Here is a 56,740-nt window from a genome sequence, read left to right on the forward strand (position 1 = left end):
GTTATACATTATATAGCTTTTATTAAAACAACATAAATTAGAAGTCGGCGCCATTTTATTGACAGTCAAAACAGCTTAACTATAAAGATCTTAACGCTCTCTTTATCTGGCGAGACATTATATATGGTGCTCTTAACAATCATTGTTATTTTAACTATTTCAGCTTCTTTCCTTTGTTCGATACTTGAAGCCTCATTGCTGTCGATTACACCAAGCTATATTGCTCAGCTTAAAGAAGAGCGTCCTAAATTACATAAAGCACTTGATACATTAAAAGCCAATATCGACCGCCCGCTTGCGGCCATTTTAACGCTTAACACTATCGCTAATACGGCGGGCGCGACCGGGATAGGCGCTCAGGTAGCCGCTGTATTTGGGGATGTTTATGTCGCTGTTGCCTCGGCAGTTATGACCATTCTCATTCTGGTATTTTCAGAAATTATTCCTAAAACGTTAGGTGCCAACTACTGGCGCCGTTTGGCTCCTTTTCTGCCTCCTATTTTAAATACCTTAATGGTGGTGTTAATGCCCTTTATCTGGCTATCAAAAATGATTACTCAACGGCTGGGTGAGGCAGATGAAGGCATTGATGTACGCAGTGAAATCAAAGTATTAGCGCGCGCAGGCTTGGAAGAAAAAGTGATGGATAATGATGAAACACGTACGATCACTAATATCCTTAATCTGCATGAGATTCCGGTGACCAAGGCGATGACACCACGCGCCGTCAGTGAAACGGTCACCCCGGAAATGACAGTGAGCGCTTTCGATGAGCGCTTTGGCAAGCTCTCTTTTACGCGCTACCCTGTGATGGACGAAAACGAGCAGGCGTTAGGCTATGTACATAAGCTTGATGTTTATCACGCCGAGCCTGGCCAAACCATGCAAACGTTGATGCACCCGATGGGGAGCATCGCCGATAGCGCAAGCGTTGAGCAGGTATTTACGGACATGCTAACCAGCCGTCACCATATGCGTGTGATCCATGATGAACATGGGACATGGCTTGGCATTATTACCCTTGAGGACGTTATCGAAACGATCTTGGGTCAGGATATTGTGGATGAAACGGATAAAATTCAGAACCTTAGAAACCATGCCAAGCAGCGTTGGCTCAAGCAAGTAACGTCCGACACGCCCCTTCACTAGCTGGCCCTTAGCGAATATTTGAACCCCCTATGGCTGAAAAATAATGTGTCTCGCCACGTACCGAGTTTACGCTTATAGTCACTAACAATAAGCGCTTAGACTACATGAGAGGCCCTTTATGCTGCTTTATGGACTGAGTTTATTAGCCGGTATTGTGCTTTTAACGCTAGGTGGCGAAGGATTGATTCGCGGCGCCGTCGCCGGGGCCAAACGGCTGGGCGTATCACCGCTGTTTACCGGATTGGTGATTGTCGGCTTTGGTACCTCATCGCCTGAACTGGTGGTCTCGATCCATGCCGCCATGAACCAGCAGCCCGACATTGCGATTGGCAATGTGGTCGGCAGCAATATCGGCAATATCCTGTTGATTCTGGGCCTTTGTGCACTTATCTGCCCGCTGACCACCCAGCCCCAAGCGCTTAAGCGCGATGGGTTGGTAATGATGCTCGCCACTGGGCTGTTTATTCTTTTAGCGTTTAACGGCAGCCTGGGGCGTTTCGATGCAGCAGTGCTACTCGCAAGCCTGGCGGCTTATCTGGTATGGGCCTACCGCAGCGAAAGCGGCCAGCACTCCCCTTCTGCCGAGCTACACACGGCCGAGGCAGAGGAAGTGACCCAACTGCCCAGCAGCACGCTGTTTATCGTGGTGGCTTTAATCGGCGGGTTGGCTCTACTGATCGGCGGCTCCCAATTGCTGCTTTATGGCGCCGTCGGCATTGCTCAGGCGCTGGGGATTTCAGAAGCGGTTATCGGGCTTACCATCGTGGCGATCGGCACCTCACTACCTGAGCTCGCGGTATCGGTGATCGCGGCGCTGCGGCGTCATGCCGATGTGGCAGTGGGCAACATTCTGGGCAGCAATATCTTTAATTTACTCGGCATACTGGGCGTCTCCGCCTTTCTTCAGCCGCTACCGCTTGTTGAGCGCATGGCATCCTTTGACCAGTGGGTAATGCTGGGCGCCTCTGCGCTGCTGATTGCTTTCCTCTATACCGGCCTACGTTTATCACGTGGTGAGGGGTTATTGCTCCTGGTAGGATATATAGCGTATTTAACGGCCAGTTTTACAGTGATTAGTTAGGCTTTTTACGACAACGGCTTGCGCTCGACCATACGGCGTTAACGGCATAAGGAAGCACAATGATTCTTGGTACTCTGGGGCCTGAAGGCAACAATCATGCGCTGGTCGCTGAGCGCTATCTCAGTGGTCGGGCAGCGCATGGCGGCCAATGTATTTTCTTCGACACGTTTGAGGCGGCTTTCGAGGCACTGCTGGCCGGAGAGCTCACCCATGTACTGCAATGTACGGCCCACTTCAGCCATGCCGACTGCGTAGGTCGCTATATGCATCGCGCCTTTCCAGTCGATACGTTTATTGCGGGCAGTAAGCCGCTGGCGCTGCTCGCCCGTCGTGATGCTTCCGAACCAGAACACATCGCGCTTCAGCCTGCCACGCGTTACTACACTGATTTAAGCGCGTTCAAGACGATCATTGAGGCACCGACAACCGTCGACGTTGCCAATGGATTAATCGAAGGTCGTTATCAAGCCGGCATTTGTGCAGAAGAAGCATTGGCCCAGGCACCTGACACGCTAACCTTGGTACGCTCGCTAGGACCGGCCATTGATAGCTGGGTTATCTACGCCAACGAAGCGTTGAATGAGGGTTCGCCGCTGCATTTATAGCGTGCATTAGCAGCGGCGAACCCGGCAAGCTAGAGTGCGAAGATAATCAGCGCGCCCACCACCACAAGCGCCAGGCGCAGCCAGAGCGCTTTATGGGCAATGATGCCAAAGGAGATCGCCCCCAAGCCTACGGCCACCTTGGCGGTATCGAACAGCGCACCAGCAGGGTCAAAGGCAAGCCGAATCATGTCAGGATTAGCGACCATTGCTAACGGAATGATATAAAGCCCAATACCCAGCGCCATGGCCTTCAGCGCTACCTTAAGCCAGTTCTCTCCCACCATGCCCGCCGCGATAAAGACACCACCACACACCGGCGGTGTAATCGTCGACAGTAGCGCATACCAGAAGACAAATAAGTGCGCGAGTAACAGCTCAAGCCCCAGCGATGTCAGTGCAGGTCCCGCCACTGAGACACAGATGACATAAGCGGCCGTGGTGGGGACTTCCATGCCCAGAATCAAACACGCCAGTGCCGTCAACAACAGCGCCGGCCACAGCATATCGTTGGAAAGCGACAGGATACCGGAGGTAATTTTCACCCCAAGCCCGGTCAGCGAAAGCACGCCTATCACCAGCGAGGCGCAAATAATAATCGCGCCAATCATCGCAATCTGCCGCCCAGCGGTCACCATGGCAAGCATAAATCGGGTTATAAAACCGGAAAGAGAAAAACGCAGTGTGACGTTAAAAAACAGCAGGGCCAAACTGGCAAAAATGGCAATGCTCGCCGCATACTGAGGGGTGTATCCGCTGATAAAAATACACGCCAGCAGCAACACAAACGGGACCGCAAAAAATAGCGAGGTAATCAGCACCTCTTTACGGCTGGGCTGATCGCTTTTATCCAAAGGCTGCAAATCATGCCGAGTCGCGTAAGCATTAATCCCCATCCAGACCGTTAGAAAGTAAAGAAACGCCGGTAAAACAGCCGCCGCCATAATCTGCGTGTAGGGGGTTCCAGTGAGCTCCACCATGACGAAAGCCCCCGCTCCCATCAAGGGCGGCATGATTTGTCCACCCGAGGAGGCCACGGCTTCCACCGCCCCTGCCAGGGATTTCGGATAACGCAAACGCACCATGGAAGGAATGGTAATGGCCCCGGTAGACGCCACATTGGCGGAGGCCGACCCGGAAATGGACCCCATCAGCGCCGAAGAGATCACCGAGACTTTAGCCGCGCCACCGGTTAATCGGCCCGCCACAGCACTTGCCAGATTCATAAACCCTTGGCCTGCCTCGCCCGCGTTAAGCACAGCTCCAAAAATAACGAAAATCGCGACGACGCCCACACTGACACCGGTAAGCGATCCCCACAGCCCGCCTTCGGCAATGGTCAGCGAGCCCACCATGCTTGGCAGGGGAATGCCTGGGTGACCAAACGTGCCAGGAACATACTGTCCAAAAGCGCCATACAGCAAAGCGAGCAACGCAACCAACGGTAAGGGCCAGCCAATAGCACGGCGCGCCGCTTCAAGCGCCAGAGCGATCAAAAAAAGCCCAATCCCCATCTGCAGATGGCTATCAATAAAACCGTACTGGTTAGCCAGTGATGCTTCGTTAAGGGCGATATAGCCACAGGCCGCCACACCCAGTAGTGTCAGCACCCAGCCACTCGCCCGCTGCCAAGGCGTTTTAGCCATAAATATCAGCACCCAGGGCAGCAGTAATGCCATATGCAGCGGTCGACTAATTAACGCAGGCGTTAACCCGTAAAAGATAAGCCCCATGTGGAAAACCACGCTTAAGGTGCCCAGCGCTACCCAGCCACGCGCAGCGGGCGCCTCGTCGTCTAGCGTCGAAGTTGAAAAAAGTGTCATGCCCTATGCCTATCAGAAACGAGTCAACAACAAATAGCGACGCCACGAAGCGGACCTCGTGGCGTCGGCACTGCCTGAGGGAGAATTAACGCAGCGATTCGGGAACGTCGATGCCGGCTTCCTCGTAATAGCGCAGAGCACCGGGGTGCAGCATACCTGCCATATTGGCAAGCTGGTCCGGGGTAATACCGCCCCACCACGCGGTCTCTTCAGCCATGGCGTCACGGCGTTCCCAGAAGGTTTTGGTCAACGTATACGCGGTTTCGTCATCCATTTGTGATGTGGTATACGCCATGACCGGCAACGACGTGGTTTGTACGTCCTCATCAATACCTGGGTAGGTGCCGCCAGGAATTACCTGACGCGGCGCGCCGGTCATGTCGATCTGCTCGTCAGTGAGACTCACCATCGCAATCGGCATGCCCGCAGCCACTTCGATAATATTGGGCGTTGGATAAGAGCTGGCGGTTACAAAGCCGTCAATCTGTCCGTTTTTCAACGCGTCGGGGCCGCTGCCCAAGGCAGCATCGGCGACCTGTACACTCTCTTCCAACCCAAACAGCGCCAGGTAACGCGCGGCTTCACGTGCGCCGAACGTGCCCCGGCCAATCAGGATATGTTTATCTTCAAGTTCCTCAATACCCACGACACCTTTATCCTCGCTCAGGATGAAATGCATGGTAATCGCTGGAATGGGAAACAGGCCGCGGATCTCCTGAAAACGTGGGTTCTGACGTTCAGCAAAAGGCCCTTCACCCGCCATGGCCTGGTCAACCAATGCAGGCGGCGTGGTAAAAACATAGTTACCCTGGCGCGCCATGACTTCCATCACGTTTTGCACCGAGCCTTGGCTCTCTTCCAGGGTAAGAATAATAGCGTCATCCGTGCCTTGGCGAATGGCTTCTGATAACTCGACGCCCATCTGATAATAAGCCGTTCCCGCCGTTGCCGACTTATAGGTAACGCGGGTTTCCGCTTGGGCAGCCAGGCTAAGTGAAAGCGTGGTGGCTACGAGTAAGGGCGTGCATAAAGCAGAGCGTATAAAGGGGAGCATGTGTCAATTCCTGGTATCCAGCGACCTCAACGGCCTGATTTTTTTGTCGCGCTGAAAGAATAATAAACGCCAGCGGGCCAGGTCGTGAACAGTGCCCCGCCTAGCGCCGCTAACATTAGCATGTAATACGCCGAGCAGGAACGCTGTGCCTCAACGGAGTAGCCCGACCAAGACAGCCCTATCCAGCACTGAATTCGATGCATGGGCAGCACTGACGAGCAATAATGGCAAACAGAGTATGGCGGCCATCGTTCGTCTTACTGCATTGCTTATCGCTTGCAACTTTGGTTTATTACCATAAAGATTAATCACTATTAAAATGTATCGCACTTTATCAACAAACTTACCATTAGCTAAATGGGTAATTTGCTAAAAAAAGATGCCATAGCGAGTTAATAAACGATCTTTATTCGGTTTTATTCTTTATTTAGAAAACAGGCAAGTTGTTATACTTAACGCCGCTTATTAACCCTTCCTACCACCTTTAAATAAGGATAAACGCATCATGTTGACGCAGGATTGCGACCCAGGCCAGCCGAGATTTTCTCGTCGCTGGCTTTTTTTGTTAGCCCCCTTACTATTTTTCTATAGTGTGTCGACCTTTGCTGTGACGGGTGAGATTGATTTAACGACATCTTTTATCGGTTTTTTTGCTGTCGCCATTTTTGTTTTGGCATATGCCTTGGTGATGGCAGAAGAAAAGATTCATATGCGTAAATCCAAGCCAGTGCTAATAGCGGCAGGTATTATTTGGAGCCTCATCGGCTGGGTGTATGTTCAAAACGGCATGTCAGAAACCTCAGAATATGCGTTTCGCATGACCCTTTTAGAGTTCACCGAGCTGATGCTGTTCCTGCTGGTAGCCATGACGTATATCAACGCCATGGAGGAGCGTCGAGTATTTGATGCTTTGCGCTCCTGGATGCTGCGTAAAGGATTTAACTATCGCACGCTTTTCTGGCTGACCGGCGGCTTGGCATTTATTCTTTCACCGATTGCCGATAACTTAACCACCGCGCTGCTAATGTGTGCCGTCATTACCAAGGTGGCCGAAGGTGACAAGCGCTTTATTAACCTGGCGTGCATTAATATTGTGGTCGCCGCCAATGCGGGGGGCGCCTTTAGCCCATTTGGGGACATCACCACGCTGATGGTATGGCAGGCAGGTATTCTTCAGTTCCAGGAGTTTTTTACTCTTTTCCTCCCTTCGTTGGTTAACTTCCTGATTCCGGCCATGATCATGAGCCTGTTTATCAAGGACCAAAAGCCCGGTAGCGTGTATGAGGATGTGCAACTGAAACGCGGTGCACGACGGATTATCGTGCTTTTCTTACTGACCATTTTAACCGCCGTCATCTGCCACACCTTCTTACACTTGCCGCCCGTGCTTGGCATGATGACAGGGCTTGGTTATCTTCAGTTCTTTGGCTTCTACCTACGCAAGAGCCTGCCCCGTTCGCTGGAGCGTAAGCGTGAACGCTACAGTCGTCGTGGGGATAACAAGAAACTGGCGCAATTAGGTAGCGTGGTACCGTTTGACGTATTTAACCGCGTGGCACGGGCCGAGTGGGACACACTGCTGTTTTTCTACGGCGTGGTGATGTGCGTAGGTGGGCTTGGCTTTATGGGCTATCTTAGTCTGCTGTCCGATGCGCTTTATACCAACTGGGATGCCACGTGGGCGAACATTGTGTTGGGGGTGGTCTCCGCTGTGGTGGATAACATTCCCGTGATGTTTGCAGTGCTCACCATGCAGCCCGAAATGTCTGACGGGCAGTGGCTGTTGATCACCCTAACCGCCGGTGTTGGAGGCAGCCTGCTCTCTATTGGTTCAGCAGCTGGCGTTGCGGTTATGGGCCAAGCACGCGGCTCTTATACCTTTATGGGCCACTTGCGCTGGACGCCGGTTATTCTATTGGGCTACATCGCCAGTATTGCCGTTCATTTATGGCTTAATGCAGGAAGCTTTACCGCCTCTTAAGACAGATTGATACGCTGTTTTTTAACACACGCCCTCACCATAATTGATAACGCCCTTATCCAGGGCGTTATCGTTTAGCTTTTTAGTAGCTTTCAAACAAGCGATCAATGGGTGTCGGTCGGCCAAACAGGTAGCCCTGATAACGATAACAGCCATGACCTTTTAGCCAATCCAGTTGCTCTTGCTTCTCGACCCCTTCGGCTACCACCGTTAACCCAAGGCTCACTGCCAGCAAAATGGTGGTATCGACGATGGCCGCATCCGCTTTATCGGTTAAAAGCTCACGGATAAACGACTGGTCAATCTTTAGTTCATCCAAGGGCAGTCGTTTAAGATAGCTTAACGACGAGTAGCCAGTACCAAAGTCATCAATCGCAAAGCGAACACCTTGCGCGCGCAGTTTGAGCATTGTATTGCGCACACGTGTTGGATCACGCATTAACAGGCTTTCGGTGACTTCCAGCACCAGCCGCCCAGGCGGCGCTTGGGTCTGAGCAAGAAGACCTTCCAAGTTGCGTACAAATTCAGGCTGCTGAAACTGTACCGAGCTCACGTTAACGGAAATCGTCAGCGCAGCATAAGTGGCCTGGTTGGCCCACTTGGCAAGCTGCTCGCAGGCAGAATGAAGCACCCAATAACCAATGGGTATAATTAGCCCATTCTCTTCTGCTAGAGGAATAAAGGTCGATGGCGGCACCCAGCCTCGCTGGGGGTGACACCAGCGTAAAAGCGCCTCCACACCGGTGGTAATGCCTTGATGATTTACCTGAGTTTGATAGTGCAACGCCAGCTCATGACGTGCCAGCGCATGGTGTAAATCGGCTTCAAGGTTGGCCCGCTCGATCAAGCGTGTTTGCATACTGCGATTAAAAAAGCGCAGCGTATTCCCACCCGCGGCTTTAGCCTGCTGAAGTGCCAAGTCGGCCTGTTGGAGCACGCTGTTCATACTATGATCAGAGCCATCGAATAGCGTAATACCAATACTGGCGTTGACGGGCAGCGAACGCCCCGTACGCAGTTTGGAGATAGCGTCCAACAACTGCTTAGCTGTGCGTTCAGCGCTTAGCGCAGCATCCGCCTGATGCTCGCCCAGCTTTGCCAGTAGCGCAACAAACTCATCCCCACTAAAGCGGGCCAACACAGCCCCTTCTGGTAACAGCGACCGCACCTGCTTGGCCACATCAATCAACAACTGGTCGCCACTTTCATGGCCCTGAATATCGTTAACGAGATGAAAGTTATCCAGATCAATGGTCAGCAGTGCGCTATAGAGATGGGACGTATTCTTCTGCTCAATTTTCCCGCTTAACGACTCCATCAATAAGCGTCGATTAGGCAGGCCTGTCAGCGCATCGTAAAACGCCAGATGATTGGTACGCGATTGCAGCTCAAGGTAATCGGTTAGTTCAGTGGAAATACCGCACAGACTCGCGGGCTCGCCTGGGGAGAGGGACAACGGCATTTTAATAGTAACAAACGTGCGAACCTTATCGTTGTGCCGTAGTACGTTACTCTCTTCGAGCGTTATTTTTTTGCCTGATTCCATCACACTGCGGTCAATCTGGGCTATTTCATTCGCGGTTGTACGATCAAAAAATGCCTCGTCGCTCTTACCCAGAATTTGCTCTTTCGGCAGCCCAAAGAGCTCAACCACCCGCTGGTTGACAAACTGGTAATGTAACGAGGGTGTTTTGATATAGATGTAAGCGTCCACGTTATTAAGAATAGTGGCCAGCATGGCCTCATTAGCATCGAGCTGTGCCCTATTTAGCGTGACACGCCGTTTAAGCCACCATGCACTGCCTAGTGCCACAGCCAGTAGCGCCGTTAACAGACCAAGCCCGCCCCATAACCAGGCAGAGATCGTATCGGGTGGCGTTTCGGCACGCCAGGAACGCAGTATCCTAAAATACGCTGAACGTGGATTTTGCTTCCAACCAAGCAGCACATCGTCGATACGGTTCAGTATGGTTGCCGACAAAGTAGGCGACCCGGCATAGAACAGCCGGATAGGTTGAAAGATGATGGGCGTTTCATATAGCCCATAGTCCTGCGCGCGCCAGTCTCCGAAGATGTGGTCGGTAACCGCCAGGTCCGCATCCCCCATGGCCACGGCTTGAAAAGCATCCGCATAGCTATCAACGGGCAACCAGGTGACCGCAACACCGAAGCGTTCTGTCACGGCGCTCAGGTAGTTCTGTTGAATAGAGCCATCTACAATGGCGACGCGTTTTTGTTCAAGGTCAAGAATCGCCTCGACCCGCTCGTTTTCGCGCTGATAAATCTGCGACCAGCTTTGGATAATCGGTTCACGATGAAACGCGATACGTTCACCACGCTCTTCACCCCAGGCAGTCCCGGGCAATATATCGATATCACCCTGTTCAAGCAGGGTAAGACAGTGGTGGAATTCGCAGGCAATACTCTCAAGCTGCCAATCCTCTTCTTGTGCAATTGCTGCAAGCAGCTCACCCAAAATGCCGCGCAAACGCCCCTGGTCATCCACGAATATTTTTGGCGGATTGTTATAAACGCCCACCAACAAGGTGTCGCTGGCCATGCTTGAAAAAGCCAAACTCCAGAGGCCCAGCAACGTAGCGGCCTTAATAGCGCCTCTGCGTGTACGAGCAAGCAGTCGTCCTGACATCAACCACAGCGGGTGAGTAACGTATCCAGCCTTATCCTGCATCGTCCTGTTACTCGCCTGGCATAGTGAGCGGGCCTGCTCGCTCGACCACACGCTGCCAGGCAGGGTCAGCATCAATACGCGCTACAAACCGCATAATGGCGGGATACGTTGTCAGCGTTTGGGTGGCAGCTATGGCCTGAAGAGGAAAGCTCATTTGAATATCGGCCCCGCTTGGCCACTCACCTGCAAAGTTCTCTTTACGCGCTAAATGATCTTCGATAAAGCCCAGGTGCTGCTTAAGCGGAGGCGCTAAAAATTGCTGACTAACCTTATCGCCAATGCCTTTAGCGAGCGGTTTAATTAACCAGGGAGACTGTGCGGGTATCTTTTTAAACACCAGTTGCATCACCAGCAGCGGCATTAAAGAGCCTTCGGCATAATGTAGCCAATAGCGGTAATCAACCCAGTCGGCGATATTATCGGCAGAAGGTTGCAAGCGCTCTTTGCCGTAGGTGTGTATTAAGTAATCAATGATTGCCCCTGACTCTGCAATCACTAACTCGCCATCCATAATGACTGGGGACTTACCTAAAGGATGAATGTTTTTTAGTGTTTCAGGCGCCTGCTGAGTTTTACGATCACGCTGATATACATGGATGTCATAGTCCAACGCAAGCACTTCGAGAAGCCATAAAATTCTATGTGAGCGTGACTTTTCCAAATGATGGACGTGAATCATAAAGTACTCCATGAAGGCAATGTAATACGCAGGCGCTAGGCCTGCAGCAGTTGTCCTTTTACTGCAAGCTTAGTTAGCGTAGCAGCGTTGCCCCTCATGGAGTACATATATCCAGGTAAAAAAAGCCTTATGTTCGATTAATGCGCCGCACATGTATCCACCTATCCATTGGTGACCACTTCCCTTGCAGCCAAGGCGACAGTAACCGTGTGGAGAGTGGAATAAACACAAACACCATCACTGGCGTTAATATCAGAGTGCTCACTAACACGCGCGGGATCAGTGCCCAATCGGCCAACATACCGCCAAATACCCACTGAAAGAGTAACGAGATAGGAAAAAAGGCCAACCAAACGGCAACGGCCTGCTTCCAGCGAGGCGGCACACTGCCTGAGCCGGTTTGAAACCAGGCATCCAACCCCGTGGCACGGTGCTCATGAGGCGCATCATAAAGCCCCTTGCCGCGCACAAGCCAAGCAAGCCGTGAAGCCGAGTGCTCCCATGCATGGAGCGTTTCACTGCTGCTAAAGCGGAAAATAATCTGGTATTCGTCGTGATGCTCGGGTGGCGCAAGCACACCTGAGCCCAGATAACCTGGAAAATCAGCCGCCAGCTCGCGTCCTTCGTTCAACCACCGATTAAAATCATGATAACGGCCGCTGGCAATGCGCCGAGCTACCATCAATGTGACAGGTGAGGCAGACATGGTATATCTCCTGATACAACCACAACCAATGCTGGATAAGCAGGTTGTAAACGATCCGGCGGATAAGCCCGATCGCGTTAACGGCATAAACGGGGAAAACCGCTTATGAGATGGCATAATTATATAGGCAATAGTAATGCCATGTACGGGTTATTTAGCAGGTGGCGTTTCGTCGCTTTAAGTATGCACGCGTGTTAAAGATGAGATAGCGGCTGGATATTCGTAAAGCGCCCTTGCGCTGAGAACTCCAGCCGGAAAATGCCATGAACACCGTTTTTCCCTACCACACGTCGAATAGCGTCGGAGGGAAACACCACCCAACGCCCATCCACGCTGCGGGTACGCACGTTGGCAACGCGCCCTTCATAATGGGCCAGACATTCATCGGGACTAAGATGGAGAATCACATCAATGGACGGCATAGCGGTATCAGTTAAAAACGGTTATCCAGCAAGTGACATGCCCTTGCACGCCTCTATTGGTTTACGAATGCGCTATAGTAACGCAACCGTACAATAACGTAATGACTCAAGCGGCGGTAACTGCTTATGGATGCGACCATCAGTGCTTTTTCCCCGGTTGGGGCAGCATATTCCACGGCCTCTCATCGTGGGTCGTCGACTGACGACACCGAGGACACGCTAAAAGCGCCTTCCACCTCCGAAGACGAAACGGCCAAAACAGATAATGAGGCGGCTGCCCCTACGCGCCCCGATGGAACGCCTCTAGCGCCGGAAGAAATCAAGCTGATTGAGCAGTTAAAGCAGACCGACCGGAATGTTCGTCAGCATGAGATGGCTCACCAGATTACCGGCGGGGCCTATACCGGTGGCGCCACTTACGAATATGAAATAGGCCCGGATGGAAAGAAGTACGCCGTTGCGGGTGAAGTGCCTATCGATTACGGCCCTATCCCGGGGGACCCACAGGCCACTATCGAGAAAATGCAGACGGTGATTGCTGCCGCGCTGGCGCCAGCCGACCCGTCGCCAAAAGACGTGCAGGTAGCCGCCCAAGCTCGCCAATACTTGCTGGAAGCCCGCCTTAAGGCTTCCCAGCAAGAGAGCGCCACAAGATCTGCGCAGAGTGAACCTGAGCAGAACGAGCCTGAAGCGGCTAACTCAGAACAAGCCGCTTAACCGCTGCCCCGCAGCCGCAGCGCTTATGGAAGTTGTGTAAGTGACTGCCAATCGGCTCGTAACGGCCATCGCGAAAGCCAAGCGGGCAATGCGTCGGCAGGCATGGGCTTGGCGATACCAAACCCCTGGGCCAGAAAGCAGCCTAATTTCATGAGCGCCTTGGCGTGCGCCAGCGTTTCCACGCCCTCTGCCAGCATGGGTCGGTTAAAACGATTAGCCATATAGATCACGCTTTCCACAATGGCCATATCGTTGGGGTCGCTAAGCATATCGCGCACAAAGCTTTGGTCGATTTTAATCAGATCTACTGGCAACTGTCGCAAATGGGTAAGCGATGAGTAACCCGTGCCGAAATCGTCAATCGCGATCCCCACCCCAAGCGCTTGGCAGCGCTCAATATTTTGAAGCGCCGCCTGTATATCATGCATGGCTGCACTTTCCAGCACCTCAAGCTTCAGCATACGTGGTGATACCTGAGGATAGCACGCTAATAGCTCAGCCAGGCGCTGGCTAAAAGTGCTGATCAACAAATGCGTAGGGCTGATATTGACGCTAATCGGTATTGTAATGCCCAAGCGCTGCCACTGGGCAAGTTGTTCAAGCGCCTGTGTCAGCACCCACTCCCCCAGATCTATTTCCAGCGACGTTGTGTCTATGTGGGGAAGGAATTGGCCGGGTAGCAGCAACCCCTTGTCAGGATGCTGCCAGCGGACAAGCGCCTCCACCCCCACTACTTGCCCCAAGCGCATATCGACCTGCGGCTGAAAATAGAGCTGTAATTCATCGTGGTGGAGAGCATCGATAAAACGCTGTCGCTGTTCGTGGCGTACCTGAAGCTGCTTATCAAGGTCCGGATCGAAGAAGTGAAACGTATCACGCCCACGCTGTTTAGCACGGTACATGGCCTGATTGGCGTGACGCAGCAGCATGTCGCCCTGCACATGATCATTGGGATAAAGCGTAATACCCAAGCTTACGGTTAGATAAATACTCTGGCCTTCAATCACCATTGGCTTGCGAATCGCCATCAGCAGTTTTTCAAAAAAAGCGTCGTCTACACCATGATGCAGCAGCAGCACAAACTCATCGCCACCGACACGCGCCAACACATCGTCACCAAACAGCAGATGACCCACGCGCTGCGCAAATGAGGAGAGTAAGGTATCCCCCATCTCGGCACCCAAACGCTCGTTTATCGTTTGAAAGAGGTCGATATCCAGCGAGCAAATGGCAAGAGGCAGCCCTTTCTGGTCCGCGTGCTGAATCGACTCCTGAATCAATTGCGTTAACAGCTGTAAATTGGGCAGACCTGTCAGCGCATCAAAATAGACTTCACGATTTAAATGCCGCGCATGGGCTGGAATCGCCGATAAATCGGCCAGTACAATAATGTGGTGGTCGATACCTCCCTGCTTATCACGCACCCGGTTGACCGACATCATGCCAGGATAATACTGCCCGTCATGACTCCGGTAACTCACCTGATGCTTGCTACGATCACGCAGCCTGAGCTCTTCGCTCATCAAGTGAGCCGTACGGCCATCTTCTAGCGGAAGAATGCTAAACGCTTCCGGTGTTTTACCTTTGACTTCATCAAGCGTAAGCCCGGATAGCTCACAAAAAGCCGGGTTGACGTCCAGGACTCGATTGTCTTGATCGGTAATGATGATCGCTTCGTTAGCGAATAAAAAGGCGGTTTCGTCAGGTGAGCGTTTAGCGTCCGCGCTCTTAACCGGTATAACGCCCACTTGGCGCGGAAACGGGGCATTTGACGGTATGTGGGTAGGCGGATACATAGCTAGGCTCCTGTCCATTCGCGCCTAAAAGGCGTGCTACCTGGCAGCCTCTACTGCCATTTACGCGCCTTTTAATAAAAGGTGACGAGACATACTATCACCGTCGATCAGTCTCGTGCCCTTGATCTTATGAGGTATTTTCATACATCAGGACTACTTTTTTCGGCCCGGAGAGAACTCATTAAAAAGCGACCTTACGTCCCATAAGGTGGGATGTAATACGTAAGTAGGTGCGTTAAAGGTGCAGGCAAGGTATCAAGGTGCAAGTGCAGCGGCGCCTAAAAAGCGCTGCTGCCAGTAGTCGATATCCAAGGGAACGCTGACCACGGCGCGACCACTTCCCGGTGCATGGATCATCTGCTGGTTGCCGCGATAGATGCCTACATGCGTGGCCTTGCTACGCTCTCCAAAGAAGAGCAGATCGCCAGGTTTGGGGGTATTGGCTGAAGGTAGCGCACGGAACTGTGCGTCTGCGGTGCGCGGTACGCGCATACCGGCCGCGCGATACGCCATTTCAACAAGCCCCGAGCAGTCGAGGCCGTCGGGCGTATTGCCGCCAAAGCGGTAAGGCGTACCAATGGCCTGCTGAGCATGGGCCAGGATCAGCACGCGCTCCATGGAGAGCCCTTCGCGGGATTCGGCGGGCGATGAAGGGGGTGCGATAGCGACATCACGGCTGGCACAGCCCGAAAGCCACATTAACATCATCAAAGCGAACGTAAACCTTCCCAACGTGATGGGCATTAGCAGCTCTCCTTGTGGCAATGCCCTTATCATGGCGCAAACTGAAGGGCAGCGCCAAGCTCAACTAACGGCCAATCCACTCAATAAAGCTGGTTTCGCCTAACGCATGGCGTTCGTGGCGTACACGACTCATCGCAGCGTAAGGCAAATCCATCGCCAATACACGCCCTAACGGTTGCCCCAGCACCTGGCGCAGCAGGCCATTGCAAACAAACAGATGCGCCACTACCAACACATGCTTACCAGGCGGGTTTGCCAGCACGTTTTGCCATACTTCAGCAAGCCGTGAATCAAAAACATCCATCGCCTCGCCCTGCGGTGGTGATACGGCCTCAGGGCTGTTCCAGAAAGCGCTCATCGGCGCGGAGCCCTCCTCGCTAAACACCTCAGCGTGGGTTTTGCCCTCCCAGCGTCCCAAGTGCAATTCGGCGAGATCGTCTTCAATCTGTACTGGCAACTCAAACTCTTCACCTAACCACAACGCAAACTCACGACAGCGCATAAGCGGCGAGGTAAGCACCGCATCATAAGGCGGCCTGCCGTCAACGGTATGGCGCATGATGGCATCCGTTACCTGCTGCCAGCCGGTTTCACTCAGCGGATGGTCAGTGGAACCGCGCAGCATACGCCCGCCAACGGGTTCGCCATGGCGCAGCAAATCAATGGTGGTGACATCAGCATCAGGAAAGCGCATTCAGAACTCCTCGCTTGGCGACTTATCAATTCGTGGGTTAAATAATCGCGTGGCGAACACGGGCGGATATCCATTCCGAGACCAATACCGTGGCGAAGATCATGACAAAAATAACGCTGACCTGATTCCAGGCGAGCATATTGATAGAGGCATTCAACTGAAGACCGATCCCCCCAGCGCCCACCAGGCCAAGCACGGTGGATTCACGAATATTGATATCCCACCGGTAAACACTGATACCCGCAAACGCTGGCATGACCTGAGGCAGAACGCCGTAGTTCATGACCTGTAAACGGCTAGCACCGGTTGCGCTAATGGCCTCGACAGGCGTCGGGTGAATTTCCTCAATGGCCTCATAAAGAAGCTTGCCCACAAACCCAATCGAGCGCAGCGCAATGGCGATAATGCCTGCCAGGACGCCTGGACCCAAGATCGTTACCAACAGCATGGCCCAAATCAGCGAATTGATAGAGCGTGACGACACGATAACCATCAACGCCAGGCTTCGCACTAGCGGATGCGGCGTGGTGTTACGCGCGGCGAGAAACGCCACAGGAAACGCCATAACAATCCCCAAGGCGGTGCCCAGCGTGGCAATGTTCAGCGTATCCCACATGGGTTTCCACAGCACATTGGCGTATTCCCATTTAGGGGGCATCATCCGGCTTAAAAGATCACTGCCCTGGCGTCCAGCATCCTCAACAAACACCCACATGGTGTTGTCGGAAATCACCTTCCAGCAGAACAAGAACAGGCTAATCCCTACTAGCCACGCACTAAATTGCAGCCACTGGGCACGCGTGGTACGTAGCCGCCATACCGGGACCCCTTGCCGGGAGGTTGAAACAGGCATATAGATTCTCCGGAGATTACTGCGTCCAACGGCGGACGTGGCTTGAGCTGTATTCGCACAGCAGCACAATCGCGATGATGATCAACAAAATGGCGGCTGACGTGTCGTACTCATAGCGGCTAAGCGAGGTATTCAGCGTGGCGCCTATTCCGCCTGCACCAACAATGCCGATCACTGACGATTCGCGAAAATTGATATCCAAACGGTACATGGAAAGGCCAATTAAGCGCGGCATGACCTGGGGCTGAATAGCGTGATTCATGGTTTGCCACCAGCTGGCGCCGGTCGCTCTCACCGCTTCTACCTGGCGCCAGTCCAGGTCTTCAACATCTTCGGCCAACAGCTTGGCCATAAAGCCGATAGTCGCAAACGCCAGCGTAATCATCCCCGCCAGCGGGCCAAAGCCAAACATCACCACAAACAGGATCGCAATAATGATCTCTTGAAAGGTACGTGAGACAGCAATGATGCTACGACACACGAAATAAATCGGCAGCGGCGCAATGTTGCGTGCAGCGCCTAGTCCCACGGGAATCGCGAGCGCTACCCCAATGACCGTGGAGGTAAGCGTCATGGTCAAACTCTCGACCAGCCCATTGATAATATCGTTACCACGGCTGAAAAAATCAGGCTGCGCAAACGCGCTAATGAAACGCAGGCCTCGGCTGGTGCCTTCCGCCACACGTGCCCAATTCACCTCAACAGAGGCCAGCGCCAACACCAGGTAAGCCACCACACCCAAGGCAATAGCCCAATGCAACCACTGGCTATGCACAAGAGGTAACCGACGCCAATGCCCTTGGCGGGCCGCGTGTTGGCGGGCTTCAAAATACGCAGAGCGCTGCTCACTCATGGTGCTACCCCAGCCATCTCAACTGCGATAGAGCGGCGCTCACAGGAAACGGCCTCACTGTCAGGCTCATCGGCAGGTTCAGGAGAGGTATCCCAATCCTCTTCGCCATAAATGGTGGTGAGAATCTCGCTGGTTAGCTCGTCAGGGCGGCCATCAAACACGATCTGGCCAGCCCGCAGACCCACAATACGGTCCGCAAACTGCTGGGCGAGCGCCACGTCATGAATATTGATAATCGTCGCCAACTCGCGCTCAGCACACAGTTCACGAATCAGGCGCATAATCTGGCGTGAGGTTTTGGGGTCCAGGCTGGCGGTTGGCTCATCTACCAGTAACAGCTTGGGGCTTTGTAACAGTGCCCGAGCAATCCCCACTCGCTGGCGTTGGCCACCGGACAACGCATCGGCGCGCTTATCAATAGCGTGAGGCAGACCTACCCGCTCAAGCAGACGAAACGCTTCAGCAACGGCATCCTGCGGGTAGCGACGCAAAAAGCTACGCCAGAAGCCCACGTAGCCAAGCCGTCCGGAAAGCACGTTTTCCATCACGGTCAGGCGGTCAACCAGCGCATACTCCTGAAAAATCATGCCCATTGAGCGGCGTGCCTTACGCAGGCCACTGCCCGAAAGCCTGGTAAGCTCTGTTCCTTCCAGGCAAATGCTGCCCGCCGTCGGCTCTACCAAGCGATTTACACAGCGAATCAGGGTACTTTTACCCGCACCAGAGGGGCCGATAAGCGCCATCACCTGGCCTTTAGGCAGGGTAAGTTCGATATCGGTAAGCGCACGGTCCCCGGTTGGATAGCGTTTGGTAACGCCGCTGAGTGTTAACATCGCTCTACCTCATCTACATAATGTAACGGCCAGAAGGGATTAACCTTCTGGCCGAGTAACTGCAAAATTAAGGGCTTACTTAGTCACATTCGTACGTCACACCGTTAGCATCGGCGATCGTGCGAATAACAGACCAGTGCTCTTCATAGGTAATCGGCATAAATTGCGCTTCACCCGAGTTGGCAAACTCAGCCTGTAGCGCAGAACCCTCCCAGTCGTAGCTGAAGAACGCGTCTTGGATCTGTTCAGCCAGTTCAGGCTTCAAGTTATGCGCCAAACCGTACGCTGTGGTGGGGAAGGTTTCTGAGGTGTAGATAATGTCGTAATCGCCTTCATTCACTACGCCCCGGGCAATCATGCGCGTGCCAACGGAGTTAGCAATGGCCGCTGCGTCGTAGTCTTGATTCACAACGCCCAGAATGGAGTTATCGTGGGAACCCGAGAACGCTGTCTCGAAGGCTTCCCCTGCTTCCATGCCATATTCAGAACGCAGCAGCGCAGAAGGTGCCCGGAAGCCTGAGTTAGAGGTCTCAGAAGTAAACGCCAATTGGCGGCCTTCGAGGTCTTCAACCGACTCAATACCGCTACCTGGATAGGTGATGATTTCCATTTCATAGCCATAGCTGCCGTCGTCTGCTGCCATAATGGCAAACGGACGGAAGCCACCGCAGTTCACGGCAACCGGAACACCACCGGTGTTAAAGCCCGCTACATGCAGGCGGCCAGCGCGCAGCGCTTCTTGCTGTGCCGCGTTGGACTGCACCGGGAAGAACTGAACGTCTTTGCCCGTGGCTTCACTCAGATGGTCCAAAAAACCGGCCCAAACATCCGCGTAAACAGCCGGGTCTTCAACCGGTGTATAAGCAAATACCAACGTATCGGGGTCGACCCACTGCGACTCGTCCGTGGGTGCATCCGCCACCATGTCGCCGTCGTTATCAACATAGCGCGCAGAGAGGTCTGCCGATGCATTAACGGCAACCAGAGCAAAGGCACTGACAACAGCAGCGCTGATCAAAGTACGGGGAAGAGTCACAGCATGCATACGTCACCTGGAAGGTTGTTCAAAGATAGCGCCATCCTGCCGACGCTAGATGACAACACCGCGACACTTAAGTGACCACTTGATGACGGTTTCAAAACACTTAATGCAGCTCTACCTTTTGAGTGCAACAGCCCCGGCGTTCAACAAACAGGCTATTGCCCGGTATTTTTTTGGCCTGATGCTTTAAATCAGAGAGCTGCGAGGCGATATCCAGCGCTTTACAGGAATCTGTATCGACAACCGGCTTGACGGCGATGGAGACACTGACAAAGGGAAAAAAGCTGGCATCGCCCTGGCGGTTCTCAATTGAGATCCCGCCCTTAACACGGTCGCTCTCTTCATAGAAGCCGGGAGCCATCACCTCGAAGGAGTCCAGTATCTGCTGACACACGTGCTCCCAATGGCTTAACGGCAGCAGCATCATGAAATCATCTCCGCCGATATGGCCTATAAAGCCTCCGGCACTTTCTACCTGCGCCTGGAGCAAGCGCGACAGCGAAATAATGATATGGTCGCCACGCGCGTAACCATAGGCATCGTTAAATGCCTTGAAATTATCCAGGTCGACATAGGCAGCCGCAAAGCCCTTCTCGGTGGCGAGATAGTTGGTCAGTGTTTCATTGATCAGGATATTCCCCGGCAGGCCAGTTAACGGATTGGCATGACGCGCCTGCCGAACCTGTATAGCGGTAATCTCACGCAGCAAATCGACAATACTGCCCAAGCCCAAATAACGCCCATCGCTATCCACAATCACGAAATCTTCCTGCTCAATGCCATGGCTATCGGTCAACTGCTGACTAAGCACTTCAAGCGGTGTATCCGCGCTAGCAACCAGCGGCCGAGCATCCGCCACATCCAGCACTCGACGTTTGGAATACAGTGAGTGGCTATAAGGGTTGGTAAACAGAGTAAGAAAGGCATTACGGCGCACCACCGCCAAGGGCTTATCGTTATCGACCACGGCTACACAGCGTAAGCCCGGGTTTGCCCTGAAGCGATCGGACAGCATGGGCACCGAACAGCCGGGCGAAACGGCCTCAACGTGACGAAATATAGAGCGCGCAGTACGTCCCGCAGGGCTGGCTAACTGGGTGGTCGCAGGCAACCGCGTTTGCATCTCTAGCGGTGGTTGTGGGCTTGGCCGGGCAAAGTAGAAACCTTGCAGAAGCGCTAAGCCGCGATCCAGTTCCCACAAGCAGAGATGCTCAGCCGCGGTTTCCACACCCTCGACAATCAGTTGGCAGTCGAGGCTACGCGCCACGTCCAGAATCGAGCGGAGAAATTCACGCTTGGCAGGCTCCTGGTCAATGCCCGAAATAAAGTGCCGGTCGAGCTTAACGAAATCAGGGCGTAGCTCCGACCAGTGGCGCAAGCTTGAATGCCCGGCCCCCAAGTCATCAAGCGCCACCTGAAACCCCATGTCGCGGTAGTGGTCAACTGCTTGGCGCATTAACTCATAATTGTGAATCGGCACATGTTCGGTAAGCTCAATCACCACCCGCTCGGGTGGTAGCCCGCTCTCGCGGATAAAGCCAAGCGTTAACCCTTCCTTAAAATCACGCTTAACAATGGTCAGCGGCATCACGTTAAGAAAGAGTAGCCCGGGAAGCTCAAGCTCAGCAAAACGATGAATCGCCAACCGCCTGCACAGCAAGTCCAGCTCTACCAATAGCCCAGCCTGCATGGCCACATCAAACAAGCGCAGCGGTGAGTGCAGCGGCGATGTTTTAGGCCCACGTATCAGTGCTTCATAGCCGTAAATAGACTGCTGGCTGGCATCCACGATGGGTTGAAACAACACATGCAGATCTTCTGATTCAATAATACGGTTAAGCCATTGAGCTTCCTGGGAGGTCATATGCCTGCTGCCTTATCAAACGTCGTGATAGCTATTGAAAAAGACCCTTACAGGTTCGTGAAAGCGCCTTATTAAACGGCTGAATGCCTCTTGTATTAGAGACTGTGTTAGAGACGATGTTAGAGGCGGTTTGCAAAGGCTTTTTACGAGGACTGTCTAGTTAGCAAGCGTGCTACTTTTTTATGACACTGACGTGACAGTTAGCGCGCTAAAATAGCTTACGTGTGAAGGGTGGTGGGCGGACAAGCGTCAGGGAATAGCCTCTAAAGGGGACGTGCTTGAGGTCATGGCGCCAAGCGTGAACGCAAGCGTCGATGCTGCAATCAAGCTTGCCGCATGTGCCTCGGAGCGTGCCAGCCTTGCATCCAGAAGGCCGGACTCCGCCGCAGTAGCCTCAGTGATAGTGCCTACCCCGTTGCGATAAGCATCAAAGGCCGCGTCGTAAGTCACCGCTGCCGCTTCGGTCAACGCATCAGCGGCGTCAAAAGCTGCCAGTGAGGAGCGCAGTGCATCAGCAGCAACGACCATCTCGCGCATCGCCGTGTTGCGAATTTTCTCGAATGCCGCTTCGGCTGAAGCCGTGACAGAGACTGCCTGCTGGCGTTTGGCGGCAAGAAGGCCGCCATCATAGATAGGCATTGTCACCCCCAGGAACACCCCGGTGCCTGTGGTCTGGTTGCCAATACTGGGCAAATGACCAATGCTCAGATTTTTCTTGTTGGTTCCCGTGGCGGCGGCAACAAATACCCGGGGCATGAAGTCGGCATCGGCGGCACGCTCTGTCGCTTTGGCAGCTTGCAGCTCAGCATAGCTGGCCAGCACATCCGGCCGCTTGCTGAGTGCCGCCTCAATCGCAGAATCCACCGATGCCAACTCGTCAATACCCGGTAGCGGGCGATTCGATGCGCTGGCCACCTCGACCTGTGTCGTCGGCGAAGCACCGAGAGCACTCAACAACTCCTGATACTGATCGCGCAGCATACTCTGTGCCTGCACCATCCGCAGGTTGGATTGGGCGACAAGCTGGCGGGCTTGAGCAACAGCGATGCTGGTGCCGGTGCCATTGGCGTAGCGGGACTCAGCAGCATCCTGCAGCAGGCGGTTGTTGACCAGCACCTCCTCAGCAATCGCCAGCCTGTCCTTGGCAGCACCGTACTGGTAATAGCTACGCGTCACGTTGTAGATCACCGCCTGGTGGGCACCATTGAAGTTGACGTTGGCCGCATAGGCATTGTGCCGGGCGGCATCGCTGAGCGCTTCGCGCCGGCCAAAATCAAACACTAGCCACTGCAAAGCAAGGTTTGGCGCCACACCGCTGACGGTGGTATCGACATGGTGAGTGTCACCATCCAGCAACCCGCGATAAGGAATGCTGGTTTGCTGTCTGCCAGCAAACACATTGGCGGTCAGGATCGGCAGAAACGTGGCTTCCACCATTCCAGAGGCCAGCGCCAGCTGGCGCGCCTGCTCCCAGGCAATTCGGGTTGACGGGTTATGGCGTTGCGCAAAGTCTATCAGTTCGGGTAACTGATACACCTTGTCCGACTGTAGATCCTGTGACACCGGGTCTGGCAGCAAGCCGATATCAGCTGAACCTGACACGGAAAAATCGCCAGGTAGCACGGACTGACCTTGAGGCACCCAGGGTGTGCTGGGGGAGGCGGAAGTATTCTTCAGCGCATCCGTTGCACAGCCCTGCAGGCCCCCTATAGTGCCAAGAACAACGCCCAGAGCAATACAGGTTCTGAGCTTGGCTAATCTGAACACGCTAGCTTTTCTCAACATGCACAATCCGCTCTATCCGAGTGAGTTGCCGTTCTATATCACTATACGCGCCGTCGTCGAGGGGAGAGCCCTCGTAAGTCGAAGACGCCCTGTTACGTCGGTTTTCAAGCTCAGTGACCAGCTGTGACTTGAGTCGCTGCAGGCGCTCTTTGATAGTGCCGTCATCCTGTTCTGCCATGTAAAGCTGGCCGGTGAGGTCATTGAGTTCTTCAACAATTCTCTCCACGCGCTTCAGCTCATCAGCACTGGCACGCAGACGCGACGGCTCGAAAGGCACCATATCGAGCAGCTCTTCGGCCTGGCCCAGTGCAAAATATGCAGTAGATGCCGCCTGGGTGCGCAACTGTTGATCCTGCCTGGAAAGCGTACTGAGATCGCTCAAGGCATCCAACGCATCGTTGAGCTGCCGTGCCACTTGATTGATGACACTGCGTGGCCAGAACTGGGTGAAGATCACATAGATGACAAAAATACCCAGCAAAATTCCGTAGATACGGTTGCTGGCCTGGGAGATATCAAAGCTGGGGCCGAACCCGTTGAGGGTGGTCAGCAAGAAAGCCAAGGCGATCTGCACGCCGGCATAATAGATCCGCTCAGTACCTGATGACACCCAAGCACCGATCAGCACGCCAAAGAACACCAGCCCCATCAGGCCACCGACGGAGCTTAGGTGCGGCATGATAAAGGCTAACGAAAAGATCCCCATCGCTGCGCCAATCAGACAACCGACGATCCGCAACGTCAGTTTGCGCAGTGTTTCCCCCGTAGTGCCGAGCGCGGCCACATAACAGGTGATCATCGCCGTATGAATGCCATCCCACTGCATGCCGGTATAAATCAAATAGCAGAGCACTGCCGCGGCGGATGTCTTTAGCGCATAGCGCTGATGTATCGGGTTAGAAAACGCATCGGCAGCCAGCAAAGGTATTTTTCTCGGACGCGGTGGCTGTGCAGCGCCTCCATCCGGCTGTGACAAACCCTGTAAGGCGATATAAAGCGGCTGTAAGCCGGTTTCTGTCGCCTCCGGCGCCACCTGTAGCACTGGGCACGTATCATTGGCGATAGCATCCGCCGCTTGGCGTAACTCAACCGCCAGGTCACTCCTTGCTGCACGACTCAGGCTTTCAGGCAGGGCCTCCGCGATAATCAGGATGCGATAACTTGTCTCAGTGGCTCCGCTGAGCCAGCGAGAGCATGCCGTCGATATCAGGTGCAGTAACTTGACGAGCTGCATTTGCTGCAACGAGTCATCATTACCTTCACTCACCAGGGTGTTAAAAGCTGTGGATGCTTGCTGTATCTCGATGCGGTCTGCCGCACAGCGCAGTCTTTCGACAATCCGGTTACGCACTAGTGTTTGCGAAGGGGTGCCGAACAGCAGGTTAAAAAGGATCATCAAAAACATCGGCATGCAGGCCATTTTCCATGCCATCAGCAAGCCTTTGTCAGCGACCTCACCAACCGGCACCATGGTCACCAGCGTCATGATAAAGGCGATCACCAAGCCAACAATGGCCGCCTGCTCGCCCAGCGGGGTCGCTGAACTGAGAAACAGGAAGATATACGAGGCGAAAAACATAACTGCCAGCCGCATGGCAGGGCTGTCGATGCTAACGTTGATGATCGGAATCATCAGCACCACCACGGTAGACGCCATCAAAATGACGCCCAAAGCCATAATGCAGTTCTTGACGGCATCCTGCTTGGACAGAAAAATGATCAGATAGCAGCTAATCGCGGCCTCAGGTATTTTCAGCAGCATGGCCGTTGCAGACACCAGAGCACACAGTAGCGCCACGCGCCAGGTCAGGCCCATCCTTCCGGGAAAGGGCTGGATATCCGCCCACGCCTGGCGGGCGATTTTCCCCCACGGAGATTCAGCAGCCATCGTGGTGGTGAACCGTTGCCACCGCCGATGCGCCGACACGCATCAATTCTGCTGGCGGGTCATCCAGCCGAATGCGGACGGGAAAGCGCTGCTGAACTCTCACCCAATCAAGAGATTTCGGCACAATCGGCAGCGATAACGGCAGGTCGATCAGGTCTTTCGAGGCCACGCCCCAGCCTATTCCCACCACCGTGCCTTTAATGGCACGGTCGCGGTTAGCCAGCGCGTATACCGTGGCGCAGTCACCGACAGCGATATTACCCAGCATGGTTTCGGTGAAGTTGGCCGAAGCATACCAGGTGTCCGTCTTGACCAGATTGAACTGGGACTGGGCAGGCAGCGCGTAGTCACCCACAGAAACGGTCACTCCGACAACCCGACCGTCGGCAGGCGCATAGACCCGAGTGCCGTCCAGCTCATGCTGGGCAATGTCCTGAGCGGCCCGGCGCGCTTCAATCAACGCCAGGGTTGCTTCATCATTACCCACCAGCGCCTCAGCAGCCTGACGCTGCTGAATCGCTTCCTGCAAGCTGATTTCGGCATTGCGTTTAACAGTACGCGCGTCGTGGATCTGCTGCTGAGAAACATACCCCTTGGACTCCATCGGCAGCAGACGGTCAAGGGTCTGGTTCGCCAGCGCCAGGTTTGTTGTGGCTCGATTAATTTGGGCCTCGGCAATTTCTGCATTGGCCTGCTCCGCGCGGATAGTTCGAGACTGATCACCACTGGCCGCCGTTGCCATGGCCAGGTCGGCCTGTGTCTGTTTCAGGGCCAGCCGATAGGCTGTGTCATCAATTTCCAGCAAAAGATCGCCCTTGCGGACAAAGTCGTTTTCCTCAACATGCAAGGCCACGATGCGGCCTGCGACCGACGGAGCAATGTGGACAATATCGGCCCTCAGAGTGGCATCATCTGACAGCGGATTGGCGCGCGCATTCTCGTAGCTGTGGTAAGCCAGAACAGCAGCGCCCGCAATGATGGCAATGGCGATCACGGCTCCGACAATGGATGCTACCCGCTTGGAAGCATGACCTTTCATGATTCAGCGTCCAAAAAAAAGATGAGAAGATAACAGCGTCATGGCCAGCGTCAGCGACAGATATACCAGGACACGCCACGGAATGATGTCATCAAGCTTCGTCACCACGAAAATGACACGGATAAAAATCGTTGCCACCACACCGATAAACAGCGAGATTAGCCAGTAAGGAAAGAAGCTACCAAACATGCCGACAGCCGGAGCGGCTGCCAAGGCCGGAGTGGCTGCCATCAACAAAAGGATCGCCAGAAAGGTTCTTTTCAGCAGCCGTTCTTTCCTGGCAGCGCCTGCTCTCAGCACCAGAGCCTCCTATTCATTGCAGTCTGCCCCTATCAAATCTGCCCCTATCAAAATAGTGCCCAACAGGGCCTTTTACTTTTGTTCGATCTTGATGAGGCGATGCACCTGGTGCATGCCATCCCCTAAGCATGCTTACTATGGCATGCGCGGTTCGCGGCTGTCTATGCCGCCGCCCGCGCTACACGCTATTCCAGCGAACAGCCCTGTTGTTTGCCATGCACTGACGTCAGATACATGTCATCAGATAAAGGGAAGGTCAGCGGGCGGGGGAAAGACAACGTCATTGCCGTTGGCGTCCAACTGGCGAATATCCACCGGGCGGCCCTCAATATCCAGCGTTACAAGGCCTATACCGCTGGCGTTCCAAAGCCGCTCGCCCGCGCTTGCCCCGCTGGGGTCACGCGGGTGGATACTCAGCTTGCGACGTTTGGTAAACCAGTTAAGCGGCGACCAGGGCGCGTAAAGCCATCGGTTAAGCCGATCAAAAGTATTTAGCAACTGCACGGGGAAAGTGTTCTTGATGCCGCTGGAGGTCACCTGCCATAAATGTGGCGCACGCTTTTGGCGACGCACAATAATGTCGTAAGCAAACGAGTAGTGCACATCGCCAGAGAGAATCACGTAATTGCCCGGCGTTTTGGAATGACGCCAGATTTGCAGCAATGTATTGGCGGCGCCACGGTGGGCCATCCAGTTCTCGGCATCCACCACCAGCGGCTTGCCCGCCCAAGTGAACATCTTCTGAACGCCTTCAATCAGCTTTACCCCAAACATGGGGGCTGGCGAGACGATGACAGCGCTTTTGCAACCCAATAGCGCCTGCTGCATTTCCATCAGCGCCTCCCAATCCATTAAGCCGGACGGCTGTTGGGGGCTACGCTCGCTACGCCAGCGGCGGGTGCGGGTATCCAAAACAATCAGCGCAGGCGTACCGGGCACCTGAAACTCCCACCCTTGAAAACGCAGTAGCCGTTCGATCAATGCATCCTGCCTGGCGCACGAAAGCGGCAGCCCTGGCTCACGGAACAATTCGGCCGCCTGTTCGACCAGCGGGTTAAGCTTATCCGGTGCATTGCCCCACCCCTGGCAGAGCAAATAGGCCACCAGCGCATTGCCAATAATGCGCTTTGAGAACGGATGACCATACGCACAGCGCTCCCAATCGGCGGTCAGGTTCCAGTCGTCGGTAACATCGTGGTCGTCAAAGATCATCAAGCTGGGCAAATGCGCCATTAACCGAGCGCACTGCGGTAACCCGACCACAAAATCATCCAAAGCCGCCTGCTCCTGGCGATAACGCTGGGCTGCTTTATCGTTAAGGGCAGGCATCGCTGGGGCAATCATTTGCCAAGCAACCGGCGACCACACTAAACAGTACATGGCGAGCATTTCCGCCAGTGTCATTAGATGATTGGAGGCGTTCGCCGAGGTAAACACCGGCTTTTTAACGCCGCCGAAAAATCGCTCGCGCAGCGCCACGTTGCTGGTGACATCAGGCAGCAGCGACTCACGCTGGTAATAGCTATCAGGCGAGGCATAAAGCGCCTGGCTATCCTCCACCGTGGCGCCCTCCAGCCGCTCATCGACTAGCCCTAAGCGTTCAATAAGTGCATGCACCGCACGCAGCATGGGGCCTGCAACATCATCCACATACACTTGGTCGCCGGTCATTAATAACCATGCTGGCCACTCTTTCGGCGCTTGCTGCTTGTCCGCCAGCCAGCTGTCGCCGCGCACTAACCCATCGGCGCTCGCATGGTGAGGCTTACGGCACGAACCGTGCATTAACCGGTGATGGCGTGAGGCAATGACAAAGGCAGGATAAGCAGCGCCTTCATGGCACAGCCAAGGCGCCCACTCGGGCAGCGCCTGCCACTCCCCCGTCGCCGCTTGAAGTCGCAGATCGTATTCGATGCGTTCATCAGTGGGTAGCGCGTGCGGCAAGCGCAGGTCAATCAAGTGAATAAACGCGTGCCGACCGATAGTCAGGCACTGGTGATGATCATTTAAGTGAAAGCGCTGCTCATCGCTGCCGCCCGGGAAAAGCACCAGCGACATATCAAGCGGGCGCGTTGCCACTAACCACAACACCAGGCGTGTGGGGCTAATGCGGCGCAATAGCGGGCCGACCAATACATCCGGCAACGCATCATCCATTGTCATTGCATTTGTTCTCCCTTAGCCATGCGCCACCACCGGCAGTTCAACAGTGACCTCAAGCCCCCCAGCCTCTGCGCGCTGAAGGCGCATTTGGCCATGATAGAGCGTGACCAGGTCCGCTACGATGGCAAGACCCAAGCCACTTTGGGAGCGCTGTTCATCCAATCGCTTGCCGCGCTCAAGTGCCTCCTGGCTCTCTTGCTGTGTCATCCCTGGGCCATCATCACTGATGCTCAACCAAAGTGTCTGGTCGACAACCCACACCCTAAACGTCACTTCATGGTTTGCCCAGCGCAGCGCATTATCCAGTACGTTGCCGATAAGCTCCTGAATATCTTGGGCATCCAAGTGCACACGCGGGTGATTTTCCCAGATTTGATGCAGGGTAAGCGTGCGACGCTGAGCCAGCCGACCCAGCCCGCTGAGCAGTGGCGATAGCGTATCGTGCAGCGAAATCGGCGCAAAGCGGCCACCGTCACCTGCGGCAGAGGCCCGTGCCAGGTGATGGCGAACGGCACTGTCCATTCGGGTTAACTCGGCTTCCCAGGCGGCGCGATGCGCGTCTGGCAGCTGGTGGACCAGCAAGCGCATAACGCTTAAGGGGGTTTTCAGGGCATGGGCCAAATTACCTGCTGTATGACGGCCACGCTCAATCAAGCGCTGGTCGCGGGCCAGTACGGCGTTCATGGAAGCCGCAAGCGTAGCAAGCTCATTAGGCAGGTCTGTTGTCATCGCTGCTGCGCGCCCTTGCTCAACGTCTTTTAAGTTGGCCTGCATACGCCGCAGCGGCGCAAGCCCCCAGCGCACCTGTAGGCCCAGCACGCCTAACAGCAATACTCCAAGACTGACCAGGCCCAGCCAGAGCAAGCGCTGGAACTCGCGTATATCGGACTTCAGCTCATCATCGCGGGCCGCTACGCTAATATGCAAAGGGGCTTCTAAAGGGGCCAGGTAAATATCTCGCTCGACGATACGCAGTGATTGCCCACGTGGGCCGGGCAACGAGCGCGCGCTCACCTCTTCATTATCGGTGACCGGCAGGCGTTGATCCCACAGCGAGCGCGAGGTGATCGTGTGCGTTTGTTGATCGGTAATTTGCCAGTACCAGCCCGAGAAGACCTGGTCAAAAAGTGGGTCCCCAAGAGCGCGGTCATAGCGCAACTGCTCACTTAGCGGGTCAACGGAAACGCCCGCAATAATCACGTTCAGCGTTGCTTCAAGGCGTTCATCAAACGACTCGGTCGCCGCGTTTCGGTAATGATGCGAGAGCAGCATTCCAGCGATCGGCAAGGCCACTCCGATCATGACTAAAACGGCCAGCAGCAAGCGAAGGCTAATCGAGCGGCCTGCCCAGCGCGTTCGCCAAGTGGGCGTTACCTTGCTCATTCGCCGCCGGGCACTTCGGCCAAGAGCCGGTAACCCTGCCCACGCAGGGTGGCAAACCGCCAGGCCCCCAGCTTGCGACGTAGTCGGCTGATCTGCACATCAATCACGTTTGAGTCGGGCTCATGGTCGCGGTCGTAAACGTGTTCAGAAAGCTCGCTTCGACTGACAACCCGAGGCGCGGCGTGCATCAGGTAGCCAAGCAAGCGTGTCTCTTGGGCAGTCAAACTTACCGGGCGGCCTGCCAAGGCAACGTGCTGGGTATGGGTATCGAGACTAAGCTCGCCCACTTTGAGTACCGGATGAGCATGGCCGTGGGTACGCCGCACCAGTGCCCGTAGCCGAAACAACACCTCACCCGGCTCGAAAGGCTTGGTAACGTAGTCATCGGCACCTGCGGTAAAGCCCGCCGCTTTATCGGCCCAACGCTCTCGAGCGGTCAGAATCAGCACAGGCAGATCAATGCCGTCTTCACGCCAGGCAGCCAGCCAACGCGTGCCGTCGCCGTCGGGCAAACCTACATCAAGTATTACCGTATCGTAGGTTTCGGTACGTACCAGAAAGTCGGCCTCCTGGCCATTGTCGGCATGCTCAACGACCCAGTCACCGTCACGCAGCGCTTGGCTCAGCTCGCGGGCAATCGCCTGATCATCCTCTACCAGCAAACACTTCATGGCGTCATACCTTGTGGGCGGCGCATCTCATTGATACGCACACCCTCTATTTTCATTAACTGACCATTGTGACCATCAAATTCAAACTCAACCACTTGACCTTGTGGGCCCAGCAGCTTGATTTCATACTCTACCAGACCCTGCTCGCGCTCTACCTCCACTTCCAGCACGTCTCCCAGATAGTTCGCTTCCAGCCAGTCTAAAATGGTTTCCAAGGGCACCACCTCCCCACGGCGCACTTCACTGTGCAGTGTTTCCCAGTGCTGGTCACCTACAGCGCTGCCTATCAATATGGCAACCAGCAGCGCCCCACCCATCCACTTGGCAGAGGAGAGGAAGCAGTAAAAGAGTCGGTGCGTGAATCGATGGCGGAGTGACTTCATTAGACTAGAATGCCAGAAGCAACATGAACGCTAGATGAATGGATTGTTCAGCTTGGGGAAATAACCGCAGTGCTATAAATCCTCTGTCGCATTCGCTGAGTGATCTGTATCAGACCACATTCATCAGGCAATGCCATTCATTAAGCAAAGAAGGAATTTGATATGAACGTCATGCAAAAAATGCTGTTAATCCCCGCCTCTGCTCTGCTACTTACCGCCGCCGCAGGCAGCGCTCAAGCAGACGCGCTGTCCATGGATCGGGTTGACGAGGTGCTGGTACCTGCCGTCGATTATGGATTCACCCATTATGAAGAGATCAGCATTAAAAGCCGTGGACGCGCCGAGGTAGAAGGCTGGCTGGATGATGAGTGGTACGCCGACGTTGAATTTTCTCTGGATAACGGCGAAACCCTAAAAGAAGAGCGTAAACGCTTAATTACCGGTGCGTGGGGAATGAGCGAAGAGGACGTACGCCAGGCGCTGGAAGTGGCACGAAAAGAGGGTATGAGCGAGTTTGAGGATATCGACATTGATAAGGGCGGCATTATTGATATCGAAGGCCGGGATGAGAATGGCCGCGAGCTGGAAATAAGCCTGCGTCAAGGCTCTTACGAGATTACTGAAATTGACCGTGATTAATAGCTGCTAGCGGTAGCACCCTATCACTGGCTAAGTGTTACCACACGGTGCGGGCCCTACGGGGCCCGCTGGTGTTTTTACCACTACCTAGCGACAGTGATGCCAAGGGGAGAACATCGTGGAACTGATAACGTGGAAGTAAGAAGGCATCGTGCTGAGAAAAGCGAAGAGATGATAGCGCCGGGGGTGTCTCAAATAGCGCATGATTTGGCGTGGTTGATAACAGCGCCCGACCTGGTCACGCTCCCGCCGCCCATGCCAAACGGTGGCCGCCCGACGTGCCAGGAGTTGGGGCTGGCCACAGGCACTGCTGACTGGCTACAGCAAATAACGCCGCTACTCGCAGGCGTTAACCGCCAACAGACAGGCCGCATGGGGCACTACCACGAGCGGCTGTGGCATCTCCTGCTGGATAACGCGCCTAACACGCGGCTACTCGCCAAAAATGTGCGCATCTTTAAAAAGCGCACGACGCTTGGTGAGCTGGATATGCTTTACCGCACCCGCGACAACCCGGCGCCCGTGCATCTGGAAGTGGCGATCAAGTTTTATTTGGGGCTGCCTGAAGGCCCCGGCCCGGCCGACAGCCCAAGCCGCTGGATCGGTCCTGGTGGGCTGGATAGCCTGGCGCTAAAATGTGCTCATTTATGCCAGCACCAGCTGCCGCGCTCCATAACGCCCGGGGCATTGGCCACGCTGGCTCACTGGCTAACACCCCGCGACATCGCCACCTGCTCATCCACGGTAGGAGAGCTTCTTACTCATCGCCTCGCCATGCCGGGCGTCTTGTTTTACCCGTGGCATACGGCGCTGCCTTCCCCCCAGCACGCCACATTGGACCATCACCGCGGCAGGTGGTGTTTTTTGCGTGACTGGCCTGCGCTGCGCGATAGCCTGGATGCGTCGTTACGCATAGTCTGGTTACGGAAACCGCACTGGCTAGCACCGCCCAGAGCGGAAGACTTTCAACCAATGGCCGCCGTGATGCCTGGCATTGAGCGGCTCATCGCACAATACGGACCCCAGCAAATAATGCTCTACCTGCCCCACCAGCAACGCATTGAGCGGGTATTTATTGTGCCCAACGACTGGCCCCGCCAAGTGCCCATCGCCCCCAAGGCAAAGTAGCGAACACATAAAAAAGCCGCTTACTGATCACAGCAAACGGCGTTTTGATGATGTTCTATTTCAACCAATACCCGGGCAAAAACCAAGCGCTAGATCACGACCAGGTTATCGCGGTGAATCAGTTCATGGGCTTCTACGTAGCCCAAAATAGCCTCAATTTGGTGACTCGGCTGCCCCGCCAACTGACGCGCTTCATCCACGCCGTAATTGACCAGCCCTTTGGCAACCGGCGTGCCCTGCTCATCGACACACACCACCATATCGCCCCGCTTGAACGTGCCTTTTACACCCCGCACCCCTACCGGCAACAGGCTGGAGCCTTTTTCGCGCAGGACTTTTACCGCCCCAGCATCCAGCATCAGCGTGCCACGCACTTGCAGTTGCCCCGCTAGCCAGCGCTTACGCGCCGCCATCGGTGCCTGCTCCGGATGCAGTAGCGTTCCCAACGCTTCACCACTCATAAGCCGGGTAATGACACCTGGCTGGCGACCACTGGCAATCACTGTAACGGCGCCTGAACGCGCGGCAAGCTTGGCAGCACGTACCTTGGTACTCATGCCACCCCGCCCCAGCGCCCCGCCGCTGCCCGCCACCGCTGCCAAGCGCGGGTCATCTGCGCGCCCTTCGGCGATCATCTGGGCATTGGGGTTATGGCGTGGGTCGGCATCGAACAGGCCTTCCTGGTCGGTCAGCAGCAGTAACGCGTCCGCTTCCAGCAGGTTGGCTACCAACGCGCCCAGCGTATCGTTATCGCCAAAGCGTATTTCGTCGGTCACCACCGTATCGTTTTCGTTGATGACCGGCACCACGCGCATCTCCACCAGCGTGCGCAGGGCCGATAACGCATTGAGGTAGCGTTTGCGGTTGGAAAGGTCGTCATGAGTAAGCAGAATTTGCGCAGTGAGCATTTCGTGGCGAGCAAAATGTTGCTCATAGCACTGGGTAAGGCCGTTCTGGCCCACGGCGGCGGCGGCCTGCAGCTCATGCACCGCACTCGGGCGTGCTTGCCAGCCTAATCGCACCATGCCTGCTGCCACGGCGCCGGAGGAGACCAGCACCACTTCAACACCCTGTTGATGAAGCTCGGCAACCTGGTCAACCCAGCCGCCAATAGCGGCTTCATCCAGGCCACGGCCGTCGTTGGTCAGCAGTGCGCTACCGATTTTCACTACCACGCGGCGCGCACAGCTTAGCGCTTCGCGGCCCATCCCCTGCTCATGACTCTCCATCCGTCTCTACCTTATCAGGCACATTGTTAACGCTATTCAGCAATGATATTTAGCGATGGTATTCGACAACAATATTCAACGTCGGCCATTACTGGCAGGCTGAGCAAGCCTGCCGGTTTCGGCCGTTAAGGTGCGTACTCAACCTCAACGTCGTAATCATCGTCATCGAAGTCATCGTCGTCGGCTTCTTCAGCAGGCCGCTTGCGGCGACGCCCCAGACGCTCTTCGATACGAGCGACCGACTCATCTTCCATGCGGCGGCGCATCTCCTGCTCGCGGGCCAGCGCCTCTTCGTCTTCGTTCTCAAGGCGACGCTGCTCGGTCAGCCAGCGGTACGCGGCCTGAACCAGCTTGTCCGTGCCTTCATTGCTAATCGCCGAGATACGGAACACCGGGCCTTCCCAGCCAAGCGCATCAATGACCGCCTGGGCGCGCTCTTCGCGCTCCTCTTCCGGTAGCAGATCAAACTTGTTCAACACCAGCCAGCGCGGGCGCTCGGAAAGCGCCGGAGAGAACTGACCAAGCTCATGCACAATCGCTTGAGCGGCTTCCACCGGGTCAGACTCATCAAAGGGCGCTATATCGACCACATGAAACAGCAGCCGCGTGCGGGTCAGGTGCTTAAGAAAGCGCTGCCCCAGGCCCGCACCATCAGAGGCACCTTCGATCAACCCCGGCACGTCCGCCATCACAAAGTGCTCGTGCATCCCTAGCTTCACCACCCCCAGGTTAGGCACCAGCGTGGTAAACGGGTAGTTGGCGACTTTAGGTTTGGCCGCCGATACCGAGCGAATCAGGGTGGATTTGCCAGCATTGGGCATGCCCAACAGGCCAACATCCGCCATCACCTTCATTTCCAGACGCAAATTGCGACGGTCACCTTCGGTACCTGGCGTGGTGCGCCGCGGTGCACGGTTAGTGGACGACTTGAAGTGGATGTTACCCAAACCACGTCGACCACCTTCCGCGACCAGTACCACTTGGCCAATTTCGGTAATATCCGCGATGACTTCCAGCGTATCAACGTCCACAACGGTGGTGCCTACCGGCACCTTAACGTGCAGATCTTCACCGGCTTTACCGCTCATCTGGCGGCCCATGCCGCCCTGGCCGTTCTCAGCCTTGTAAAAACGCTGAAACTTGAAGTCGACCAGCGTATTGAGCGCATCGTCACCAATCAGGTAAACGCTGCCTCCGTGCCCACCGTCACCACCATCGGGGCCACCCTTGGGCACATATTTTTCGCGGCGAAAGCTCAGACAGCCATTGCCGCCATTTCCCGCCTCAACAATAATCGAGGCTTCATCGACGAACTGCATAGTTTCTCCCGGCCGCTTCCGCCGCCCTATATGCAACGCTCCTGCCTCCATTCATTGGGCAAGAGGGTTTAAACAGACAAAAAAGCCCCGCCATAGCGGGGCTTTTTTTCATTAACTACGCTCTACGCAACCAGAGTTGCTTATTCAGAAACGATGCTAACGAATTTGCGGTTTTTCGGGCCTTTGGTCTCAAACTTCACAAAGCCTTCGTTCAGTGCGAACAAAGTGTGATCACGACCCAGACCAACGCCAGTACCCGCGTGGAAACGCGTGCCGCGCTGACGAACGATGATGCTACCTGCGTTCGCTGCTTGGCCACCGAAAAGCTTAACACCGAGGCGTTTGGATTCGGAATCGCGACCGTTACGCGTGGAGCCGGCTGCCTTTTTATGTGCCATTGCAAAATTCTCCTTTCAGGGAATGAACCGCTTACGCGGAAATTCCGGTAATTTTGACTTCAGTGAACCACTGACGGTGGCCCTGACGCTTCATGCTGTGCTTACGGCGACGGAATTTAATGATCGTCACCTTGTCACCGCGGCCGTGGGAAACGATTTCAGCGGAAACCTTGGCGCCACTCAACAGCGGGGCACCAATGTTTACGTCGTCGCCGTCTGCAACCAGCAGCACTTCATCAAACTCAATCGTTTCGCCGGTAGCGACTTCGATTTTCTCGAGCTTAAGGGTCTGACCTTCTTGAACGCGGTACTGCTTGCCACCGCTTTTGATAATTGCGTACATGTCGCTCTCCGGACTTGTCGGTAATGCCGTTATGCGTTGCATAACCAGCGCTCATCGCCTGACGCTCTTATTGACCTGCTGCGAGTGGCGCCCCTTTTGGAGCCATCTGACAGGGAGCATGATGAGTGGGTCGCGGATTATAACGACAATCGCCTTCTACCACAAGACGACAGGCCGTTGTCAATTGATGATTATTGTCGCACGTCGAATGGATGCCCTGCACGCGCCTTGACGCTTTCCCGGTAGCCCCATAGCATGACCTCAATTCAGGGGCGTCCCCCTCCACCTGCCGCGATGAACGGAACCCATGACCGCCAACGTCTCCCCAACCCCGACTGCCAGCCCTACGCCCTCACCGCTGCACGCCGTGGTGGCAGATGACTTTGAAGCCGTCAACCGGACGATTGTTGAGCAGCTCACCTCGAAAGTCCCGCTCGTCGAGACCATTAGCCAATACATTATTGAAAGCGGCGGCAAGCGTTTGCGGCCCATGCTGGTACTGCTGGCAGCCCGTTCACTGGGCTACCAGGGCGACAAGCACATTACCCTGGCCACGCTGATTGAGTTCATGCACACATCCACACTTCTGCACGACGATGTGGTGGATGAGTCTCACATGCGCCGCGGCAAAAAAACCGCCAACGACGCCTGGGGCAATGCGCCTTCGGTACTGGTCGGCGACTTTCTCTACTCGCGCTCATTTCAGCTCATGGTCGATGTTGGGTCGATGCAGATCATGGCGATTCTCTCCAGCGCCACCTGCACCATCGCCGAAGGCGAAGTGCTACAACTGACCAACATTGGCAACCCTAGCGTCTCTGAAGCGGACTACTTTGAAACCATTCAAGGTAAAACCGCCATGCTGTTTGAAGCTGCCAGCCACAGCGGTGCCGTACTTGCTGATGCCACACCAGAGCAAGCCCAGGCGCTACAGTTATATGGCCGTTACCTGGGCCTTGCCTTCCAGTTGATTGATGACCTGTTGGATTACCAGGGCGATGCCGACGCCATGGGTAAAAATGTCGGCGATGACCTGGCCGAAGGCAAGCCCACCCTGCCGCTGATTCACGCCATGGAGCAGGGCACGCCTGAGCAGGCCAAGCTAATTCGCCAGGTGATCCGCAAAGGCGGCCTTGAGCAGTTGGATGACGTACTCGCCATTGTTCACGCTACGGGCGCGCTTGAGTACACCCGTAAACGCGCCAATGAAATGGCCGATAAGGCACTGGCGCAATTAGAGTTACTTTCACCCAGCCCATATCGCGATAGCATGGCGCAACTCGCCCGCTTGGCCGTTGACAGGCAAGCATAAATTCGCACAACAGGGGTGCTGATGCTTGATAAAAAGCGTCCCTTTGTGTAAGATACGCCCCGTTGTTGAGCACCGCTCACAACCTTCGGAATATAGCTCAGCTTGGTAGAGCGCTGCCTTCGGGAGGCAGAGGTCGTAGGTTCGAATCCTGCTATTCCGACCAAGAACATATACAAAAACGGCCACTTAGCTTTTAAAGCAAGTGGCCGTTTTTTTAATCTACACTTCCGCTAGCCTATTCTTCGAGCAGGTCAGGCGCGATGCTGACAACCTCGTTTCTATAGTCACTCAGTGCATTTTCAATGATTTCAATCCAAGCGCTTTCCGTTGCGACTTGTCGCCGCTGAAGGGTATGAACAGAGACATTTTCTTGTGCTTCGCTAGACCGAAGCTCCAAGACAGTTGCGATGCGGGTATTCAAAGTGATGGCCCAGAACCCTGGGTTGAACCATGCCCAAAACTCATCGATGTAAACATCGATTATGGGAGTATCTGCGACGACGCCAGTTGAATGAGTGAGGACATTATAACCAGACTCACGCAAGGCGAGCGTCAAGCTGCTACGCACGACTTCATCAACGGTCTGTCCATTCTCTAACAGAACGTCCCCCAACGCTTTACCGTAACCGTTCCTTTTTCGCCCAACCGCTCTTGCCTTGGTCTCATCAGAAGCTTTGCTTACCCCTCCTTTTCCAAGCGAAGGAGTACTCGGCTCTCTTGGCGCCTCCTCAAAAACCCTGCGATCTATCACCTCGCCTATTATTACTTCTTGCCCTGCACTAATATATTGACTCGTATTTTCTTCTGGCAGTGTCAGCGCTATTTCGCTGCGGCTAGTAGCACACCCTGACAGCAACGCCAGACAAAAAACCGCCACTACCCCTGAATATATGTTAAGTCTCAATGCCTTATCCCCTTTGATTAGTTTTTATCTAATAAAGTTATTTACTAGGAGTTAAAGCTTCCTCCCTGGAGGGGGCTATGTCAACTTAGACAAAACCAGCATTATTACCTAAAGCCTTGAACGATCTGCCTATTGAGACCACCTCACCGTTTCGCATCATTTGAGCCGCATTCCTTTTCCATACCCTATAATTAAGTTAAAGTAGCCGCCTTTTTTGAGCAGGCTGCTAAGTGGTGTCCTTTTCTCTATTTATCGAAGACTGGCGGGGCTGGCTTCCTGAAGAGGCAATGGCAACCGTTAAGCCAAATCGTCTTATTTCGGCCCAGTTGAGTAGCGAACTGCCTGCTATGCTGCGGCGACGGCTTGATGATACGGGCCGCGCCACTTGCGATATTCTGCGAGAACTCGACCCACAGGCTAACGCCCCCTTGGTGCATGCTTCACGGCATGGCGATACGACGCATACGCTCGCGATGCTGGAGAGCCTGCAGCGGGGCGACCCGATCTCCCCTACCCGCTTCTCAATGTCAGTGCATAACGCTATTCTGGGCGTTCACTCTATTGCGCAATCGCATCACCGTCCCTTGCAGGCGTTAGGCGCTTGTGGTGATGAGTTTGATGCGCTTCTTCACGAGTCGTATGGGTATTTACAAGCGGGCTACCCCACCGTAGTTGCCGCATTTTCAGAAAGCTGTCTTCCTGCGGCCTATCAGGGCGAAACACAGCACCCAGGCACAGCCTGTGTTATTGGCATGCGCTTAACTCTGCAACGAGGTCGCGCCATCACGGCATCTACATCAGCCCACAGCGCTTCTCCGACACCGGTCAATGTGCTGCAGTGGCTTAGTGGGGAGACCGCTTTCCTAAACGGTCGACAGCGCTGGCATCTGGAGCAGGAATGAGTATCAACCAACTGTATCGCGGCTTGGGTACGGCTATTTCCTTCACCGTCTTCGGGATCGGTGGCCTTTTCATTGGCTTGGTGATTGCGCCACTGTTGAATCTCTGCGTGCGTAATACTGAGCGGCGCCGCTACCTGGCGCGCCGCCTTATCCGCGTCTGCTTTCTCGGATTCATCAATTTGATGAAAGGCCTTGGCGTGCTTGATTACCGCGTTGACAACCCTGAGCGCCTCAAACGCCCTGGATTGCTTGTGATTGCCAATCACCCCTCGCTCATCGACGTTATTTTTTTAATCGCTTACACGTCTCATGCCAACTGCATTGTAAAGGGTCGGCTGACCCGCAATTTTATTACCCGCGGCCCTATTCGTGCTGCGGGCTATATCACCAACGATGACCCCGAGTCAGTGCTGGAGGCTGCCCGTCAGAGCCTGCAACGAGGTGACTCACTGATTCTATTTCCTGAAGGCACCCGCACTAGCCCGAAACGCCCGATCAAATTTCGTCGCGGGGGAGCAAATATCGCCCTACGCACCGGTACAGCGCTCACCCCTGTCCTGATACGCTGCACGCCGACCACACTGACAAAACACGAACCCTGGTACCACATCCCCGCTACCAGGGTTTTAATGGAGCTTAGCGTGCTTGACGACCTGCACGTTGATTCCGCTAGCCAACAACCAACCGGCCAGCTCGCTAGACAACTAACTCAATGGCTGAGCGACCACTTCAACAGAGAACTGGAACACTTCCATCATGATAGAAACCTGCAATCAGGCGCTGGAACTTGAACTCAAGCGTCTCATCATTGACGCGCTAGAGCTTGAAGATATTACGCCTGCCGATATTGACCCAAGCGCTCCCCTGTTTGGCGAAGGGCTAGGACTTGACTCTATCGATGCGCTTGAACTCGGGCTGGCACTGCAAAAGCAGTACGGTATCAAGCTTGATTCCGAGGCCGATGAGACGCGTCGCCATTTCGAAAGCCTCGCGGCGCTGCAAGCACTCGTGGAGGCCCGCCGTGTCAATTGAAACCGCTGATCACCAGCGCGAAGAAATACTCGCCCATATTCGCAAGACACTGGTTGATCTGTTTGACCTCAATGCCAGCGAAATAGAGCCCGACGCCCGCCTCTATGAGGACCTGGATATCGATAGCATCGACGCGGTGGACCTTGTCGTCGAGCTAAAGCAATTCACTGGACGACGCATCAAGCCTGAGGATTTCAAATCAGTGCGCACGATCAGCGATGTTGTCACTGCCGTCGAACACTTGATGCAGCAGTAACCATGTCCAAATACGCAAGCATGGCGTGCGCGTTGATGTGGCCACTACTGGTACTGCTTTTGCATGATGACGTTGGCAGCTGGCCGTTACTGGTCATCGGTGCGGCACTACTCGCCTGGAGAATGCCTCAAGCGCGCTATCTGGCAGCCGCTGCGGCGGTTCTGCTGGTCGCCCTGGGCGGGCTGGGGCACGCGGAACTCGGCATGCGCGCATACCCCGTGGCCGTAAACGCGGTCATGCTGGCTATTTTTCTCTCTAGCCTGTGGCGAGGAGTGCCGGTCATCGAACGTTTGGCGCGCCTGCGCGAGCCCGAGCTGCCCGCCGCCGGCATACGCTATACCCGAAATGTCACTTGGGCATGGTGTGGCTTTTTCATACTCAACGGTGCCATCGCAAGCTGGACAGCGCTGTACGCAAGCTTGGCAACATGGACACTGTACAACGGTGCCATCAGCTATGGCCTAATCGCCGTCATGTTTACCGGTGAATGGTTAATACGTCATCAGCTGCGGAGCCGCCTGACATGACCTTTATCTCGCTTACTCAGTTACCCTGGCGTAGATCCGCTCCCCGTCATGAGTCACTTCCCAGCCACTGGGTGTGTGGCGCTTCGCTTACGGCGCATATTGATGCATGGCACCACTGGCTGGCGGACAAACCCGCCGGCCGTTGGCTGCTGTGCCAGCAGCAACCGCTAGCGTTCTGCGCCGCACTGATCGCCTTATGGGAAAGCGGCCGGGTCGCCGTGCTACCCGCCGATGATCGCCCCGAAACGCTCTCCCGGCTGGCAAGCGAAGTCGATGGCACCCTGCCCGATATGCCTGAGCCGCGGCTCCCGCAGGGCGCTGAAACACGCCCCCGCACGGCATTTCTGGACCCGAGCGCTACCGCCGTTGTGCTATCCACCTCAGGCTCCACCGGCAACCCCGTTCAGTTAGCCAAGCGTTTTGATCAATTGGAGGCAGAGTTATCAGCCCACGCCAGGCTTTGGCCACTGGTAGACAGCGGGGTTATTTCCCAGGTCAGCCACCAGCATATTTACGGGCTGCTCACCGGCATACTGCACCCCTTATGTGCGGGCGCGCCGTTCTGCGGTGGTGAAAGCCGTTATCCCGAAGCGCTAATGGCCCGTTTGCAGGAAGCCGATACAGCAGGCCTGCACCCGGTCGTGGTCAGCTCCCCTGCGCAGCTGTCGCGCTTGCCTGAACACCTGCCCTGGCACGCCGCTACGCCGCCTGCCCGCGTGTTCTCATCGGGTGCACCCTTGGCGCTGGCACATGCTCAGCTTGCTGAACGCCTGTTACAGGCGCCGGTCATCGAGATTTATGGCAGTACCGAAACGGGCGGCATTGCCCAGCGTCGCCAAACACGCCGTTCCAGCTGGCAGCCGCTGCCCGGCGTGGAGTTATCGTTTCAAAACGGTAGCCTGAGTTTGCGGTCGCCGTTTCTGGAGACGCCTCAACAGTGGTGGCATCAGCCTGACCAGGCGGCGCCGGCAGATGACGGCTTCACGCTGCTGGGCCGAGCGGATCGCCTGGTCAAGATTGGCGGCAAGCGCATCTCGCTCGACCATGTCGAGCGCATTCTTACGGCAGTGGAAGCGGTCAGCGAGGTACGCTGTGTCGACCTTGACCGCGCCGACAGCCGCTTGGGCGCCGTGATCGTGCTGGACAAACCATCGATTCCGCACCAGCGTGATGCTCGGCAGCATTTGATCCAGCGTATGCGCGAAAACCTTTCCGACCACCTGGAGCCTATTGCCGTGCCCCGCTATTGGCGCTTTGTTGAAACGCTGCCAAGCAATGCCCAGGGAAAGCTGGACCGCACACTGATCAACCGCCTGTTTGCCGACCTGGACGACCCGAAAGTGCCGCGCTGGCTGGGAGAGCACCCTCTTGATGCCAATAGTCGCCTGCTCACCTTGGAAGTTCCGGAGCGGCTGGTGTTTCTGGAAGGCCACTTTGATCAATACCCGCTGGTTCCGGGCGTGGTGATGGTGCAGTGGGCCATCCATTATGCCCACGATATCTTTGGCCACAGAGGCCTGTTTCTGGGTATCGAGCGCTTGAAGTTTACGCGCGCACTACTGCCTGGCACTCGTTTCACCCTACAGCTGACCCGCCGCGAGGATGGCATCGCGTTTAGCATTGACTCCCAGGAAGGGCGCCACTGCACCGGGCAGGTTCGCCTGCAAACGCCCAAGGGAGATCAGCATGGCTGAGCCAAGGCCCTGTATCCTTATCCCTGTGTATAACCATCCAGCGACAATCACCCCGCTATGCGAGGAACTAACAGCGCTGGAGATACCGCTGCTGCTGGTCGATGACGGCAGTGATCAACAGTGTGCCGCCGTTTTGGATCGCTTGGCTGAACAGGGCCATCACCTGCTGCGCCTTGAGACTAACCAGGGTAAGGGGGCGGCTGTACGTGCCGGATTACGCTACGCCGAGCAGTTGGGGTTCAGCCATGCACTTCAGGTCGATGCCGACGGCCAGCACGGGGTCGATGATCTGCCCGCGTTTCTCGCCACGCTAACGGTAGCCCAGCACACGCTGGTAGTGGGTTATCCTCGATATGACGCTAGCGTGCCCCGAGTGCGCTTCTATGGCCGCTACGCCACCCATATCTGGGTGTGGATAAATACCTTATCGCTGGATATTCGCGACTCGATGTGCGGTGTCAGGCTCTACCCGGTGGCACCGCTCAACCGAATGCTGGCCCGCCACCCCTGTGGCAATCGCATGACCTTCGATACCGAAGTGCTGGTGCGCTGGCACTGGGAACAAGGCGCCATGCTGCACCGCCCGGTACGTGTGCACTACCCCCGCGACGGTATCAGCCATTTTGCCGTATGGCGCGATAACCGGCAGATATCGCTGATGCATACGCGCCTGTTTTTCGGCATGTTGTGGCGCCTGCCACGCTTGCTCGCCCGGCGCTTTCAGCCACACCGCGAGGCGAGCCCATGAACTACCACTGGGCGCGGATCGGCGAACGCGGCACGCTGCTGGGGATGACCCTGATGGTGGCTATACAGCGGCGCCTGGGCCGCTGGCCTTTTCGGCTGGCACTATGGCCAGTCATGCTCTGGTATTTTCTCGTCCACACCACGGCCCGGCGCGCTTCCCAGGCTTTTCTGCAACGCCTTGACCCCACACTCAAGCAGCAGCCTGTCGCCCGTTGGTGGCACAGCTATCGCCACTTTCTGGCCTTTGGCGAAACGCTGATGGACAAGGTCGAAGCGTGGAGCGGCCATATTGCCGACGAACGTCTGGTGGGTAGCGGGGTCGAGCGCTTCACTCAAGCGATCGCTGACGGTCAGGGCGGATTGATCCTTGTCGCCCACCACGGCAATCTTGACGTAGTGAATGCGCTGACCGAACGCCATACCAATCTCGACCTGACGGTGATGATGCACACCCGCAATGCACGCAAGTTCAATGCTCTGCTTGAACGCGTCACGGGCAAGCCGCGCCCACAGATTCTCGAAGTCAGCGAAGTTACCCCAGCCACTGCTCAGACGCTGGCTGAGCGTATTAACGCCGGTGGCTATGTGGTCATCGCCGCCGACCGCCTTCCCCTGTCAGGAGAGCGAACCCAGTCGTTTGATTTTCTCGGCGACCAGGCAAGCTTCCCGGAAGGCCCTTTCCGCCTGGCCACCTTGCTGCGTTGCCCCCTCTATACGCTGGCCTGCGTACGCGATGATGACCATTTCAGGATCGACTTTGAGCTTCTTGGCGACACCCGGGACCTGCCTCGTCGTCAGCGTGAAACGTGGATTACCGATACCATGCAGGCGCATGCCGACCACCTGGCCGAACGCGTTCGGCGGCACCCGCTGCAATGGTTCAATTTTTATCCCTTCTGGATAAATGATACTGGATACCTTCATGACAATACTGCGTGACCCGACGGCGGGGCCTCTTACTAGCGCACCGCTCATTCTGGATGGATCGATGGTCAGCCTTGAAGACGTGCTGGCTGTTGCCGAAGGTCGCCGTCGCGTCATTCTGTCGACGGCACCCGATTTTCGTAAACGTATTGCCAAAGGCAATGCCTTTCTTGAGCGCCTGCTTGAGGAAGAGGGCGTCGTCTACGGCGTTACCACCGGTTATGGTGACTCCTGCACCCGCGAAGTCTCCGCCTCCGACCTGGAGCAACTGCCCCGCCAGCTGTACACCTTTCATGGCTGCGGGCTGGGCGAGGCGCTAACGGTTGAGGCCGCGCGGGCGGTGATCATGGTACGCCTTGTCTCGCTTTGTCGTGGCGTATCCGGCGTCAGCGTCGAGCTGCTTGAGCGCTTGGCATGGTTGCTTGAACACGACGTAATACCGGTGATTCCTGAAGAAGGCTCTGTCGGGGCCAGCGGGGATCTCACGCCGCTATCTTACCTGGCCGCCGTCTTGTGCGGTGAGCGGGACGTATTTCATAACGGCCAGCGGCGGCCTACGGCGGAGGTGTTTACCGAGCACGGGCTGACCCCCTATCGCCTGAAGCCCAAGGAAGGCCTGGCGCTGATGAACGGCACCGCGGTGATGACAGCGCTGAGCGTGTTCGCCTTCGCCCGCACCACTTATCTGGCGCGGCTGACCACCCGCATCACAGCGCTCTCCGTGCATGCGCTGAACGGCAACCCCTACCACTTTGATGCCGAGCTTTTCGCCGCCAAACCGCATCCGGGGCAGAATAAAGTCGCCGAACGCCTGCGCGAGGATCTCCACGCGCCCGATACGCCGCGCAACTCATCGCGCCTTCAGGATCGCTACTCGACGCGCTGCGCCCCGCACGTGATCGGCGTAGTGGAAGATGCCCTGCCCTGGTGGCGCCAGTTTCTCGAAAACGAACTCAACAGTGCCAACGACAATCCATTGATCGACGCCGAACAAGGCAAGGTCATGCACGGCGGCCACTTTTACGGCGGCCATGTCGCCTTCGCCATGGATAGCCTCAAGCAGGCCTGCGCCAACCTCGCGGATTTGCTCGACCGCCAACTGGCGCTGCTGGTGGATGCTCGTTTTAATCATGGTTTGCCCAGCAACTTAAGCGGTGCCGCCCCCGAGCGAGCCAGCCTTAACCATGGCTACAAGGCCGTGCAGATCGGTGCATCCGCATGGACTGCCGAGGCGCTGAAGCTGACCATGCCCGCCAGCGTTTTCTCGCGCTCCACCGAATGCCACAATCAGGACAAGGTCAGCATGGGCACGATTGCCGCCCGCGATGCGCTGCGTGTGCTCACCCTGGTAGAACAGGTCGCGGCCGCCACGCTGCATGCGGCCTGTCAGGGTGTTGAGCTACGCAGCCAGATAGGCGATGCGCCACCGCTGCCCGGCCGTCTGGCTGAATTTCTGACCGACTGCCGCCAGATCTTTCCGGCACTTGGCGAAGACCGCGCCCTGGAACACGAACTCCGCACCCTGTGTGACGTGATTCGCCAACGCCACTGGAGCCTATATGACGCTTGATGATGGCAAACTGCCCCGCTACGAGACCGAGCTGACGATACCGTTTCACGATATCGACATGATGCAGGTGGCTTGGCACGGCCACTATGTGCGCTACCTGGAAATTGCCCGCTGCACGCTGCTCGATGCGCTCGATTACAACTATCCCCAAATGCAGGCCTCAGGATTTGCCTGGCCGGTGATCGATTTACGCCTGCGCTACGCGGCACCGGTGCTATTCGCCCAGCGAATCGCAATCGAAGCGCGCCTGAGCGAGTGGGAGAACCGCCTCAAGATCGACTACACCATTCGCGATGCACACACCCGCAAACGCCTGACGCGCGCCTGGAGCGTACAGGTGGCCGTCGGAATTGAAGACCGCGAAATGCGCCTGGAATCGCCCCCCGTTTTGCGGGAACGTCTGCTCGCCTGGCAGGAGGCCAATCAATGATGCGCGCTATTCACCAAGCGGCTTTTTTTGTCTTTACCCTTCTAGCCATCAGCGCCAGCGCTGCCGCTTGGGTGGCTCCCGACGCTGACGACCTCGCCGCACGCTTGGCCGACAATGCACCGCAGTGCGGGCGATTCGAGCAAACACGCTGGCTAGCCGATCTCGACAGTCAGTTGGAAAGCCGTGGAACCTTTGAACATCAAGACGCAGGGCTTGTCTGGCAAACGACCTCCCCCATTAATGACCGCGTGGTGATGAGCGCGGACAACGACGAGCTACCGATGGGTTTTCAGGCGGTCGCACCGGTGCTTGGTGGCCTGCTTTCAGGTGACTGGCAGGCGTTGGAGAGATACTTCGCCATCGAACTCAGCGGCACCCAGGAAGAGTGGCAGGCCAAGCTGACGCCCAGTGAAGCGAACATCGCCCAACGGCTTGACCAGTTACTGGTTCACGGCAACCAGCAGGTAGAGCGTGTCGAGATCATGTTCACCAATGATGACCGCCTTGAGCTTACCTTGAGCGGTGCGGCTTGCGAGCGTCTTGAAGACGATAAGCATACATCGTGAGTGCAGCAACGCGTCCCGGCCGCCTGGAGCGTCTGGCAGCTATCGGCTGGGCGGGGCTGCTGCTGGGCTGCGCCTTGCTCTTGGCGAGCCTGCTGAGCAGGGGCGCAGCACTGGATACGCGCATTACCACGCTGTTGCCGGACACCCGGCAGGGAGCGCTGCTCGAACACGCCGAACAGCGCCTAACGCAGGCCTTCGAGGACCGCTTCGTGCTGCTGTTGCGGGACGAATCGCCGACTCAGCTGGTTGCGGATCTCAAGACCCGTCTTAAACAATCGGCTAGCGTCACAGCCTTCGACGATGACCTTCTGCACACCCCCGACAGCGACTTATCAGCGTACCGTTATCGGCTGCTATCGCCCTCGTTGGCCGCTGCCGATAACGACGCTTGGGTGCAACGAGGCCTGCGCCAGCTGTTCACGCCGGGAAGTAGCGCTGACCCACGCCAGGACCCCTTTGGCCTGCTGGATGCCTGGCAGGACCAACGCCTGGCGGGCCCCATTCGCCTGATCGACGGCCTGCCTGCCGTCAGGGATGAGAGCGGTAACTGGTTCATCATCAGCGGTCAACTCACGGCCAGCCCCTATGATATGGCCATGCAGCAACGCCTTGTCACAGCGCTGGCGGAGTTTAGCGATGCTCATCCAGAAGCCGAGCTGTTGCGAAGCGGGCTGGTGTTTCACGCCGCCGCCGGTGCCGAGCAGGCCAAGCGCGAAACCTTGACCATCGGCATTGGCTCGCTGCTGGGTATCACCTTGCTACTCTGGATCACCTTTCGGCGCGGTTCGATACTGGCCAGCCTGTTGCTACCGGTGGCGTGTGGCATTCTGTTTGCACTGCCCTTGACCTGGCTACTTTTTGGTACGCTCAACCTGCTGACGCTGGCTTTTGGCGCTAGCTTGATCGGCATTGCGATAGATTACGCCCTGCATTTTCAATGTGCTCGCCAGTTGGCGCCCGAACAGCCGCTGGCCAGGCTTTGGCCGGGGCTATTACTCGGCCTGATATCCAGCCTGGTCGCCTATCTTGTCCAGCTTGCCACGCCGCTGCCGGGGCTGCGCCAGATGGCCACGTTCGTGGCACTGGGGCTAATTGGCGCCTGGCTAACGGTGCGGCTTTGGCTGCCGTGGTTCACCCCACGCCCTCATGCCGCCACCACGCGTATTGCCACTCAGTTGAACCGTCTACGTTTACCGCCTCACGCGCCCAGGTATTGGGGGCTACTCGCTCTACTTGGGGTTCTCGCAGTCGTCATGATCGCCACGCGGCTGTCCGCTGACGATGATCTTCGCCAGCTCAACCCGTCACCTGCCGAGCTGATTACCGAGCAGCAACGCGTGCAGATACTGCTGGATAGCCCAACCGCCAGCCGCTACCTGCTTGTCACCGCCGAGCAGGAAGACGAACTATTGGAACGCCTTGAAGCTCTGGACGCGGACCTTGCCGATTTAGAGGCACAAGGGCACTTGACCCACTACCGCCACCTGGCCCAAGCGGTGCCCTCTCCAGCGACGCAAGACGCCAACCTTGAGCGCGTACGTCAGGCCTACCGTAACGCCCTGCCCGAGCTGATCGCCCAGGCAGGCCTTCCTTCGACCTTGCTGGAAACCGCGCAGCGCTCGCTTGAAAGCGTGCCGCTGCTGACGATCACTGCGTGGCTCAACACCCCCGCGGGGCAAGCCGATGCCATGCTCTGGCTAAGCACAACCGCCGATGTCGAGCGTACAGACATGGCGGCGCTGATAACGCTGGGCGATGCCGACAGTACTGCTCAGCAAGCATTTACTCACCTTGCTGCACCGGAATACGTGCTCTACCAGGACCGCGTGGCAACGTTATCCAGCCATCTGTCGCAGCTCCGCGACCAGATCGCCCTGTGCCTGGCCATCGCCGTGGCGGGGCTTGCGGTGATATTTGGCGTTCGCTATCGCAGGCGGGCCTGGCGCGTATTATTGCCCCCGCTGGGCGCACTGCTGTCAACCATCGCGCTGTTGAGCGCCTTTAATATCGGATTGACGCTTTTCCACCTGCTGGGATTGCTGCTGGTACTGGGTATCGGTCTCGACGCGGGTATATTCAGCACGGAGCACCCCAACAGCCCAGCTGCCTGGCTGGCCATTAGCCTGTCGTGTGCCTCAAGCCTGTTGGCCTTTGGCCTACTGGCGTTCAGTGCCACCCCGGCGCTTCACTACCTGGGGCTCACTTGCCTCATTGGCCTTGCATCAGCTTGGGCGCTTGTACCGTTTGCCAGGGCAGGCACTTGGTCTTTATCTTCTCGACAGGACACTCCCTGATGGCTATAGAAACAACGCAACACATGAACATCCAGGATACCACCGATGTCGCCATCATCGGCGCCGGGCCTTCCGGCGCGGCAGCGGCGGCCTGGCTTGCCCAGCGGGGTCTGGACGTGCGGGTGATTGAGCGCAGCCGCTTTCCGCGCTTTTCCATCGGCGAAAGTTTGCTGCCACAGTGCATGGTCCACCTTGAAGCCTGTGGCCTGCTGGATGCCGCCAAGGCAGGCGGATTTCAAACCAAGAACGGGGCGGCCTTCACTTGGCGGGACCGCTATGCGGCCATCGACTTTCGCGACAAGTTCACGCCAGGCCCAGGCACCACGTGGCAGATCGAACGCGCTGACTTCGACCAGCGCTTAATCGAAGGCGCGCGCCAGCTGGGCGCCCAGGTTGAGTTTGATACCCGCGTTGAAGCCTTTGTCGCCGACCCCGAACGCCCCAGCCTTACGTTGGTCGATGCCAACGGTGAGCAGCGCTCGTTACACGCACGCTTTGTGCTCGACGCCAGTGGTTATGGTCGCGTCCTGGCGCGCCTCACCGGCCTTGCCCGCCCCTCGACGCTTGAATCACGCTGCGCGCTGTTTACCCATATTGACGATCACATTGATTGTTCGCGTTACGACCGCGAGAAGATCCTGATCGGTTTGCACCCTGAGCATCCCGGCATCTGGTACTGGCTGATTCCCTTCACGAATGGGCGGGCATCGGTTGGCGTAGTAGGTGACCGGGCAACACTGGAAGCTGCAGGTATCAATGATGAGGAGCGCCTCTGGCACTTCATACGTGCCGAACCGAGGCTCGCCGAACTACTGGCCAATGCGAACGCCATTCGCGCGGTTAGCCGCTTAGAGGGTTATTCAGCAGATGTCGAGCAACTGCACGGCCCCGGTTTTGCCCTGCTGGGTAACGCGGGCGAATTTCTTGATCCGGTTTTCTCTTCAGGGGTCACCATTGCCCTGGATTCAGCCCTGCGTGCCGCCCCCCTGGTCGAGCGCCAGCTCGCCGGTGAGCACGTCGATTGGAATAGCCAGTTTGAACAGCCCCTACGACGCGGCGTTGCCACCTTCCGTGAATTCGTGGAGGCCTGGTACGATAGCCGCCTACCGCGCATCATCTTCAATGACCAACAGATACCACGCATACGCACCATGATCAGCTCAGTGCTCGCCGGCTACGCCTGGGATGAAGAAAACCCGTTCGTTGCCGCCAGCCGTCGGCGGTTAGACAGTCTGGCAGAGGCCTGTACCGATATGCACTGCGATACCGCAGGGAAGGAAAAATGACCATCACGTTGTTTCGCTTCGCATGTCAGGCAGGACTGCTCAGCGCCCTGCTTCTGCTGTTCGGCTGTGCCGGGCGGCCGGTGGCGACCGTACCCAGCCTCTCGACACTACCGGCGATGGAAACGCAGCGGCAGCGCCTGACGTTTGAACATAATAGCCAGCACCATGAGATGATTGGCGTTCTGCGCCACGACGACAAGACGTTGCGCCTGGTCATACTAAGCCCTCAAGGCCAGCGCCTGCTGACTCTGATACACGACGATAGCGGCAGCCGCTTTCTACAGGATGCCGCCTTTGAGCCGCCCTTTACCGCTGAGTGGCTGGCCAGCCGTTTGAGCTGGAACCTGTGGCCCGCACCGGCTATTGAACAAGCCTTTGGGTCCAGCGCCTGGTCAATCCAGGAGGATGAGACGGGCCGCACGATGCGCTACCGGCAGCGTATCGTGGCACGGATCAGCGGTGACTCGGCATGCACGTTAATTGACGACGTTGAGGCAGGTTACCGCTTGTATATCATGCCCCTTAGTGACACCGACCAGACAACCGCCCCATGCTTAACCCCTTGATAGCGTCTCAGACGCCTCCTTGTCGCCTCCTGCCACCGGCCCTGGTCTGTTCGATCGGTGATGACCTGGCAACCATTGCCGACGCCCTGTTTACTGGCCGTCGTGGGCTTGAGTATGACGACGTGTTTACCCCCGGGCGGCCTTTACCGTTAGGCCGAGTCACAACCTCCCTGCCCGATGCCCAGGCACTGCCGCCAGCACACCGTTCGCGCAATAACCAGCTGCTGGCCGCCGCCCTGGAGCAGTTGGCACCGACGCTTGAGGCTTTTCGCAAGCGGCACCCGCAGGCGCGTATCGGCGTGGTGCTCGGCACCAGTACCTCCGGCATCGGCGAAACCGAAACGGCGCTGGCTGAGCGTCAGCGCGAAGGCCACTGGCCCGACGACTTTCATTACCAGCGCCATGAAATTGGCTCACCAGCCCGCTTTGTTGCCGAGTGGCTCGGCCTGGACGGACCAACCTACACGCTCTCTACCGCCTGTACGTCGAGTGCGCGCGCCCTGGCAAGCGCCAAACGCCTGCTGGCGAGCGGTATGTGCGATGCGGTCATCGCCGGTGGGGCTGACAGTCTTTGTGGGTTAACCGTCAACGGGTTTGCCTCGCTTGAGGCGCTTAGCGACCGTCCTTCTCAGCCCTTCTCAGCCGAGCGCGACGGTATCAACCTTGGAGAAGCCGCCGCACTGTTTCTGGTAACGGCAGAAACCGGCGGCATTCAGCTCAGTGGTTATGGTGAAAGCAGCGACGCTTACCATATTTCCGCCCCTCGGCCAGATGGCCAGGGGGCCATTCAAGCGATGCAAGCCGCGCTTGCCATGGCGCAGCTGCCCGCCACGGCCATTGATTATCTCAACCTGCACGGCACCGCCACGCGCCAGAACGACAGCATGGAAGCCAAGGCAGTCGCAACGCTTTTCGGCAATACGCTACCGTGCAGTTCAACGAAGGCCCTGACCGGGCATACGCTAGGCGCCTGCGGCGCGCTCGAAGCGGCGTTCTGCTGGCTGACGCTCAATGAGGGACGCCTGCCGCCCCAGGTTCACGATAGTGACGTCGACCCAGAACTTCCGTTACTGAATTACGCCAAGGCGACGACTCATCACGGCCGTCGCGCGATCAGCAATGCCTTCGCGTTTGGGGGTAATAACATCGCCTTGTTGCTGGAACGTTTCAATGAATGATTCACTTATCCCCGCACGGCTTGACCTGCCCTGCGATATCGCGCCGTACGTGCCGCACCGCCTGGGCATGTGCCTTCTGGATACGCTACTGGCCGTGGGTGACGAACACCTACATGCCCGCGTCGTACCCCAGCCCGACGACCTGTTTGCCACACCAGACGGCATTCCCGGCTGGGTCGGGTTAGAGTGGCTTGCCCAGGCCGTTGCCGCGTGGGCGGGTGTGCAGTCCGTGACGTCAGGCGATACGCCGAAAATTGGCTTTCTACTCGGCACGCGCCGTTATCAGTGCCAACAGCCGTTTTTTCACTTCGACCAGCCGATACGCATCGAAGTGGAACTCGATTTTCGGGCAGATAATGGCCTGGGCGCGTTTCAGGGGCGCTTGCTAGATGCTCAGCAACAGCTGATCGCTAACGCCACACTCAACGTGTTCCAGCCCGATACGCAACAGGCGCTGGAAATGATGCAACAAGGAAAAACTCAATGACGAATACCATCCTGGTTACCGGTTCAAGCCGCGGTATCGGCCAAGCCATCGCCTTACGCCTGGCGCGGGATGGCTTCGATATCGTCGTACATTGCCGTCAGCGTCAGGCAGAGGCAAAAGCCGTCGCAAACCAGATTCGTGATATGGGCCGCAACGCCCGCGTGCTGTGCTTTGATGTTGCCGACAGGGCCGCGGCGCAGCAGGCGCTGGACGCCGATATCGAAGCGCATGGCGCCTACTACGGTGTTGTTTGCAATGCGGGCATTACCGCCGACGCCGCCTTCCCCGCGCTCTCTGATGAGGATTGGGACAGCGTGATCCACACCAATCTCGACGGTTTCTATAACGTTGTGAAGCCCCTCGTCATGCCGATGATTCGCCGCCGGGCGCCCGGCCGCATCGTCGTGATGTCCTCGGTTTCAGGCATGATGGGCAACCGTGGTCAGGTCAACTATAGCGCTGCCAAGGCCGGGCTGATCGGTGCCATGAAAGCCTTGGCCGTGGAACTGGCGAAACGCCGCATTACGGTCAACTGCGTTGCCCCAGGCTTGATCGACACCGACATGACCGACGACCTGGTTACCGAGGAAGCGCTTAAGTTAATTCCCATGCAACGCACCGGTACCAGCGAAGAAGTCGCAGCCACGGTGGGCTTTTTATGTTCAGCCGATGCTGGCTATATCACTCGGCAAGTATTCGCCGTCAACGGAGGGATGTGCTGATGGCAAGTAATGTACAACGCCAGGACGGGCTGGGGCGCCGTGTGGTAGTGACCGGCATGGCCGGTTTCTCGCCGATCGGCAACGACTGGCCAAGCATCAAGGCTCGCCTTGAGCGTTTGCAAAACGGCGTTATCCACATGGATGACTGGGAAAGTTATGACGGCCTCAATACGCGCCTTGGGGCGCCCGTGCGCGACGTTACCTTGCCTGCGCATTATCATCGCCGGGCGCTGCGCAGCATGGGCCGCGGCGCGCAGATGGCCACGCGTGCCAGTGAGCTGGCGCTGGAAGATGCAGGCCTGCTGGATACGCCGCTCTTAGGCAGTGGCCAGATGGGGATCGCGTACGGCGCCTCCGCTGGGGAGCCCGACGCCATTGCCGACTTTGGCAACATGTTGATCAATAAGTCGACCGATGGCCTGAACGCCAACTCCTATATTCGCATGATGGCCCACACCGCACCGGTCAATATCGGCGTTTTTCTCGGGGTGCGCGGGCGGATCTATACCACCTCAAGTGCCTGCACGTCTGGCAGCCAAGGCATCGGCTATGCTTACGAAGCCATCCGTTTCGGACGCCAGACCGCCATGATTGCCGGTGGTTGCGAGGAGCTTTCGGCTTCCGAGGCGGCCGTCTTCGATACGCTGTTTGCGACCAGTACGCGCAATGACGCGCCGCACACCTCGCCGCGCCCCTTTGACGCCGAGCGCGACGGTCTGGTGATCGGAGAAGGGGCAGGCACGCTGATCCTTGAGGAACTGGAGTACGCCCAAGCACGGGGAGCCACCATTCACGCAGAGCTTGTGGGCTTTGGTACCAACAGCGATGGCCGCCACGTTACCCAGCCGGATGCCAGCATGATGGAGCAAGCGATTCGCCAGGCACTGGAGGATGCAAATTTGCAGCCCGAGCAGATTGGTTATGTCAGCGCCCACGGCACGGCCACCGAGCGGGGCGATATTGCCGAGAGTCATGCGACACACGCGGTGTTCGGCTCAAACCTGCCCATTAGCGCTTTTAAAAGCTTCACCGGCCACACGCTAGGCGCCTGCGGTGCGCTGGAAGCCTGGGTCGCCATCAAGATGATGCAGGAAGGCTGGTTCCACGGCACCGCCAATCTTGACCGCCTTGATGATGCCTGTGCAGAACTCGACTACCTGAACGGCCCAGGACGGAACATTGACTGTGACTATGTCATGAGCAATAACTTCGCTTTTGGAGGCATCAACACCTCGTTGATCTTCCGCCGCTGGCCCTGATATCGCTTACGACTCAGTGCCACTCACACTACCTGCTCTCAGGTACTTAAACCCAGCAAGAAGGAACGCTAAATGAGCCGAGGAATGATGTTAATGGGGGTGCTACTAGGCGCTCTACTAGTAAGCACGACGAGCCATGCGCGCGACACGACACACATGCTCTCTATTGAGGACGCAATGAACACGCCCGATGCGAGAGCACGGCTTGATTCCAATATTCAATTTATCTTTGGCGACACCCCGCACGGCGAGATTACCGCCGAGCATGGTCCTGCCGTCACAAATAAAAAGACCAATGCTTTCAACAAGTCTGATGTAGAAGCCTGCGAGTGGGTCATGCTCTCGGCGCTTCTTAGCTTGCAAGACCGCGTCAAAGCGGAAGGCGGTAATGCGGTGGTTAACATTGAGAGTTTTTATGACCGTCAGCCGATGTCCTCGACCAGTGAGTATGAGTGCCATGCAGGGGCGCTTATGGCCGGTGTCGCGCTGCGAGGTGACGTTGTCACGCTAGCCGACTAATGACCGCGTATTTAGACATTGTGTTGGCCCAAGCCCCCGCTCACAGCAGCGGGGCTTGTTTATCGGCGCTGGGCAGAGAGCTTCTCTCCCAGCTTGCCGATGCTCGCGGCTACCACTGCCCTGTAAGCGAGTGGTCGCCTAGAGGCGGCGGTGCGCCGTGCCACCCAGCACTTCCGCCTCCGTGGAAAGCATGTCTCGCCCACCGCGACAACCGCGTGATTGCCGGTATCGCCACGGTCCCTGTGGGCATTGATATAGAGCATGTTCGCCTGCGGCATAAAAAACGCTTACCCGAACTGGTGGCGTGCCTGCCTGAGGCCGACGTACGCCGCAAGATACATCAGTCCGCTGTACCTCTAGACGCCTTTTACCGCGCATGGACACTCCACGAAGCGCTGTTCAAGCTGGATAGCCACTCCGGCACTCCTTCAAGCCATGTATTGAGCACCCGCCTTGGGCGGTTAGCCCCAGAGGGCAATGTGTATGCCTGGCAATGGCAGCAGCAAGGCTGGACCATCAGCCTCTGCGCACACGCAAGTTCACTTGAAATTCGCAGTCTCCCCAACCTCTCTTTTATGCAACTCGACTAACACTCGCCAACGCGGGCCGCCCCCTCCCTTACTTCCTGACGTAAAATAGTAGCTTGCTAACGACAGTGCTATCATCAGTGCCTTTGCCATCTCGATGTTCATCTAGGGAAGCTCACCATCAACCATTTAACCCATACCAAAGCCGTTCTGCTGTTTGCCAGCACCATGACGGTGATGTCGGGCGCGATTATTGCTCCTGCTTTGCCGGGTATTAGCCGCCATTTTTCGGATCATCCGCAGGTGTTGATTCAACTGATCCTGACGCTTCCTGCGCTGATGATTACGCTGTTCAGCCCGCTAATGGGCTATCTGGCCGACCGGTTTGGGCGCAAGCCTCTACTCCTGATGATGCTGTCCATTTATGGCTTGGCGGGGGGAGCGGGCTTCTTGATTGATAGCGTGAACCTGTTGTTAGCATCACGGGCGCTGATGGGCATCGCCGTGGCCGGTATTTTAAGTATTAGCACCACGCTGGTTGGCGATTATTTTGATGGCCCCGAGCGGGTGCGCTTTTTGGGTCTGCAAAGTAGCTGCATGGCGCTCGGTGGCGTGGTGTTTATTAATTTGGGTGGGCTACTCTCCGACTGGAGTTGGCGGGGACCTTTTCTGCTCTACCTGACTGGGGTTTTTCTACTGCCTTATGCCTGGACGATGCTCAAGGCGCCTAAGCTTCAAAGCAATGCGCAGGCAGGCCACGTTAACGCACCGGTGAGCGTCGACTATGT

56 protein-coding genes and 1 tRNA gene (1 of these 57 cut by a window edge) are annotated in these 56,740 nt (G+C 56.3%); 30 read left to right on the top strand and 27 right to left on the bottom strand.

Translation table 11 applies throughout. The features are described 5' to 3' along the window. Positions 1-123 precede the first annotated feature (123 nt). The 3 genes from ACT3TY_RS08765 to ACT3TY_RS08775 all read left to right on the top strand — a co-directional run bounded on the left by ACT3TY_RS08765 (position 124) and on the right by ACT3TY_RS08775 (position 2,835). Positions 124-1,149, top strand: a complete 1,026-nt coding sequence (locus tag ACT3TY_RS08765; RefSeq protein WP_444627933.1) for a CNNM domain-containing protein — start codon at positions 124-126, stop codon at positions 1,147-1,149. A gap of 121 nt (positions 1,150-1,270) precedes the next feature. Beyond that, on the top strand, positions 1,271-2,230 hold the full coding sequence (locus ACT3TY_RS08770) for a calcium/sodium antiporter (protein ID WP_441678240.1): 960 nt from the start codon (positions 1,271-1,273) through the stop codon (positions 2,228-2,230). 59 nt (positions 2,231-2,289) lie between these two features. After that, positions 2,290-2,835, top strand: a complete 546-nt coding sequence (locus ACT3TY_RS08775; RefSeq protein WP_444627934.1) for a hypothetical protein — start codon at positions 2,290-2,292, stop codon at positions 2,833-2,835. Between the two features lie 29 nt (positions 2,836-2,864). Here ACT3TY_RS08775 and ACT3TY_RS08780 read toward each other — a convergent pair whose 3' ends face one another. Both ACT3TY_RS08780 and ACT3TY_RS08785 read right to left on the bottom strand, forming a co-directional pair. Further along, complete coding sequence (locus tag ACT3TY_RS08780; protein WP_444627935.1) at positions 2,865-4,655, bottom strand: TRAP transporter permease; 1,791 nt, start codon at positions 4,653-4,655, stop codon at positions 2,865-2,867. A gap of 85 nt (positions 4,656-4,740) precedes the next feature. Continuing rightward, positions 4,741-5,709, bottom strand: coding sequence for a TAXI family TRAP transporter solute-binding subunit (locus ACT3TY_RS08785; RefSeq protein WP_444627936.1), 969 nt, complete (start codon positions 5,707-5,709; stop codon positions 4,741-4,743). 505 nt (positions 5,710-6,214) lie between these two features. Here ACT3TY_RS08785 and nhaD point away from each other — a divergent pair. Next, a complete protein-coding gene (gene nhaD, locus ACT3TY_RS08790) occupies positions 6,215-7,690 on the top strand; it encodes a sodium:proton antiporter NhaD (RefSeq protein ID WP_444627937.1) in 1,476 nt (491 codons plus the stop codon). An 82-nt stretch (positions 7,691-7,772) separates the two neighbouring features. On the opposite strand, the gene ACT3TY_RS08795 is transcribed toward nhaD, so the two are convergent. The 4 genes from ACT3TY_RS08795 to ACT3TY_RS08810 all read right to left on the bottom strand — a co-directional run bounded on the left by ACT3TY_RS08795 (position 7,773) and on the right by ACT3TY_RS08810 (position 12,186). Then, positions 7,773-10,379, bottom strand: coding sequence for an EAL domain-containing protein (locus ACT3TY_RS08795; RefSeq protein WP_444627938.1), 2,607 nt, complete (start codon positions 10,377-10,379; stop codon positions 7,773-7,775). A 7-nt stretch (positions 10,380-10,386) separates the two neighbouring features. Next, positions 10,387-11,058, bottom strand: coding sequence for a glutathione S-transferase (locus ACT3TY_RS08800; protein WP_444627939.1), 672 nt, complete (start codon positions 11,056-11,058; stop codon positions 10,387-10,389). 127 nt (positions 11,059-11,185) lie between these two features. Continuing rightward, entirely contained in the window at positions 11,186-11,764 is a 579-nt protein-coding gene (locus ACT3TY_RS08805; protein WP_444627940.1) for an antibiotic biosynthesis monooxygenase, read from the bottom strand. A gap of 194 nt (positions 11,765-11,958) precedes the next feature. Beyond that, a complete protein-coding gene (locus ACT3TY_RS08810) occupies positions 11,959-12,186 on the bottom strand; it encodes a DUF2835 family protein (protein ID WP_444627941.1) in 228 nt (75 codons plus the stop codon). 126 nt (positions 12,187-12,312) lie between these two features. Here ACT3TY_RS08810 and ACT3TY_RS08815 point away from each other — a divergent pair, with 126 nt between their 5' ends. Further along, the gene (locus ACT3TY_RS08815; protein ID WP_444627942.1) at positions 12,313-12,903 is read left to right on the top strand and encodes a putative metalloprotease CJM1_0395 family protein; all 591 of its coding nucleotides are present in this window, start codon (positions 12,313-12,315) and stop codon (positions 12,901-12,903) included. A gap of 23 nt (positions 12,904-12,926) precedes the next feature. Here ACT3TY_RS08815 and ACT3TY_RS08820 read toward each other — a convergent pair whose 3' ends face one another. The 16 genes from ACT3TY_RS08820 to ACT3TY_RS08895 all read right to left on the bottom strand — a co-directional run bounded on the left by ACT3TY_RS08820 (position 12,927) and on the right by ACT3TY_RS08895 (position 31,128). After that, the gene (locus tag ACT3TY_RS08820) at positions 12,927-14,699 is read right to left on the bottom strand and encodes a putative bifunctional diguanylate cyclase/phosphodiesterase (protein WP_444627943.1); all 1,773 of its coding nucleotides are present in this window, start codon (positions 14,697-14,699) and stop codon (positions 12,927-12,929) included. A 255-nt stretch (positions 14,700-14,954) separates the two neighbouring features. Then, a complete protein-coding gene (locus ACT3TY_RS08825; protein WP_444627944.1) occupies positions 14,955-15,443 on the bottom strand; it encodes a C40 family peptidase in 489 nt (162 codons plus the stop codon). Positions 15,444-15,507: 64 nt separating this feature from the next. Next, complete coding sequence (locus ACT3TY_RS08830) at positions 15,508-16,137, bottom strand: histidine phosphatase family protein (protein ID WP_087108773.1); 630 nt, start codon at positions 16,135-16,137, stop codon at positions 15,508-15,510. Positions 16,138-16,174: 37 nt separating this feature from the next. Next, entirely contained in the window at positions 16,175-16,990 is an 816-nt protein-coding gene (gene phnE, locus ACT3TY_RS08835) for a phosphonate ABC transporter, permease protein PhnE (RefSeq protein ID WP_172117624.1), read from the bottom strand. A 16-nt stretch (positions 16,991-17,006) separates the two neighbouring features. Further along, a complete protein-coding gene (gene phnE, locus ACT3TY_RS08840) occupies positions 17,007-17,843 on the bottom strand; it encodes a phosphonate ABC transporter, permease protein PhnE (protein ID WP_444627945.1) in 837 nt (278 codons plus the stop codon). Continuing rightward, the gene (phnC, locus tag ACT3TY_RS08845) at positions 17,840-18,676 is read right to left on the bottom strand and encodes a phosphonate ABC transporter ATP-binding protein (RefSeq protein ID WP_444627946.1); all 837 of its coding nucleotides are present in this window, start codon (positions 18,674-18,676) and stop codon (positions 17,840-17,842) included. Before phnC ends, phnE (ACT3TY_RS08840) begins: the two co-directional genes overlap by 4 nt. Positions 18,677-18,755: 79 nt before the next feature. Beyond that, positions 18,756-19,721, bottom strand: coding sequence for a phosphate/phosphite/phosphonate ABC transporter substrate-binding protein (gene phnD / locus ACT3TY_RS08850; RefSeq protein ID WP_172117627.1), 966 nt, complete (start codon positions 19,719-19,721; stop codon positions 18,756-18,758). Between the two features lie 100 nt (positions 19,722-19,821). Next, entirely contained in the window at positions 19,822-21,582 is a 1,761-nt protein-coding gene (locus ACT3TY_RS08855) for a bifunctional diguanylate cyclase/phosphodiesterase (RefSeq protein WP_444627947.1), read from the bottom strand. Positions 21,583-21,831: 249 nt separating this feature from the next. Continuing rightward, positions 21,832-23,367: a TolC family protein gene (locus ACT3TY_RS08860; protein WP_441678183.1), complete on the bottom strand. Its 1,536-nt coding sequence runs from the start codon at positions 23,365-23,367 to the stop codon at positions 21,832-21,834. Further along, a complete protein-coding gene (locus ACT3TY_RS08865; protein WP_444627948.1) occupies positions 23,351-25,255 on the bottom strand; it encodes an FUSC family protein in 1,905 nt (634 codons plus the stop codon). The genes ACT3TY_RS08860 and ACT3TY_RS08865 overlap by 17 nt, the downstream gene beginning before the upstream one ends. Next, positions 25,245-26,294: a multidrug transporter subunit MdtN gene (mdtN, locus tag ACT3TY_RS08870; protein ID WP_441678180.1), complete on the bottom strand. Its 1,050-nt coding sequence runs from the start codon at positions 26,292-26,294 to the stop codon at positions 25,245-25,247. The genes ACT3TY_RS08865 and mdtN overlap by 11 nt, the downstream gene beginning before the upstream one ends. A gap of 3 nt (positions 26,295-26,297) precedes the next feature. Beyond that, positions 26,298-26,594 carry a YtcA family lipoprotein gene (locus ACT3TY_RS08875; protein ID WP_444627949.1) on the bottom strand — a complete coding sequence of 99 codons (297 nt, stop codon included), beginning with the start codon at positions 26,592-26,594 and terminating at the stop codon, positions 26,298-26,300. A 240-nt stretch (positions 26,595-26,834) separates the two neighbouring features. Beyond that, positions 26,835-28,757: an alkaline phosphatase D family protein gene (locus tag ACT3TY_RS08880; protein ID WP_441678177.1), complete on the bottom strand. Its 1,923-nt coding sequence runs from the start codon at positions 28,755-28,757 to the stop codon at positions 26,835-26,837. Positions 28,758-28,772: 15 nt separating this feature from the next. After that, complete coding sequence (locus tag ACT3TY_RS08885) at positions 28,773-30,140, bottom strand: sensor histidine kinase (RefSeq protein ID WP_441678175.1); 1,368 nt, start codon at positions 30,138-30,140, stop codon at positions 28,773-28,775. Further along, a complete protein-coding gene (locus ACT3TY_RS08890; RefSeq protein WP_441678173.1) occupies positions 30,137-30,811 on the bottom strand; it encodes a response regulator transcription factor in 675 nt (224 codons plus the stop codon). The genes ACT3TY_RS08885 and ACT3TY_RS08890 overlap by 4 nt, the downstream gene beginning before the upstream one ends. Further along, positions 30,808-31,128 carry a PepSY domain-containing protein gene (locus ACT3TY_RS08895; RefSeq protein ID WP_441678238.1) on the bottom strand — a complete coding sequence of 107 codons (321 nt, stop codon included), beginning with the start codon at positions 31,126-31,128 and terminating at the stop codon, positions 30,808-30,810. The genes ACT3TY_RS08890 and ACT3TY_RS08895 overlap by 4 nt, the downstream gene beginning before the upstream one ends. Positions 31,129-31,356: 228 nt before the next feature. Between ACT3TY_RS08895 and ACT3TY_RS08900 the strand changes: the two genes are divergently transcribed. Both ACT3TY_RS08900 and ACT3TY_RS08905 read left to right on the top strand, forming a co-directional pair. Then, the gene (locus ACT3TY_RS08900; RefSeq protein ID WP_172117634.1) at positions 31,357-31,833 is read left to right on the top strand and encodes a PepSY domain-containing protein; all 477 of its coding nucleotides are present in this window, start codon (positions 31,357-31,359) and stop codon (positions 31,831-31,833) included. 132 nt (positions 31,834-31,965) lie between these two features. Then, positions 31,966-32,961 (top strand): DUF1853 family protein, encoded by a 996-nt coding sequence (locus ACT3TY_RS08905; RefSeq protein WP_444627950.1) that lies wholly within the window; start codon positions 31,966-31,968, stop codon positions 32,959-32,961. An 89-nt stretch (positions 32,962-33,050) separates the two neighbouring features. Here ACT3TY_RS08905 and proB read toward each other — a convergent pair whose 3' ends face one another. From proB to rplU, 4 genes are all read right to left on the bottom strand, one after another. Further along, positions 33,051-34,190, bottom strand: coding sequence for a glutamate 5-kinase (gene proB, locus ACT3TY_RS08910; RefSeq protein ID WP_444627951.1), 1,140 nt, complete (start codon positions 34,188-34,190; stop codon positions 33,051-33,053). Between the two features lie 125 nt (positions 34,191-34,315). Continuing rightward, positions 34,316-35,509, bottom strand: coding sequence for an Obg family GTPase CgtA (gene cgtA, locus ACT3TY_RS08915; RefSeq protein ID WP_444627952.1), 1,194 nt, complete (start codon positions 35,507-35,509; stop codon positions 34,316-34,318). Between the two features lie 140 nt (positions 35,510-35,649). Next, positions 35,650-35,907 (bottom strand): 50S ribosomal protein L27, encoded by a 258-nt coding sequence (gene rpmA / locus ACT3TY_RS08920; RefSeq protein WP_018917617.1) that lies wholly within the window; start codon positions 35,905-35,907, stop codon positions 35,650-35,652. Between the two features lie 31 nt (positions 35,908-35,938). After that, positions 35,939-36,250: a 50S ribosomal protein L21 gene (gene rplU, locus ACT3TY_RS08925; protein WP_087108812.1), complete on the bottom strand. Its 312-nt coding sequence runs from the start codon at positions 36,248-36,250 to the stop codon at positions 35,939-35,941. A 307-nt stretch (positions 36,251-36,557) separates the two neighbouring features. Between rplU and ispB the strand changes: the two genes are divergently transcribed. Together ispB and ACT3TY_RS08935 are read left to right on the top strand one after the other, a co-directional pair. Continuing rightward, the gene (ispB, locus tag ACT3TY_RS08930) at positions 36,558-37,562 is read left to right on the top strand and encodes an octaprenyl diphosphate synthase (protein WP_444627953.1); all 1,005 of its coding nucleotides are present in this window, start codon (positions 36,558-36,560) and stop codon (positions 37,560-37,562) included. Between the two features lie 86 nt (positions 37,563-37,648). Then, a tRNA-Pro gene (locus ACT3TY_RS08935) sits at positions 37,649-37,725 on the top strand. A gap of 72 nt (positions 37,726-37,797) precedes the next feature. Here the strand turns inward: ACT3TY_RS08935 and ACT3TY_RS08940 are convergent. Continuing rightward, positions 37,798-38,466: a hypothetical protein gene (locus ACT3TY_RS08940; RefSeq protein ID WP_444627954.1), complete on the bottom strand. Its 669-nt coding sequence runs from the start codon at positions 38,464-38,466 to the stop codon at positions 37,798-37,800. Positions 38,467-38,699: 233 nt separating this feature from the next. Here ACT3TY_RS08940 and ACT3TY_RS08945 point away from each other — a divergent pair, with 233 nt between their 5' ends. The 21 genes from ACT3TY_RS08945 to ACT3TY_RS09045 form a co-directional block, all read left to right on the top strand. Next, positions 38,700-39,368 (top strand): beta-ketoacyl synthase chain length factor, encoded by a 669-nt coding sequence (locus tag ACT3TY_RS08945; RefSeq protein ID WP_444627955.1) that lies wholly within the window; start codon positions 38,700-38,702, stop codon positions 39,366-39,368. After that, the gene (locus ACT3TY_RS08950; RefSeq protein WP_193056544.1) at positions 39,365-40,159 is read left to right on the top strand and encodes a lysophospholipid acyltransferase family protein; all 795 of its coding nucleotides are present in this window, start codon (positions 39,365-39,367) and stop codon (positions 40,157-40,159) included. The genes ACT3TY_RS08945 and ACT3TY_RS08950 overlap by 4 nt, the downstream gene beginning before the upstream one ends. Beyond that, positions 40,125-40,400, top strand: coding sequence for a phosphopantetheine-binding protein (locus ACT3TY_RS08955; RefSeq protein ID WP_172117640.1), 276 nt, complete (start codon positions 40,125-40,127; stop codon positions 40,398-40,400). The genes ACT3TY_RS08950 and ACT3TY_RS08955 overlap by 35 nt, the downstream gene beginning before the upstream one ends. Then, positions 40,390-40,656 (top strand): acyl carrier protein, encoded by a 267-nt coding sequence (locus tag ACT3TY_RS08960; protein ID WP_319022683.1) that lies wholly within the window; start codon positions 40,390-40,392, stop codon positions 40,654-40,656. The genes ACT3TY_RS08955 and ACT3TY_RS08960 overlap by 11 nt, the downstream gene beginning before the upstream one ends. Positions 40,657-40,658: 2 nt before the next feature. Continuing rightward, positions 40,659-41,183, top strand: a complete 525-nt coding sequence (locus ACT3TY_RS08965) for a hypothetical protein (RefSeq protein ID WP_226930563.1) — start codon at positions 40,659-40,661, stop codon at positions 41,181-41,183. Continuing rightward, entirely contained in the window at positions 41,180-42,877 is a 1,698-nt protein-coding gene (locus ACT3TY_RS08970) for an AMP-binding protein (RefSeq protein ID WP_193084789.1), read from the top strand. The genes ACT3TY_RS08965 and ACT3TY_RS08970 overlap by 4 nt, the downstream gene beginning before the upstream one ends. Next, positions 42,870-43,625, top strand: a complete 756-nt coding sequence (locus ACT3TY_RS08975; protein ID WP_444627956.1) for a glycosyltransferase family 2 protein — start codon at positions 42,870-42,872, stop codon at positions 43,623-43,625. Before ACT3TY_RS08970 ends, ACT3TY_RS08975 begins: the two co-directional genes overlap by 8 nt. Then, complete coding sequence (locus tag ACT3TY_RS08980; protein ID WP_444627957.1) at positions 43,622-44,563, top strand: LpxL/LpxP family acyltransferase; 942 nt, start codon at positions 43,622-43,624, stop codon at positions 44,561-44,563. Before ACT3TY_RS08975 ends, ACT3TY_RS08980 begins: the two co-directional genes overlap by 4 nt. Further along, positions 44,547-46,118, top strand: coding sequence for an HAL/PAL/TAL family ammonia-lyase (locus ACT3TY_RS08985; protein WP_444627958.1), 1,572 nt, complete (start codon positions 44,547-44,549; stop codon positions 46,116-46,118). Before ACT3TY_RS08980 ends, ACT3TY_RS08985 begins: the two co-directional genes overlap by 17 nt. Further along, on the top strand, positions 46,108-46,548 hold the full coding sequence (locus ACT3TY_RS08990) for an acyl-CoA thioesterase (protein ID WP_193056550.1): 441 nt from the start codon (positions 46,108-46,110) through the stop codon (positions 46,546-46,548). The genes ACT3TY_RS08985 and ACT3TY_RS08990 overlap by 11 nt, the downstream gene beginning before the upstream one ends. Further along, positions 46,545-47,114: a LolA-related protein gene (locus tag ACT3TY_RS08995; RefSeq protein ID WP_444627959.1), complete on the top strand. Its 570-nt coding sequence runs from the start codon at positions 46,545-46,547 to the stop codon at positions 47,112-47,114. The genes ACT3TY_RS08990 and ACT3TY_RS08995 overlap by 4 nt, the downstream gene beginning before the upstream one ends. Continuing rightward, the gene (locus ACT3TY_RS09000) at positions 47,111-49,408 is read left to right on the top strand and encodes an MMPL family transporter (protein ID WP_444627960.1); all 2,298 of its coding nucleotides are present in this window, start codon (positions 47,111-47,113) and stop codon (positions 49,406-49,408) included. Before ACT3TY_RS08995 ends, ACT3TY_RS09000 begins: the two co-directional genes overlap by 4 nt. Next, positions 49,408-50,694 (top strand): NAD(P)/FAD-dependent oxidoreductase, encoded by a 1,287-nt coding sequence (locus ACT3TY_RS09005; protein WP_444627961.1) that lies wholly within the window; start codon positions 49,408-49,410, stop codon positions 50,692-50,694. Before ACT3TY_RS09000 ends, ACT3TY_RS09005 begins: the two co-directional genes overlap by 1 nt. Continuing rightward, entirely contained in the window at positions 50,691-51,260 is a 570-nt protein-coding gene (locus tag ACT3TY_RS09010; protein ID WP_444627962.1) for a DUF3261 domain-containing protein, read from the top strand. The genes ACT3TY_RS09005 and ACT3TY_RS09010 overlap by 4 nt, the downstream gene beginning before the upstream one ends. Continuing rightward, positions 51,257-52,438, top strand: coding sequence for a beta-ketoacyl-ACP synthase (locus ACT3TY_RS09015; RefSeq protein WP_444627963.1), 1,182 nt, complete (start codon positions 51,257-51,259; stop codon positions 52,436-52,438). The genes ACT3TY_RS09010 and ACT3TY_RS09015 overlap by 4 nt, the downstream gene beginning before the upstream one ends. Then, positions 52,431-52,925: an ApeP family dehydratase gene (locus tag ACT3TY_RS09020; protein WP_193084796.1), complete on the top strand. Its 495-nt coding sequence runs from the start codon at positions 52,431-52,433 to the stop codon at positions 52,923-52,925. The genes ACT3TY_RS09015 and ACT3TY_RS09020 overlap by 8 nt, the downstream gene beginning before the upstream one ends. Further along, positions 52,922-53,647: a 3-oxoacyl-ACP reductase FabG gene (gene fabG, locus ACT3TY_RS09025; protein ID WP_193056557.1), complete on the top strand. Its 726-nt coding sequence runs from the start codon at positions 52,922-52,924 to the stop codon at positions 53,645-53,647. The genes ACT3TY_RS09020 and fabG overlap by 4 nt, the downstream gene beginning before the upstream one ends. Next, positions 53,647-54,906: a beta-ketoacyl-ACP synthase gene (locus ACT3TY_RS09030; protein WP_444627964.1), complete on the top strand. Its 1,260-nt coding sequence runs from the start codon at positions 53,647-53,649 to the stop codon at positions 54,904-54,906. Before fabG ends, ACT3TY_RS09030 begins: the two co-directional genes overlap by 1 nt. A 72-nt stretch (positions 54,907-54,978) precedes the next feature. Further along, positions 54,979-55,425, top strand: coding sequence for an excinuclease ATPase subunit (locus tag ACT3TY_RS09035; protein ID WP_226912060.1), 447 nt, complete (start codon positions 54,979-54,981; stop codon positions 55,423-55,425). Further along, positions 55,425-56,015, top strand: coding sequence for a 4'-phosphopantetheinyl transferase superfamily protein (locus ACT3TY_RS09040; RefSeq protein ID WP_444627965.1), 591 nt, complete (start codon positions 55,425-55,427; stop codon positions 56,013-56,015). The genes ACT3TY_RS09035 and ACT3TY_RS09040 overlap by 1 nt, the downstream gene beginning before the upstream one ends. 165 nt (positions 56,016-56,180) lie before the next feature. Further along, positions 56,181-56,740 carry the 5' portion of an MFS transporter gene (locus ACT3TY_RS09045; protein ID WP_444627966.1) on the top strand. It continues 199 nt past the right edge of the window, so the window shows 560 of its 759 coding nt (coding positions 1-560); its start codon is at positions 56,181-56,183; its stop codon lies off the right edge, out of view.

It is taken from the genome of Halomonas sp. AOP22-C1-8 (assembly GCF_052378905.1).
GTDB classification, from domain to species: domain Bacteria; phylum Pseudomonadota; class Gammaproteobacteria; order Pseudomonadales; family Halomonadaceae; genus Vreelandella; species Vreelandella citrativorans.

Coding starts and splice junctions, on each gene's coding strand:
- ACT3TY_RS08815 (WP_444627942.1), top strand. CDS start 12,313: ATGGATGCGACCATCAGTGCTTTTTCCCCGGTTGGGGCAGCATATTCC.
- ACT3TY_RS09010 (WP_444627962.1), top strand. CDS start 50,691: ATGACCATCACGTTGTTTCGCTTCGCATGTCAGGCAGGACTGCTCAGC.
- ispB (WP_444627953.1), top strand. CDS start 36,558: ATGACCGCCAACGTCTCCCCAACCCCGACTGCCAGCCCTACGCCCTCA.
- ACT3TY_RS08885 (WP_441678175.1), bottom strand. CDS start 30,140: ATGAGCAAGGTAACGCCCACTTGGCGAACGCGCTGGGCAGGCCGCTCG.
- ACT3TY_RS08860 (WP_441678183.1), bottom strand. CDS start 23,367: ATGTTGAGAAAAGCTAGCGTGTTCAGATTAGCCAAGCTCAGAACCTGT.
- ACT3TY_RS08830 (WP_087108773.1), bottom strand. CDS start 16,137: ATGCGCTTTCCTGATGCTGATGTCACCACCATTGATTTGCTGCGCCAT.
- ACT3TY_RS08825 (WP_444627944.1), bottom strand. CDS start 15,443: ATGCCCATCACGTTGGGAAGGTTTACGTTCGCTTTGATGATGTTAATG.
- rpmA (WP_018917617.1), bottom strand. CDS start 35,907: ATGGCACATAAAAAGGCAGCCGGCTCCACGCGTAACGGTCGCGATTCC.
- ACT3TY_RS09005 (WP_444627961.1), top strand. CDS start 49,408: ATGGCTATAGAAACAACGCAACACATGAACATCCAGGATACCACCGAT.
- ACT3TY_RS08990 (WP_193056550.1), top strand. CDS start 46,108: ATGACGCTTGATGATGGCAAACTGCCCCGCTACGAGACCGAGCTGACG.
- fabG (WP_193056557.1), top strand. CDS start 52,922: ATGACGAATACCATCCTGGTTACCGGTTCAAGCCGCGGTATCGGCCAA.
- ACT3TY_RS09035 (WP_226912060.1), top strand. CDS start 54,979: ATGAGCCGAGGAATGATGTTAATGGGGGTGCTACTAGGCGCTCTACTA.
- phnD (WP_172117627.1), bottom strand. CDS start 19,721: ATGCATGCTGTGACTCTTCCCCGTACTTTGATCAGCGCTGCTGTTGTC.
- ACT3TY_RS08895 (WP_441678238.1), bottom strand. CDS start 31,128: ATGGGTGGGGCGCTGCTGGTTGCCATATTGATAGGCAGCGCTGTAGGT.
- phnE (WP_444627945.1), bottom strand. CDS start 17,843: ATGAGTGAGCAGCGCTCTGCGTATTTTGAAGCCCGCCAACACGCGGCC.
- rplU (WP_087108812.1), bottom strand. CDS start 36,250: ATGTACGCAATTATCAAAAGCGGTGGCAAGCAGTACCGCGTTCAAGAA.
- ACT3TY_RS08795 (WP_444627938.1), bottom strand. CDS start 10,379: ATGCAGGATAAGGCTGGATACGTTACTCACCCGCTGTGGTTGATGTCA.
- ACT3TY_RS08950 (WP_193056544.1), top strand. CDS start 39,365: ATGAGTATCAACCAACTGTATCGCGGCTTGGGTACGGCTATTTCCTTC.
- ACT3TY_RS08975 (WP_444627956.1), top strand. CDS start 42,870: ATGGCTGAGCCAAGGCCCTGTATCCTTATCCCTGTGTATAACCATCCA.
- ACT3TY_RS08890 (WP_441678173.1), bottom strand. CDS start 30,811: ATGAAGTGTTTGCTGGTAGAGGATGATCAGGCGATTGCCCGCGAGCTG.
- ACT3TY_RS08985 (WP_444627958.1), top strand. CDS start 44,547: ATGACAATACTGCGTGACCCGACGGCGGGGCCTCTTACTAGCGCACCG.
- proB (WP_444627951.1), bottom strand. CDS start 34,190: ATGGAGAGTCATGAGCAGGGGATGGGCCGCGAAGCGCTAAGCTGTGCG.
- ACT3TY_RS08955 (WP_172117640.1), top strand. CDS start 40,125: ATGATAGAAACCTGCAATCAGGCGCTGGAACTTGAACTCAAGCGTCTC.
- phnC (WP_444627946.1), bottom strand. CDS start 18,676: ATGTTAACACTCAGCGGCGTTACCAAACGCTATCCAACCGGGGACCGT.
- ACT3TY_RS08820 (WP_444627943.1), bottom strand. CDS start 14,699: ATGTATCCGCCTACCCACATACCGTCAAATGCCCCGTTTCCGCGCCAA.
- ACT3TY_RS08810 (WP_444627941.1), bottom strand. CDS start 12,186: ATGCCGTCCATTGATGTGATTCTCCATCTTAGTCCCGATGAATGTCTG.
- ACT3TY_RS08780 (WP_444627935.1), bottom strand. CDS start 4,655: ATGACACTTTTTTCAACTTCGACGCTAGACGACGAGGCGCCCGCTGCG.
- phnE (WP_172117624.1), bottom strand. CDS start 16,990: ATGCCTGTTTCAACCTCCCGGCAAGGGGTCCCGGTATGGCGGCTACGT.
- ACT3TY_RS08765 (WP_444627933.1), top strand. CDS start 124: ATGGTGCTCTTAACAATCATTGTTATTTTAACTATTTCAGCTTCTTTC.
- nhaD (WP_444627937.1), top strand. CDS start 6,215: ATGTTGACGCAGGATTGCGACCCAGGCCAGCCGAGATTTTCTCGTCGC.
- ACT3TY_RS08805 (WP_444627940.1), bottom strand. CDS start 11,764: ATGTCTGCCTCACCTGTCACATTGATGGTAGCTCGGCGCATTGCCAGC.
- ACT3TY_RS08900 (WP_172117634.1), top strand. CDS start 31,357: ATGAACGTCATGCAAAAAATGCTGTTAATCCCCGCCTCTGCTCTGCTA.
- ACT3TY_RS08865 (WP_444627948.1), bottom strand. CDS start 25,255: ATGGCTGCTGAATCTCCGTGGGGGAAAATCGCCCGCCAGGCGTGGGCG.
- ACT3TY_RS08980 (WP_444627957.1), top strand. CDS start 43,622: ATGAACTACCACTGGGCGCGGATCGGCGAACGCGGCACGCTGCTGGGG.
- ACT3TY_RS08965 (WP_226930563.1), top strand. CDS start 40,659: ATGTCCAAATACGCAAGCATGGCGTGCGCGTTGATGTGGCCACTACTG.
- ACT3TY_RS08800 (WP_444627939.1), bottom strand. CDS start 11,058: ATGATTCACGTCCATCATTTGGAAAAGTCACGCTCACATAGAATTTTA.
- ACT3TY_RS08775 (WP_444627934.1), top strand. CDS start 2,290: ATGATTCTTGGTACTCTGGGGCCTGAAGGCAACAATCATGCGCTGGTC.
- ACT3TY_RS08855 (WP_444627947.1), bottom strand. CDS start 21,582: ATGACCTCCCAGGAAGCTCAATGGCTTAACCGTATTATTGAATCAGAA.
- ACT3TY_RS09040 (WP_444627965.1), top strand. CDS start 55,425: ATGACCGCGTATTTAGACATTGTGTTGGCCCAAGCCCCCGCTCACAGC.
- cgtA (WP_444627952.1), bottom strand. CDS start 35,509: ATGCAGTTCGTCGATGAAGCCTCGATTATTGTTGAGGCGGGAAATGGC.
- ACT3TY_RS08995 (WP_444627959.1), top strand. CDS start 46,545: ATGATGCGCGCTATTCACCAAGCGGCTTTTTTTGTCTTTACCCTTCTA.
- ACT3TY_RS09030 (WP_444627964.1), top strand. CDS start 53,647: ATGGCAAGTAATGTACAACGCCAGGACGGGCTGGGGCGCCGTGTGGTA.
- ACT3TY_RS08785 (WP_444627936.1), bottom strand. CDS start 5,709: ATGCTCCCCTTTATACGCTCTGCTTTATGCACGCCCTTACTCGTAGCC.
- mdtN (WP_441678180.1), bottom strand. CDS start 26,294: ATGAAAGGTCATGCTTCCAAGCGGGTAGCATCCATTGTCGGAGCCGTG.
- ACT3TY_RS09020 (WP_193084796.1), top strand. CDS start 52,431: ATGAATGATTCACTTATCCCCGCACGGCTTGACCTGCCCTGCGATATC.
- ACT3TY_RS08880 (WP_441678177.1), bottom strand. CDS start 28,757: ATGACAATGGATGATGCGTTGCCGGATGTATTGGTCGGCCCGCTATTG.
- ACT3TY_RS08970 (WP_193084789.1), top strand. CDS start 41,180: ATGACCTTTATCTCGCTTACTCAGTTACCCTGGCGTAGATCCGCTCCC.